This is a genomic window from Actinospineispora eucalypti, from assembly GCF_039543365.1.
GTDB lineage: Bacteria > Actinomycetota > Actinomycetes > Mycobacteriales > Pseudonocardiaceae > Pseudonocardia > Pseudonocardia eucalypti.
Genome location: NZ_BAABJP010000030.1, coordinates 383,372 through 439,569, shown reverse-complemented (window position 1 = coordinate 439,569; position 56,198 = coordinate 383,372). Strand labels below are relative to the sequence as shown.

Annotated in this window: 51 protein-coding genes (2 of these 51 running past the window's edge); 19 read left to right on the top strand and 32 right to left on the bottom strand. The window is 72.3% G+C overall.

The window, feature by feature from the left end:
* A protein-coding gene (locus ABEB12_RS27160; protein WP_185062590.1) for a carboxyl transferase domain-containing protein crosses the window boundary here: on the bottom strand, positions 1-688 show its 5' end (the start). 854 nt of this gene lie to the left of the window's left edge; only the first 688 of its 1,542 coding nucleotides appear in the window; it begins with the start codon at positions 686-688; its stop codon lies off the left edge, out of view.
* Complete coding sequence (locus ABEB12_RS27155; protein WP_185062589.1) at positions 685-1,809, bottom strand: acyl-CoA dehydrogenase family protein; 1,125 nt, start codon at positions 1,807-1,809, stop codon at positions 685-687. The genes ABEB12_RS27160 and ABEB12_RS27155 overlap by 4 nt, the downstream gene beginning before the upstream one ends.
* Before the next feature lie 109 nt (positions 1,810-1,918).
* Here ABEB12_RS27155 and ABEB12_RS27150 point away from each other — a divergent pair, with 109 nt between their 5' ends.
* The gene (locus tag ABEB12_RS27150; protein ID WP_185062588.1) at positions 1,919-2,515 is read left to right on the top strand and encodes a TetR family transcriptional regulator; all 597 of its coding nucleotides are present in this window, start codon (positions 1,919-1,921) and stop codon (positions 2,513-2,515) included.
* 380 nt (positions 2,516-2,895) lie between these two features.
* Here ABEB12_RS27150 and ABEB12_RS27145 read toward each other — a convergent pair whose 3' ends face one another.
* Complete coding sequence (locus ABEB12_RS27145) at positions 2,896-3,333, bottom strand: hypothetical protein (protein ID WP_185062587.1); 438 nt, start codon at positions 3,331-3,333, stop codon at positions 2,896-2,898.
* 81 nt (positions 3,334-3,414) lie between these two features.
* On the opposite strand from ABEB12_RS27145, the gene ABEB12_RS27140 reads away from it, so the two are divergent.
* Entirely contained in the window at positions 3,415-4,197 is a 783-nt protein-coding gene (locus ABEB12_RS27140; RefSeq protein ID WP_185062586.1) for a crotonase/enoyl-CoA hydratase family protein, read from the top strand.
* Between the two features lie 36 nt (positions 4,198-4,233).
* Here the strand turns inward: ABEB12_RS27140 and ABEB12_RS27135 are convergent, their stop codons facing one another.
* Genes ABEB12_RS27135 through ABEB12_RS27105 form a run of 7 tightly spaced genes read right to left on the bottom strand, consistent with a single transcriptional unit; the run spans position 4,234 to position 11,155 of the window.
* Positions 4,234-5,397: an LLM class flavin-dependent oxidoreductase gene (locus ABEB12_RS27135; protein ID WP_185062585.1), complete on the bottom strand. Its 1,164-nt coding sequence runs from the start codon at positions 5,395-5,397 to the stop codon at positions 4,234-4,236.
* A 39-nt stretch (positions 5,398-5,436) separates the two neighbouring features.
* Positions 5,437-6,117: an alpha/beta fold hydrolase gene (locus ABEB12_RS27130; RefSeq protein WP_185062584.1), complete on the bottom strand. Its 681-nt coding sequence runs from the start codon at positions 6,115-6,117 to the stop codon at positions 5,437-5,439.
* Positions 6,114-7,448 (bottom strand): MFS transporter, encoded by a 1,335-nt coding sequence (locus ABEB12_RS27125; protein ID WP_185063102.1) that lies wholly within the window; start codon positions 7,446-7,448, stop codon positions 6,114-6,116. The genes ABEB12_RS27130 and ABEB12_RS27125 overlap by 4 nt, the downstream gene beginning before the upstream one ends.
* Positions 7,448-8,464, bottom strand: coding sequence for a 2Fe-2S iron-sulfur cluster-binding protein (locus ABEB12_RS27120; protein ID WP_185062583.1), 1,017 nt, complete (start codon positions 8,462-8,464; stop codon positions 7,448-7,450). Before ABEB12_RS27120 ends, ABEB12_RS27125 begins: the two co-directional genes overlap by 1 nt.
* Positions 8,461-9,453 (bottom strand): 4-hydroxythreonine-4-phosphate dehydrogenase PdxA, encoded by a 993-nt coding sequence (locus tag ABEB12_RS27115; protein WP_185062582.1) that lies wholly within the window; start codon positions 9,451-9,453, stop codon positions 8,461-8,463. The genes ABEB12_RS27120 and ABEB12_RS27115 overlap by 4 nt, the downstream gene beginning before the upstream one ends.
* A complete protein-coding gene (locus tag ABEB12_RS27110) occupies positions 9,450-9,917 on the bottom strand; it encodes an aromatic-ring-hydroxylating dioxygenase subunit beta (RefSeq protein WP_185062581.1) in 468 nt (155 codons plus the stop codon). The genes ABEB12_RS27115 and ABEB12_RS27110 overlap by 4 nt, the downstream gene beginning before the upstream one ends.
* Positions 9,914-11,155: a Rieske 2Fe-2S domain-containing protein gene (locus ABEB12_RS27105; RefSeq protein ID WP_185062580.1), complete on the bottom strand. Its 1,242-nt coding sequence runs from the start codon at positions 11,153-11,155 to the stop codon at positions 9,914-9,916. The genes ABEB12_RS27110 and ABEB12_RS27105 overlap by 4 nt, the downstream gene beginning before the upstream one ends.
* A gap of 138 nt (positions 11,156-11,293) precedes the next feature.
* Here ABEB12_RS27105 and ABEB12_RS27100 point away from each other — a divergent pair, with 138 nt between their 5' ends.
* A complete protein-coding gene (locus ABEB12_RS27100; RefSeq protein ID WP_185062579.1) occupies positions 11,294-12,025 on the top strand; it encodes an IclR family transcriptional regulator domain-containing protein in 732 nt (243 codons plus the stop codon).
* An 830-nt stretch (positions 12,026-12,855) separates the two neighbouring features.
* Here ABEB12_RS27100 and ABEB12_RS27095 read toward each other — a convergent pair.
* Positions 12,856-13,239, bottom strand: coding sequence for a VOC family protein (locus tag ABEB12_RS27095; protein WP_185062578.1), 384 nt, complete (start codon positions 13,237-13,239; stop codon positions 12,856-12,858).
* Between the two features lie 361 nt (positions 13,240-13,600).
* On the opposite strand from ABEB12_RS27095, the gene ABEB12_RS27090 reads away from it, so the two are divergent.
* From ABEB12_RS27090 to ABEB12_RS27075, 4 genes are all read left to right on the top strand, one after another.
* On the top strand, positions 13,601-15,034 hold the full coding sequence (locus tag ABEB12_RS27090) for a family 2B encapsulin nanocompartment shell protein (protein ID WP_425572277.1): 1,434 nt from the start codon (positions 13,601-13,603) through the stop codon (positions 15,032-15,034).
* Position 15,035: 1 nt separating this feature from the next.
* Positions 15,036-16,433, top strand: coding sequence for a family 2B encapsulin nanocompartment shell protein (locus tag ABEB12_RS27085; protein WP_185062577.1), 1,398 nt, complete (start codon positions 15,036-15,038; stop codon positions 16,431-16,433).
* Positions 16,430-17,578 (top strand): family 2 encapsulin nanocompartment cargo protein terpene cyclase, encoded by a 1,149-nt coding sequence (locus ABEB12_RS27080; RefSeq protein WP_185062576.1) that lies wholly within the window; start codon positions 16,430-16,432, stop codon positions 17,576-17,578. Before ABEB12_RS27085 ends, ABEB12_RS27080 begins: the two co-directional genes overlap by 4 nt.
* 91 nt (positions 17,579-17,669) lie before the next feature.
* Entirely contained in the window at positions 17,670-18,503 is an 834-nt protein-coding gene (locus tag ABEB12_RS27075) for a geranyl diphosphate 2-C-methyltransferase (protein ID WP_185063100.1), read from the top strand.
* Between the two features lie 19 nt (positions 18,504-18,522).
* On the opposite strand, the gene ABEB12_RS27070 is transcribed toward ABEB12_RS27075, so the two are convergent.
* From ABEB12_RS27070 to ABEB12_RS27060, 3 genes are read right to left on the bottom strand one after another with little or no spacing between them, the layout of a single operon-like run.
* On the bottom strand, positions 18,523-19,119 hold the full coding sequence (locus ABEB12_RS27070; RefSeq protein WP_185062575.1) for a TetR family transcriptional regulator: 597 nt from the start codon (positions 19,117-19,119) through the stop codon (positions 18,523-18,525).
* Between the two features lie 4 nt (positions 19,120-19,123).
* Complete coding sequence (locus ABEB12_RS27065; protein ID WP_185062574.1) at positions 19,124-20,518, bottom strand: ABC transporter permease; 1,395 nt, start codon at positions 20,516-20,518, stop codon at positions 19,124-19,126.
* The gene (locus ABEB12_RS27060) at positions 20,515-21,231 is read right to left on the bottom strand and encodes an ATP-binding cassette domain-containing protein (RefSeq protein ID WP_185062573.1); all 717 of its coding nucleotides are present in this window, start codon (positions 21,229-21,231) and stop codon (positions 20,515-20,517) included. Before ABEB12_RS27060 ends, ABEB12_RS27065 begins: the two co-directional genes overlap by 4 nt.
* A 190-nt stretch (positions 21,232-21,421) precedes the next feature.
* Here ABEB12_RS27060 and ABEB12_RS27055 point away from each other — a divergent pair, with 190 nt between their 5' ends.
* Positions 21,422-22,486 (top strand): isocitrate/isopropylmalate family dehydrogenase, encoded by a 1,065-nt coding sequence (locus ABEB12_RS27055; RefSeq protein WP_185062572.1) that lies wholly within the window; start codon positions 21,422-21,424, stop codon positions 22,484-22,486.
* Positions 22,487-22,660: 174 nt separating this feature from the next.
* On the opposite strand, the gene tcuA is transcribed toward ABEB12_RS27055, so the two are convergent.
* Positions 22,661-24,130: an FAD-dependent tricarballylate dehydrogenase TcuA gene (gene tcuA / locus ABEB12_RS27050; protein ID WP_185062571.1), complete on the bottom strand. Its 1,470-nt coding sequence runs from the start codon at positions 24,128-24,130 to the stop codon at positions 22,661-22,663.
* 93 nt (positions 24,131-24,223) lie between these two features.
* Here tcuA and ABEB12_RS27045 point away from each other — a divergent pair, with 93 nt between their 5' ends.
* Positions 24,224-24,946 carry a GntR family transcriptional regulator gene (locus ABEB12_RS27045; RefSeq protein WP_345703175.1) on the top strand — a complete coding sequence of 241 codons (723 nt, stop codon included), beginning with the start codon at positions 24,224-24,226 and terminating at the stop codon, positions 24,944-24,946.
* A gap of 6 nt (positions 24,947-24,952) precedes the next feature.
* Here the strand turns inward: ABEB12_RS27045 and ABEB12_RS27040 are convergent, their stop codons facing one another.
* From ABEB12_RS27040 to ABEB12_RS26990, 11 genes are all read right to left on the bottom strand, one after another.
* Entirely contained in the window at positions 24,953-25,855 is a 903-nt protein-coding gene (locus tag ABEB12_RS27040; RefSeq protein WP_185062570.1) for a 2-dehydropantoate 2-reductase, read from the bottom strand.
* A complete protein-coding gene (locus tag ABEB12_RS27035; protein ID WP_185062569.1) occupies positions 25,833-26,894 on the bottom strand; it encodes an ABC transporter substrate-binding protein in 1,062 nt (353 codons plus the stop codon). Before ABEB12_RS27035 ends, ABEB12_RS27040 begins: the two co-directional genes overlap by 23 nt.
* A gap of 137 nt (positions 26,895-27,031) precedes the next feature.
* Complete coding sequence (locus ABEB12_RS27030) at positions 27,032-27,742, bottom strand: ABC transporter permease subunit (RefSeq protein ID WP_185062568.1); 711 nt, start codon at positions 27,740-27,742, stop codon at positions 27,032-27,034.
* The gene (locus ABEB12_RS27025; protein ID WP_345703174.1) at positions 27,729-28,508 is read right to left on the bottom strand and encodes an ABC transporter ATP-binding protein; all 780 of its coding nucleotides are present in this window, start codon (positions 28,506-28,508) and stop codon (positions 27,729-27,731) included. The genes ABEB12_RS27030 and ABEB12_RS27025 overlap by 14 nt, the downstream gene beginning before the upstream one ends.
* Positions 28,508-29,419 carry a MaoC/PaaZ C-terminal domain-containing protein gene (locus tag ABEB12_RS27020; RefSeq protein ID WP_185062567.1) on the bottom strand — a complete coding sequence of 304 codons (912 nt, stop codon included), beginning with the start codon at positions 29,417-29,419 and terminating at the stop codon, positions 28,508-28,510. Before ABEB12_RS27020 ends, ABEB12_RS27025 begins: the two co-directional genes overlap by 1 nt.
* Entirely contained in the window at positions 29,412-30,317 is a 906-nt protein-coding gene (locus ABEB12_RS27015; protein WP_185062566.1) for a TIGR03619 family F420-dependent LLM class oxidoreductase, read from the bottom strand. Before ABEB12_RS27015 ends, ABEB12_RS27020 begins: the two co-directional genes overlap by 8 nt.
* Entirely contained in the window at positions 30,314-31,117 is an 804-nt protein-coding gene (locus ABEB12_RS27010; protein WP_185062565.1) for a citryl-CoA lyase, read from the bottom strand. Before ABEB12_RS27010 ends, ABEB12_RS27015 begins: the two co-directional genes overlap by 4 nt.
* The gene (locus ABEB12_RS27005; RefSeq protein WP_185062564.1) at positions 31,114-33,300 is read right to left on the bottom strand and encodes an acetate--CoA ligase family protein; all 2,187 of its coding nucleotides are present in this window, start codon (positions 33,298-33,300) and stop codon (positions 31,114-31,116) included. Before ABEB12_RS27005 ends, ABEB12_RS27010 begins: the two co-directional genes overlap by 4 nt.
* Positions 33,300-34,217: an SDR family NAD(P)-dependent oxidoreductase gene (locus ABEB12_RS27000; RefSeq protein ID WP_185062563.1), complete on the bottom strand. Its 918-nt coding sequence runs from the start codon at positions 34,215-34,217 to the stop codon at positions 33,300-33,302. The genes ABEB12_RS27005 and ABEB12_RS27000 overlap by 1 nt, the downstream gene beginning before the upstream one ends.
* A gap of 93 nt (positions 34,218-34,310) precedes the next feature.
* Positions 34,311-34,811: a MarR family transcriptional regulator gene (locus tag ABEB12_RS26995; RefSeq protein ID WP_185062562.1), complete on the bottom strand. Its 501-nt coding sequence runs from the start codon at positions 34,809-34,811 to the stop codon at positions 34,311-34,313.
* A gap of 186 nt (positions 34,812-34,997) precedes the next feature.
* Positions 34,998-35,495 (bottom strand): MarR family transcriptional regulator, encoded by a 498-nt coding sequence (locus tag ABEB12_RS26990; RefSeq protein WP_185062561.1) that lies wholly within the window; start codon positions 35,493-35,495, stop codon positions 34,998-35,000.
* A 205-nt stretch (positions 35,496-35,700) separates the two neighbouring features.
* On the opposite strand from ABEB12_RS26990, the gene ABEB12_RS26985 reads away from it, so the two are divergent.
* From ABEB12_RS26985 to ABEB12_RS26950, 8 genes are read left to right on the top strand one after another with little or no spacing between them, the layout of a single operon-like run.
* On the top strand, positions 35,701-37,146 hold the full coding sequence (locus tag ABEB12_RS26985) for an aldehyde dehydrogenase family protein (protein ID WP_185062560.1): 1,446 nt from the start codon (positions 35,701-35,703) through the stop codon (positions 37,144-37,146).
* A gap of 9 nt (positions 37,147-37,155) precedes the next feature.
* Complete coding sequence (locus tag ABEB12_RS26980; protein WP_345703173.1) at positions 37,156-38,409, top strand: aminotransferase family protein; 1,254 nt, start codon at positions 37,156-37,158, stop codon at positions 38,407-38,409.
* 21 nt (positions 38,410-38,430) lie between these two features.
* Positions 38,431-39,477 (top strand): extracellular solute-binding protein, encoded by a 1,047-nt coding sequence (locus tag ABEB12_RS26975; RefSeq protein ID WP_185062559.1) that lies wholly within the window; start codon positions 38,431-38,433, stop codon positions 39,475-39,477.
* Positions 39,474-40,349, top strand: coding sequence for an ABC transporter permease subunit (locus tag ABEB12_RS26970; protein ID WP_185062558.1), 876 nt, complete (start codon positions 39,474-39,476; stop codon positions 40,347-40,349). Before ABEB12_RS26975 ends, ABEB12_RS26970 begins: the two co-directional genes overlap by 4 nt.
* The gene (locus ABEB12_RS26965) at positions 40,346-41,149 is read left to right on the top strand and encodes an ABC transporter permease subunit (RefSeq protein WP_185062557.1); all 804 of its coding nucleotides are present in this window, start codon (positions 40,346-40,348) and stop codon (positions 41,147-41,149) included. Before ABEB12_RS26970 ends, ABEB12_RS26965 begins: the two co-directional genes overlap by 4 nt.
* Positions 41,146-42,267, top strand: a complete 1,122-nt coding sequence (locus tag ABEB12_RS26960; protein WP_185062556.1) for a polyamine ABC transporter ATP-binding protein — start codon at positions 41,146-41,148, stop codon at positions 42,265-42,267. Before ABEB12_RS26965 ends, ABEB12_RS26960 begins: the two co-directional genes overlap by 4 nt.
* Positions 42,267-45,293 carry an aminotransferase class III-fold pyridoxal phosphate-dependent enzyme gene (locus ABEB12_RS26955; RefSeq protein WP_185062555.1) on the top strand — a complete coding sequence of 1,009 codons (3,027 nt, stop codon included), beginning with the start codon at positions 42,267-42,269 and terminating at the stop codon, positions 45,291-45,293. Before ABEB12_RS26960 ends, ABEB12_RS26955 begins: the two co-directional genes overlap by 1 nt.
* Positions 45,290-46,930, top strand: a complete 1,641-nt coding sequence (locus tag ABEB12_RS26950) for an amidohydrolase (protein WP_345703172.1) — start codon at positions 45,290-45,292, stop codon at positions 46,928-46,930. Before ABEB12_RS26955 ends, ABEB12_RS26950 begins: the two co-directional genes overlap by 4 nt.
* A 31-nt stretch (positions 46,931-46,961) precedes the next feature.
* On the opposite strand, the gene ABEB12_RS26945 is transcribed toward ABEB12_RS26950, so the two are convergent.
* The gene (locus ABEB12_RS26945; protein WP_185062554.1) at positions 46,962-47,942 is read right to left on the bottom strand and encodes an MOSC domain-containing protein; all 981 of its coding nucleotides are present in this window, start codon (positions 47,940-47,942) and stop codon (positions 46,962-46,964) included.
* A gap of 80 nt (positions 47,943-48,022) precedes the next feature.
* Between ABEB12_RS26945 and ABEB12_RS26940 the strand changes: the two genes are divergently transcribed.
* Positions 48,023-49,690, top strand: coding sequence for an AMP-binding protein (locus ABEB12_RS26940; RefSeq protein WP_345703171.1), 1,668 nt, complete (start codon positions 48,023-48,025; stop codon positions 49,688-49,690).
* A gap of 87 nt (positions 49,691-49,777) precedes the next feature.
* Here ABEB12_RS26940 and ABEB12_RS26935 read toward each other — a convergent pair whose 3' ends face one another.
* Positions 49,778-50,299, bottom strand: a complete 522-nt coding sequence (locus tag ABEB12_RS26935; protein WP_185062552.1) for a MarR family transcriptional regulator — start codon at positions 50,297-50,299, stop codon at positions 49,778-49,780.
* Between the two features lie 76 nt (positions 50,300-50,375).
* On the opposite strand from ABEB12_RS26935, the gene ABEB12_RS26930 reads away from it, so the two are divergent.
* Positions 50,376-51,302, top strand: a complete 927-nt coding sequence (locus ABEB12_RS26930; RefSeq protein ID WP_345703170.1) for an NAD(P)/FAD-dependent oxidoreductase — start codon at positions 50,376-50,378, stop codon at positions 51,300-51,302.
* Between the two features lie 105 nt (positions 51,303-51,407).
* Here ABEB12_RS26930 and pqqA read toward each other — a convergent pair whose 3' ends face one another.
* From pqqA to katG, 4 genes are all read right to left on the bottom strand, one after another.
* Positions 51,408-51,503 (bottom strand): pyrroloquinoline quinone precursor peptide PqqA, encoded by a 96-nt coding sequence (gene pqqA, locus ABEB12_RS26925; protein ID WP_185062550.1) that lies wholly within the window; start codon positions 51,501-51,503, stop codon positions 51,408-51,410.
* Positions 51,504-51,546: 43 nt separating this feature from the next.
* The gene (locus tag ABEB12_RS26920) at positions 51,547-53,232 is read right to left on the bottom strand and encodes a PQQ-dependent dehydrogenase, methanol/ethanol family (protein ID WP_185062549.1); all 1,686 of its coding nucleotides are present in this window, start codon (positions 53,230-53,232) and stop codon (positions 51,547-51,549) included.
* Positions 53,233-53,246: 14 nt separating this feature from the next.
* Positions 53,247-53,705, bottom strand: a complete 459-nt coding sequence (locus ABEB12_RS26915) for an MSMEG_3727 family PQQ-associated protein (protein WP_185062548.1) — start codon at positions 53,703-53,705, stop codon at positions 53,247-53,249.
* Positions 53,706-53,967: 262 nt separating this feature from the next.
* Positions 53,968-56,198, bottom strand: the 3' portion of a protein-coding gene (gene katG / locus ABEB12_RS26910; RefSeq protein WP_345703169.1) for a catalase/peroxidase HPI. The gene runs 1 nt beyond the window's last position; 2,231 of the gene's 2,232 nt are visible here — the last part of the coding sequence; the start codon is cut by the window's right edge — 2 of its three bases fall inside, at positions 56,197-56,198; the stop codon is at positions 53,968-53,970.

Genomic DNA, 56,198 nt, shown 5'->3' with positions numbered 1-56,198 from the left:
CGTCGAACACCTCGTCGCCGCAGCCGGAGACCTCGGCGTGCATCATCGCGCCGCCCATCGCCTCCAGCGTGGTGCGCTCCCCGGTGACCTTCTCCGCGACGCGCGGGCTGGCCAGGTACATGGACGCGTTCCCGGCCACCATGCCGACCCAGTCGCAGAACGCCGGCATGTACGCCCCGCCGGCCGCCGACGGCCCGTGCAGGCAGCACAGCTGCGGCACCCGCCCGGACAGCCGGACCTGCAGGTTGAAGATCGCCGAGGCGCCGCGACGGCCGGGGAAGAAGCCCATTTGGTCGGTCAGCCGGCCCCCGGCCGAGTCGACCAGGTAGACCACCGGCAACAGGTCCCGGTCCGCCCGCTCCAGGATGCGGATCTGCTTTTCGCAGGTCAGCTCGCCCCAGGAACCGGCCTTCACGGTGAAGTCGTGCGCGATCACCGCCACCGGGCGCCCGTCCACCCGGCCCACCCCGGTGACCACCCCGTCGGCCGGCAGACCTCCGTCGGCGTCGGCCGCGCCGGCCAGCAGCCCGTCCTCGACGAAGGTGCCGGGGTCGAACAGGACCGCCAGGCGGTCCCGCACCGGGAGCTTGTCCGGCCAGCGCGCCGGGTCGCCGCCCCGGCGCGCGCGGCTCGCGGCATCGGCTACGTCGGCTCGGGTGGGTGCGCCGTTCTCGGTCTGGGCGCTCACGCCATGCCCCGGGTCAGGATCTCCAGCTGGATCTCGTCGGTGCCGCCGCCGATGCGCAGGATCCGGGCGTCCCGGTAGTGCCGGGCCACCGCGGACTCCTCGACGAACCCGGCGCCGCCGAACAGCTGCACCGCGTCGTCCACGATCTGGTTGGCGGCGATCGCCGCCAGGTACTTCGCCCGGGCCACCGCGCGCCCCGCCTCCGGGTGCCCGGAGTCCAGCCGGGCGGCGGCCTGGTAGGTCACCAGCCGGGCCGCCTCCAGCCGCACCTCCATGTCGGCCAGCCGGTGCCGGACGGTCTGCAGTGCGGTCAGCGGTTCGCCGAACGCCTCCCGCCGGCGGGCGTAGTCGCCGGCCAGGTCGAGGCATTCGGCGGCGTGCCCGATCCCCATGGCGGCCAGCGCGACGCGTTCCAGCTGGAACCCCTCCATGATCTGGTAGAAGCCCCGGTTCTCCGCGCCGAGCAGCGCGTCCAGCGGGAGCGCCACGTCGTCCAGCAGCACCTCGCGGGTGTCCGAGGCGTGCCAGCCCATCTTCGACAGCGGGTTGCCCAGGCTCAGGCCGGGTGTGCCGCGCTCGACCAGGAACAGGCTCAGCCCCTGTCGCCCGGGTGCCCCGGTGCGGGCGGCCACGACGATCAGGTCGGCCAGCCCGGCGTTGGTGATGAACATCTTCCGGCCGTTCAGCACCCAGCCCCGGTCGGTGCGCCGCGCGGTGGTGGCCACCCTGGCCACGTCCGAGCCGGTGCCCGGCTCGGTGACCGCGATCGCCGCCACCGCCTCTCCCGCGGTGAGCGGCGTCGTCCAGCGGTCCCGCTGCGCGGCGGTGCCGTGCCGGACCAGGTGGGGCGCGGCCATGTACGCGCTGACCAGCGCGGTGACCGCGATGCCCCCGCTGGCCCGGGCCAGCTCCTCGGCGAGCAGCGCCACCGCGAGCGCGCCACCGTCCTCTCCAGGGTTCACCAGGCCGAGGAACCCGGCGGCGCCGAACTGCTTCCACAGCTCGCCGGGAAACTCGCCGGCGGACTCGGCCTGGTCGACCAGCGGGCGCACCTGCCGGTCCACGAAGGCTCGGCAGCTGGCCTGAAAGTCCTGGTGAACCTGGTCGAGCTCCCAGCTCATGCTGCCTCCGAGCGCGCTCCCGAATTTCCCGACCGACCGGGCGGTCGAATCAGTAGAGTCGGATGGCGCCGGTTGTGTCAAGTACGGTCCGTACGGACAGGAGGTGGGCATGACCGAGACGGCGGTGAGCCGCGCCGACCAGCAGCGCGCGCGGGTCACCTCGACGTCCGCGCACATCTTCAGCCGGCGCGGCTTCCGGGCCACCTCGATGAACGAGATCGCGGCGGCGGTCGGGCTGTCCAAGCCGACCCTCTACCACTACTTCCGCAGCAAGGAAGAGCTGCTGGTGCGGATCTACTCGGACGTGCTGGACGAGAGCCTGGTGCTGGCCCGCCGCACGGTCGCCGACGCGGCCTCCCCGCTGGACGCCGTCCGCGACCTGATCGCCGCCCGAGTGGTCTACACCTGCGAACACCAGGCACTCCTGAAGGTCTGCTTCGAGGAGGAGCACGAGCTGCCCGCCGAGCTGGCCGAGGAGGTCCTGCGCCGCCGCCGCGCCTTCGAGCGCTTCTTCGTGGCCGCCCTGGAGCGGCACCTCGAGGAACACCCGAGGGTGCGGCTGGGGATGGCGCCGAAGGTGTACGTGAACATGTGCCTCGGCGCGGTGAACTGGTGTTACAAGTGGTACCGCCCGGATGGTCCGCAGACCCCGGAGGAACTGGGCCGGCAGATGGCCGGCACACTCACCGCCTCCCTGAGCCCCTGACCCCGGCTGGCCGAAGCCCGGTTCGTGCGGCGCGCCAACCTGGTTTACGACGACCCGCCGGTGCGCAGGAGCGTGGCCTCCGGGTGCGGTGCCGGTTCAGAGATCGCTTGGACGGCCGCGGGGGCTGTTGTGGCCTTGGGTGGCGGCCGTTGCGTTCGTTGCCTCGGCCGGCGAGCCGGGCACCGGCCCGAACCATGGTCAACAGGACATGAGGGCCGCTTCAGGTGCCCCGGGGCGACCCCCATGTCCTGTTGACCATGGTTTGGCAGGCAACCGGAGTGACGTGTGCGCCCTTCGCTCGACCTGAACGGGCTTGGTTACCCGGCCTTCGAGGCGGTACTGGTGCACGTCGAGAAGGCCGAGCCGGTCGTCTCGCCCGCCTACACCTTCGGCGGCGCCGACGAACCGGCCCTGGTCGCCGAGTGGTCCACCAGGAGCAGCAGGAACGCCAGGACCAGGGTGCCGCCGAGGGCGACCACGTTCCCGACCTGGTCGATGGCCGGCAGGCCTTGCAAATGGAACAGGTGGAACACCAGGTGGGGGAGGCTGAACACGAACCACGCCGCCCCGGCCAGCCGGAACGTCTCCCGGCGCGGCCTCAGCACCGCCCAGGCGCTGATCGTCAACAGCGCCAGGTACAGGCCGCCCACATCACGGATGAGGTGCTCGTTGTAGGCGCCGATGCCGGACACCCAGTGCCGTCCGGGAAGCGGAAAGGACTCGTAGAACGACATCGGCGCGAACTGCGCCCACAGCCCGACGAACGCCGCCGAAAGGCCGAGTACCGCCGTGACCGCCCGCTGACCGCTGATGCTCATGGCCAATAGACCGGACGGCCCGCCGGAATGTGACATTCGCTCTGAGTTGCGTTGAGAAACTCAACTCGATACGGTTCCTCCATGACCCAGCAGCCGGGCAAGGTCACCATGGCCACCGACGGGCACATCGCCGTGATCACCGTCGACAACCAGGCGAAGCGCAACGCCTACAGCCCCGACATGATGGACCAGCTGGCCACCCACCTGACCACGTTCGACGAGGACGACGGCCTGTGGGTGGCGGTGCTCTGCTCGGCCGGTGAACACACCACCGGCGGCCTGGACATGCCCAAGTTCTTCGGGCCGGACGCGACCTGGAAGGGCGTCCCCGAGGACAAGGTTGACCCGTTCGGGCTGGGGCGGCGCACCGACAAGCCGGTGGTCGCCGTGGTGCAGGGGATCACCTTCACGGTCGGGATCGAGATCGCGCTGGCCGCCGACATAGTGGTTGCCGCCGACACCGCCCGGTTCGCCCAGATCGAGTCCCGGCGGGGCATCGCCCCGCTCGGCGGCGCCCACTTCCGCTACCTGGCCAGGACCGGCTGGGGCAACGCGATGTACCACCTGATGCTGTGCGACGAGTTCGATGCCGAGCGCGCACTGGAGCTCGGCTTCGTGCAGGAGGTCGTGCCGTACGGCCGCCACATCGACCGCGCGCTCGAGCTGGCCCGGGCGATCTGCAAGAACGCCCCGCTGGGGCTGCGGGCTACCAAGCGGGCGGCCCGTTCCTACCTGGAGGCCGCCGAACGCGCGGCCATCGCGGAGATCCCGGCGATCCGGGCGCAGGTGTTCGCCTCCGAGGACTTCAAGGAAGGCATCCAGTCCTTCGTCGAGCGGCGGGAGGCCAACTTCCAGGGCCGCTGACGCGGACCGACGCGGTCGGCTCCCTGGTCCGGGCGCTCAGCCGCCGGCCTCGGCGCGCTCCTTCTGGTGGCGGTCGGTCGCCTCCTGGATGGCGTTGGCCTGCCGCTGGTCCAGCTCCTGCCAGCGGGACCGGCCGAACTGCTCGGCCCGCTCCAGCCGTTCGGTGGAGCCCTGGAACCGGGGCTTGACGTACCGGGCGAACAGCTCGTAGCTCTTGGCCGTGGCCTCCGGGTTGGCCCACTCGTGGTGCATCAGCAGGTAGGCGCCGAAGCCGCCGGACTGCTTGTCCAGCCGTTCGATCTGCGCGATCGCGTCCGCCGGGGTGCCGATCACGCCGAGCCCGGTCTCGTTCACCCAGGCCACCCGCTCGTCGAAGGTGCTGCCGGCGGCCCGGAAGTGCGGCGCGGCCACCACCTCCTGCGTGTACTCGCAGAACGCGTCCAGGCCGAAGCGGGCATCCTCGATGGCCTGCTCACGGGTGTCCGCGAGGTGCATCGGGCCGACCAGCCGCCACTTCGACCGGTCCGCCCGGTGGCCGAACTCCGGGGCGCGCTGCTCCATCACGTCCCAGTGCAGGGCCAGCGCGTCGAAACCCTCGCGGGCGGTGGCGCCCACCGACAGCAGCCCGAGCCCGTTCTTGGCGGCCGTCCTCGGCCCGGTCGGTGAGGCGATCGCCGCGACCGAGACGTCGAAGTCGCTGTACGGGACCAACTGGGTTCGGGCGTCCACCAGGGTGTACCGGTTGGTCTGCGCGGAGACCGTCTCGCCGCGCAACAGCGCCATCAGCACGTCGGTGTCGTGCTCCAGCGCGCCGCGCTGCTCCTCCAGGGTAATGCCGATCATCGTGGCGTCGGTGGGCAGTGCGCCCGGCCCGAGGCCGAGCATGAACCGGCCCCGGGTGAGGTGGTCGAGGAAGATCGCGCGATCGGCCACCCACAGCGGGTTGTGGTACGGCAGCGAGACCACCCCGGTACCCAGCTTGATGTGCCGGGTGTGGTTGGCCGCGTGCGCGATGAAGATCATCGGGTCGGGGATGATCTCGTGTCCGCAGGAGTGGTGCTCGCCGATCCAGGCTTCGTCGTAGCCGTACCTGTCCAGCAGCCGCAGCACATCCAGGTCACGTTCGTAGGCGGAGATCGGGTCCTGGCCGACGGGCGAGTGGAACGGGGCCATGAAGATGCCGAAACGAAGACGGGACACGGGGTTCTCCTCCACATTGAGGTCCGGGTATGGCCAGCATCACACGCCGAGCAGCAGCTCCGCGACCTCCGTCGGGCGGGAGAGCATCACCATGTGCCCGGCGTCCAGCCGGTGCACCCGGTCCGCGCCGGCGGCCATCCGCTCCTGGTTCGCCGGCAGGATGGACTCGTCCCGGGAGCACAGCAGGTAGGTCACCGGGTGGTGCCGGGCGGGCGCACCACTGGGGCTGGTGAAGCTGGCGATCGACTGCTGGCGCAGACCGGCGAAGAACTCCGCGAACCGGTCGGCCGGCAGGTCGGCGGCCATCACCAGCTGGGCCACCTCCGGGTCGCCGGTGACCCGCAGCGCGGCGCCGGCCGGGGCCGGGACGACCCATTCGACGGTGTGCTCGGAGCGCAGATCCATGATCGACTCACCGGCGCCGGGCAGGAACGCGGCCAGATAGACGCTGTGCCGGACCCGGGGGTGGTCGGCCAGCTCGGTGATCACCATCCCGCCGTAGGAGTGGCCGACCAGCACCACGTCCTCGCCCTCGGGCAGGCCGTCCACCACCGCCCGCACGTGCTTGGCGTCGGCGGCCAGGTCGGCCAGCTCGGGGCCGCCGCTGGGCAGCCCGGCGATCGGTTCCGCCCGGTGGCCGGCCGCGGTGAGCGGCGGGGTCACCTGCCGCCAGACCGAACCGTCGCACCAGGCGCCGTGTACCAGGACGAACGTGCTCACGTGGGGGCCTCCTCAGCGTACCGGCGGTGCAGGAACAGGACGGCCAGCCCGGCGGCGAGCACCGGCACGGCCATGGCCAGGAAGATGCCACGCGCGGACCACTGCGCGGCCAGCGCCCCGCCCACCACGATCGGCCCGAGAATTCCGCCCACCCGCCCGATGCCCAGCGCCCAGCCCACCCCGGTGGACCGGATGGAGGCCGGGTAGAACACCGCCGCCAGCGCGATCAGGCTCTTCTGCCCGCCGCTGATCGCGCAGCCGGCCAGGAAGTTGGCGGTCATGAGCAGCCACAGCGGCGCGCCGAACGCGAGCCCGGTCGCCGCCACGAACACCGCGCCGGCCAGGTAGAACACCCCGAGCGTGCGGTACGCGCCGAGCCGGTCCATGGCCGGCCCGGTGACGAAGGCGGCGGCGATCCCGCCGACCGTGGTCAGCGTGGTGGCCGCGACGACGGTGCTCATCGCGTGCCCCAGGTCGGTGAGCATGGTGGGCAGCCAGCTCTGCAGGGCGTAGAACTCGCCGAGGTTGATCGCGAACACGAACCAGAGCAGCGCGGTGCCCAGCACCCGGTGGCGGGTGAAAAGGCTGCTCAGCGCGGCGCGCCGGCCGGTGTCCTCGGCGGGCGCGGCGAACGCCGGCTCGCCGGGCAGCGAGGGGTCGATCCGGCGGAACACCCCGGCGATCCGTTCCCGGTCGGCGCCCCGGCGGATCAGGTGCACGGGCGACTCCGGCAGGAACAGCACCAGTAGCGGCACCAGCGCCAGCGGCAGCAGCGCGCCGACCCAGAACACCGACCGCCAGCCGTGCGCCGGGATCAGCCACCCGGCGACCAGCCCGGCGACCACGAACCCCAGGGAGAACCCGCAGTAGATGACCAGCACGAACGTGGCGCGCAGCCGTTTGGGGCTGAACTCGCCGGTGAGCGCGACACAGCTGGGTGCCGCGGCCCTCAGGCCCAGCCCGGTGAGGAAGCGCAGCACCATCAGCTCCTCGACCCCGCCGGCCCAGACCGCGCCTAGGGTGCACACGGCGAATGCCGCCGTGGCCACGATGATCATCCGGCGGTGGCCGAACCGGTCGGAGAGCGGGGACAGCGCCAGGTACCCGATCATCAGCCCGACCAGCGCCGAGGAGAAGACCGGGCCGAGGACCGCGCTGGTCAGGCCCCATTCCTTGGCGATGTGCGGCGCGGCGTAGCTGATCGCCTGGGTGTCGAAGCCGTCCAGGAACATGACCAGCCCGCACAGGCCGATCACGCCGTACTGGAACCGGCCGACCGGCCGGTCGTCGACGAACTCGGGCAGGCGCACGGTGTGGGTTTCCAGGGACATCATCGGCCCTTTCCGGAGGAAGCTACGAAGGTGTCGTGGACGAACCGCTCCTCGGGCAGCCCGGCGGCGAGGAACGCCTTCCGGGCGGCCGAGGTCATCGCGGATCCGCCGCACGCGCAGACCAGGTGTCCGCGCAGGTCGGGGTGGTCGCGCAGCACGGCGTCCTGCACGTAGCCGGTGTGCCCGGCCCAGCCGGGGTCCGGGCGGGAGAGCACCGGGACGAACCGGAACCACTCGTACTTGGCGGCCCAGCGGCCGGCCAGGTCGGCCTGGTAGAGGTCCGCCGGGCGCCGGCCGCCCCAGTACAGCCACACCGGGCGCCCGCCGCCCCGCTCGGCCAGGTGCTCGACGATCGACTTCGCCGGGGCGAAGCCGGTGCCGGTGACCACCAGCAGCACCGGGCACGCGGAGTCGTCCACCCCGAACTCGCCGAACGGCAGTTCCACGGTGAGCACGTCACCCCTGGCCAGCCCGTCCAGGAACGGCCCGGAGAACCGGCCGTCCGGCACCCGCCGCACGTGCAGGAGCGCCCCGTCGCTGCGCCCGGGCGGGTTGGCCATGGAGTAGTTGCGGGTGTCGCCGTCCGGCAGCGCGACGGTGAGGTACTGGCCGGCGCGGAACGGCACCCGCACCCCGGCCGGGAAGCGCAGCTGCAGGACCGCGACGTCCGGGGCCGGTGCGGTGACCTTGTGCAGCCGGGCCCGGACGGTCCGCCGCTCGGGCGGTGCGCTCCGGGAGACCCGCCGCACCGCGACCTCCAGGTCGGTGCACGGCCGGGTCTGGCAGAGCAGCACCTCCTCGGCGCGGCCGCGCACCGGCCCCCGCCCGTGCACCGGCCCGCGCCCGCGCACATCGGCCGAGCCTGCGACCAGGCCGCCCTCGCAGCTCGCGCAGACCCCCTTGCGGCAGGAGTAGGGGAGCGCATAGCCGGCGCGCTCGGCGGCGGCCAGCACGGTCTCGCCCGGTTCGCACGGGAACCGGATTTCGGTGCCGCTGACCAGGACCTGGTGACTCACGCCGGCACCCTCCCCGCCGGCGCCGCCGCCGGTGTCCCGATCAGGCGGATCGCCCGCACCACCGCCTCGGGGTCGGCCACGCCCCGCCCGGCGATGTCGAAGGCGGCGCCGTGCCCGACGCTGGAGAAGGCCAGCCCGGCGCCCACGGTCAGTGCGCTCGCGGTCCGCCCGGCCAGCACCTTGACCGGGATGTGGCCCTGGTCGTGGTACATCGCCACCCAGGCGTCCAGCTCGCCGCGCACCACCGGCGAGGCCAGCGCCACGTCCGCCCCGAGCGGCCCGACGACCCGCAGGCCCTCGCCGCGCAGCCGCTCGGCGGCCGGCTCGGTGACCCGCGCGTCGTCCCCGCCGAACAGGCCGCCCTCGCCGGCGTGCGGGTTGATGCCGAACAGGCCCAGCCTCGGAGCGACGACCCCCCGGGTGCGCAGGAACTCGGCCGCGGCCAGCCCGGCGGCAACCACCAGGTCGGCGGACAGCCGGCTCAGCGCGTCGGCGAGGCGCTCGTGCAGCGTGGCGTGCACGACCCGCAGCCCGCCGCCGACCAGCATCAGGAACACCCGGTCCCGGGGCACGCCGGCGAGGTCGGCGAGCAGCCCCGGATAGCCGTCGAACCGGATGCCCGCCGCGTTCACCGCCGTCTCCGAGTGCGGGCCGGCGACGATGCCCCGGCCGAGCCCGGCCCGGACCGCGGCCACCGCCGCGCGCAGGTTGGCGACGGTCGCCTCGCCCGCTTCGGCGCTGACCACTCCGGGCCGCGCCGTAGGCCCTGGCACGGGCAGCACGTCGACCAGCCCGGGCTCCGGTTCCCGGGCGGAGTCCAGCTCGCGGACCCGCGCGCCGAACACCTTCGCCCACGGCTCGACCACGGCGACGCTCCCGACCAGCACCGGGGCCAGCTCCGGCTCGGCGGTGAGCTGCCGCGCGGCCTTGACCGCGATCTCCGGGCCGATCCCGTTCGGGTCCCCGATGCTCAGAATCACCCTGCTCACAGCGGGAGCGCCAGCAGCGTGTCGATGCGCGAGCTGTCGCAGACGACCACGCGTTCGGCGAGCTTGGGTTCCTCGGGCTCCAGGTCGTAGCGGTCCAGGTAGCGGCCGGAGGCGAACAGGTCGCTCGCGCCGTCCCGCATGATCCGCACCACCAGGAACGGCGTCTCCGCACGGATTTCGCCGTCGGCCTCGTCCAGCAGGAAGGGCTGCCCGAGGATGTGCCGGTAGCTGTGCCGTTCGTAGATGTTGGCCTCGCGCAGGGCGGTGACCCGGTCGACCAGCATGTCCCGGTTGTCGGCCCAGATCATCCCGGCCTCCAGGCCCTCGCGGTGGCTGTCGGCGTTGGTGACCAGGTAGAAGCACTTCTCGGTGAAGAAGTCCGGCCAGCGCTCCAGGTCGTCGGCGTCGATGCACCGGGCGTAGGCGGCCTGCGCGCGGGCGATCCGCTCGTACGCGCTGGTCACGACAGCTCCATCGCGTTCAGGTAGGCCTTCCAGAAGCCGCGGATGGACGCCTCGGTCACCCGGCTCTCGCTGGACGCCGACGACTCGCCGCCCATCTCGACCACCGCCTCCTGGTCCCCGGCGCCGGCCACCCCGCGCCGCACGAACCCGCCGACGCAGCCGTCCTCCATGGAGATGTAGCCGGCCGAGCCGACCAGGTTGGACTGCTTGAGCCGGACCCTCCGCTGTTCCGGGGTGTCCTCGGCGAAGCCGAGCAGTGTCCAGTTCAGCTCGGTGCGGTCCACGCCCCGGGGGAGGATCTGCCGGACCGCCACCGAGTTCTGGATCTGCTGCAGCACGAACGCCGGGAAGGTGGAGAGGATCTGCAGCGTGGTGTCGTCCCCGACCTCGCTGAACCCGTCCAGCAGCGACGGGTCGGCCAGCCGGTAGCCGCTGTCCGAGCGGATGTCCGTGTACGACGCGTCCTTTTCCGCCTCCCGGTCGATCGCCGAGTAGCTGACGTGGTGCCCGCCGTCCTCGCTGACGATGATCCCGCCGCGCATGTTGAGCTTGTTCAGCTCGAACGTGGTGAAGAACAGGTGCAGGATGCTCGCGTGGTAGGAGTCCTTGACGTTCTCCACGTACAGCTTCCAGTTGTTGGGCAACATCTGGGTGTACCGGCCGATGATCACCGGTGTGCGCCCGCCGAGCACCCGCTCGATCCGGTCGGAGATCTCCTCGCCGAGGTAGTCCTCGACGTCGTCCACGTCCTCGGAGAGGCTGGCGAAGACCAGCCCGTGCACCACCGCCAGGCGCAGGCGGCGCGGGCCGTGGTCGGACCGGCAGAAGCCGGCCGGCATGCCGCCCTGGCCCTTGATGCCGTCCTGGAAGGCGACCCCGGTGAGCTCGCCGCGCAGGTTGTACGACCAGGCGTGGTAGACGCAGGTGAAGTCCTTGGCGGTGCCCCGGTCGTCCAGCGCGAGCAGGGCGCCCCGGTGGGCGCACCGGTTCTCGAACCCGTACAGCTCGCCATCGTGGTCCCGGGCGACGATCACCGGTAGGTCCCCGAGGAAGCTGGCCCGGAACCGGCCCGGCGCGTCGACCTCGCTCTCCAGGCAGACGAAGTTCCAGTGCGGCCCCCGGAACAGCCGCTCCTGCTCGCGGGCGTAGACGTCCTCGCGCTGGAACACCCAGTACGGGACCCGGGTGGGGGTGCTCGGCCACTTGGGCAGCTCGGTTGGGGACATCACAGTGGCCATCGGCGGATCTCCTCGTGCGCGCCCTTGACAGGCGTCGCAATTGTTCGTATAACGAACGCAATGCCCGTTTCTCGAACAGTAGAACCAGGGTCGCCGGACGGTGTCAACCGTCCGGGTTCTCAGCGCGCCCCGGAGGGGATGGCCGGCCTGGCCAAGGGGCTGGCGGTCATCGAGGCGTTCGGGCAGGTCTCCCGGCTCACCGTGGCCGAGGCCGCGCAGCGCACGGACATCACCAGGGCGGCCGCCCGGCGCTGCCTGCTCACCCTCACCGACCTGGGCTACCTCACCCACGACGGGAAGAACTTCCGGCCCACGCCGCGCATGCTGCGCCTGGGCGGGGCCTACCTGGACACCGCGTCCCTACCCACCCTGGCCCGCCCGCACCTGACGGCCGCCCGCGACGCGCTCACCGAGTCGGTCTCGCTCGCGGTGTGGGAGGACGGCGGCTCGGTGTTCGTGGCCCGGGCCGAGGCGAAGCGGATCGTGTCCACCGGGGTGCGGATCGGCGCCCGGCTGCCCGGGCACTGCTCGGCCACCGGGCGAGTGCTGCTGGCCGGGATGTCCGACGAAGAGGTGGCCGCGTACCTGGCGGCCGGCGGGCGCGAGCGGCGCACCACGCACACCGTGGTCGCGCCGGACGAGCTCACCGCGATCGTGCGCGCCGCCCGTGCGGACGGCTACGCCACCAGCGACGAGGAACTGGAGCTGGGCCTGCGGGCGGTCGCGGTGCCGGTGCGCGACGCCCGGGGCGTCACCGTCGCGGCGATGAGCGTGAGCGCCTCCAGCGCCCGGGTAACCGCCGCCGAGATGCACCGCGCCTTCGTCCCGGTACTGGCCGCCGAGGCATCCCTGCTCAGCCGCAAGCTCTAGCTGATTCAGTCACTTGAGCAGGCTGGTTCGGTCACTTCTGGTGTTGAGTCACCCTTGCTATGACGTGTTTCGGAGTGCTGACCCGCCGGGTTTGAACGGAGTTGAAGGCCGCCTGGACGATACGGCGGGGGAGTTCCGTCGCGGCCGCGGTGGCGCCTCGTGTGTGCGACACGGGCGCCGGTATCCGGAGGCTGCTTGATCATCAGGCAGTCGGGGTCGTTGTCGGCCACCACAATCACGCTGACTGCCTGTTGATCACCGATCACCTGGTCACCATGACATCCGGGCCGCCGCGCACGGGGAGGCCGTCACCTCATCCTCGGGCGGCCGGTGCCTGCCTCATCGCCACGAGGAACGGCGGGCCGGGGTCAGGCGGTGGGTGATCGTCGTTTCTGGCGGTAGAGCCGCGCTCGGGCGACCTTGATCGCTGCTTGTGGCGGTACGACCGCGAAAATCGCGGCGACACCGCCCGAGACGACGATCACCCACCGCCTGGCCCCGGCCCAGCCACCACGGCAGCGTCAAGGACAGCGCGAGGCGGCCAGAGGCCCGTGGGTCCTGGTCGTGGAACGAACGAGAACCCGCCGGGCGGCACCGCGGCTGCGGCAGAGTTCCACGCCGCGCCGTCCAAGTCGGTCTCTTAAACCGGCACCGGTCCCTCCTCGGCCCGGACCGACACACTTTGAACAGGCTCTAGATCGACCGGATCACCCTGCCAAGCCGACCGACTCACCGTGCTAAACCGACTGAATCACCGTGCCAAACCGACTGAATCAGGTTAGGGGCTGAACTGGGTGCCGCTGCCGGCGCTGCTGAGCCGACCGTGGCGCTCAGCCGCGCTTGATCTCCTGGAGGGACCAGCCGTTGCCGTCGGGGTCGGCGAAGAACGCGAACCGGGATCCGGGGGCGCCCTCTGGGCCGAGCTGCTGCACCGGGGTGATCTCCACGCCCCGCTCGGCCAGTATCGCGCGGGCGGCGTCGATGTCCTGCACGACCAGCTGTGCGCCCTTGGTGGCGCCGGGCTCGCCGAGCGGCATGCCCTCGCCGATCACGATCGAGCAGGCCGATCCCGGCGGGGTCAGCTGTACCACCCGCATGCCCTCGGTCGGTCGGATGTCGTGGTCCAGGTTGAAGCCGATGCGGTCGACGTAGAACGCCTTCGCGGCGTCCACGTCGGACACCGGGATGCCGATCACCTCGAGCTTCATCTCCATGGGTGTGACCGTACCGGCTATCCGTGTCCTCTTCCCATCCCGGGTATAGGTACTCGGATCGGTCAAACTCATTATATCAATTCATGAGTTTACTTAATCTCTTTCAGGGTGCCATTCTCAGCTTTCACGGGTGACTCAACCGCGTCACTCGGCTGAGGGTTACTGCCCGGGAACCTCTCCCGCTCGGCTGTCTACTCTGCTTAACTGTGCGCCGCAGAAAGACGTTTCGCGCTGCTTCTGAAGAAGCTCGATCAAGCCGCCCAGCGGGTTTTCGTGATTCCCGCCCGACGTCAATTGTTGTTCAGCTATTCGCCGTTCTTGACCCGTGGGTCCACGCAAAGAGGAAAGGTGTGAGCAGGCCTTGACCGAAGTACTGGAGCCGGGCACGCAGATTGATACGGACCAGCCGGCGCAGAGCCTGAGTACGGCGGCCGCGCGCAACCTGGCGACCACCACCAAGTCGGTCCCGCAGATGCAGGGGATCACCTCCAGGTGGCTGTTGCGAAAGCTGCCCTGGGTGGAGGCGGCGGGCGGTGCCTACCGGGTCAACCGGCGGCTCAGCTACGTGGTCGGCGACGGCCGGCTGACCTTCACCAACGTCGGCGACAACGTCAGCGTCGTGCCCGGGGAGCTGCGCGAGCTGGCCCTGCTGCGGGACTTCCAGGACCCGGACAGCGAGGCCATCCTGGCGGCGCTGGCCGAGCGGTTCACCCAGCGCGAGTACGCCCAGGGCGAGGTGATCGTGGAGTTCGGCCACCAGGCCGACGCGCTGCACCTGATCGCGCACGGCAAGGTGGACAAGGCCGGCGTCGGCAAGTACGGCGAGCCGACCAGGCTGGGGGTGCTGGCCGGCGGGGACTACTTCGGTGACCAGGAGCTCGCCGCGTCCGACGGGATCTGGGAGTTCACCGCCCGGGCGGTCACCAGGTGCACCGTGCTGTCGCTGTCCAAGCGGGCCTTCGCGGAGCAGCTGGACCGGTCCGAAGCGCTGCGCGCGCACGTCGAGGCCGGTCCGGGCACCGACGGGCGGGTGCTCAACGACCACGGCGAGGCGGCCATCGACGTGGCCTCCGGGCACGCCGGCGAGCCGGCCATCCCGAGCACCTTCGTCGACTACGAGCTGGCCCCGCGCGAGTACGAGCTGTCCGTGGCGCAGACGGTGCTGCGCATGCACACACGGGTCGCCGATCTCTACAACAAGCCGATGGACCAGCTGGACCAGCAGCTGCGGCTGACCATCGAGGCGCTCCGCGAGCGGCAGGAGCACGAGATCGTCAACAACCGCGAGTTCGGCCTGCTGCACAGCGCCGACATGGGCATGCGGGTGCCCACCCGCAACGGCCCGCCGACCCCTGACGAGTTCGACGAGCTGCTCGCCATGGTGTGGAAGGAGCCCGGCTTCTTCCTGGCCCACCCGCGCACGATCGCGGCATTCGGCCGGGAATGCACCAAACGTGGCATCTATCCCACCGGGGTCGATGTCGGCGGCCACAAGATACCCGCCTGGCGGGATATTCCAATCTTCCCGTGCAACAAGATCCCAGTGTCCGAGAGCCATGCCAGTTCGGTGATGCTAATGCGCGTCGGTGAACAAAACCAAGGCGTTGTCGGGCTACATCAGACCGGAATTCCGGATGAGTACCAGCCCGGCCTGTCCGTCCGATTCATGGGCATCAACGACAACGCGATCACCTCGTATCTGGTCAGCGCTTACTACTCCGCCGCGGTATTGGTGCCGGACGCGCTGGCGGTGCTCGAGGACGTCGAGGTAGGCCGCACCGACTCGGAGGGATGACTTGACCGAGCTGCTCGAGCCGACCGAAGCGGCGCCGCCGCGGAGCCTCAGTACCGGCGCCGCCCGCAAACTCAGCACCACCACGAAGACGGTCCCGCACACGCCGGCGATCACACCGCGCTGGCTGTGCCGGAGCCTGCCGTGGCTGGACCTGGACGCCGGGACCTACCGGGTCAACCGCAGGCTGACCTACACCGTGGGCGACGGCCGGGTGACCTTCGTCAGCACCGGCGAGGACATCCGGGTGATACCGGCCGAGCTGCGCGAGCTGGCGCCGCTGCGCGGACTGCCCACCGATGCGCCGCTGGAGGCGCTGGCCGACGCGTTCGAACGCCGTGAGTACGCGGCGGGGGAGACCATCGCCTCCGCCGGCACGCCGGCGGAGCAACTGTTCCTGCTCGCGCACGGCAAGGTGGACCAGCTCGGCAGCACCCAGCACGGCGCGGAGTCGCTGCTCGGCACGCTCACCGGCGGTGACCACTTCGGTGCGACTGAACTGGTCGGCGGCGGCCACTGGCGGCTCGGCTACCGGGCGGTGACCCCCTGCATCACCCTGGCGCTGACCCGGCGGGCCTGGGAGCGCTGGCGGGAGGCCGACCCGGAGCTGCGCGAACACCTGGGTACGGCGACGGCGAACGGGCTGCCCGTGCGCAACAAGTACGGCGAGGCGGTGATCGACCTGGCCTCGGGACACGTGGGCGAGGTGCCGGTACCTGGCACCTTCGTGGACTACGAGCCGGAGCCGAGGGAGTATCAGCTGTCCCTCGCGCAGGCCGTGTTGCGTGTGCATACCCGGGTGGCCGACCTGTACAGCGAGCCGATGGACCAGGTCGAGCAGCAGCTGCGGCTGACCTTCGAGGCGCTGAACGAGCGCCAGGAGCACGAGCTGGTGAACAACCGCGACTTCGGCCTGCTGCACAACGTGGACCTGAGCCAGCGGGTGCAGGCGCGCACCGGGCCGCCCACCCCGGAGGATCTGGACCGGCTGCTGGCCCGGCGCCGCAAGACCCGGCTCTACCTGGCGCACCCCCGGGCCATTGCCGCGTTCCGCGCCGAGTGCACCCGCCGGGGGTTGTACCCGGAGGGCGTCGAGGTGGATGGCACGCCGCAGATGGCCTGGCGCGGGGTGCCCATGCTGCCCTGCGACAAGATCCCGATCGAGGCCGACGGCAGCACCACGATCCTGGCCATGCGCACCGGCGAGGACAACAACGGCGTGGTGGGCCTGCGCCAGACCGGCCTGCCGGACGAGCACCGTCCGGGGCTGAGCGTGCGGTTCCTCGGCATCGACGACCGCGCCATCAGCTCGTACCTGGTCAGCACCTACTTCTCCGCCGCGGTGCTGGTGCCCTCGGCGCTCGGCGCCCTGGAGAACGTCCAACTCGGAGGAGCGGCATGAGCCTCACCGCTGTGACTTCCCCCGGGGCGGCGGTGCTGGCGGACATGGCCGGGGCGCCGTCGGCGGAGCTGGCCACCGTGCTGCGGCCGGAGCCGGCGGCCGCCTCGCTGGTGCGCCGGTTCGCCGGCGGCCTCGGTACCTCGGCGCTGCGGCGGTTCGTGCCCGAGGAGCCCGCGCCGGCCGGGGAGGACGACATGCCGGAGCTGTTCTGCCCCGGCCCGCTGCGCGACGACCCGGCGTTGGGGGAGGAGGTCAACGAGCGGCTGGTGGAATGGGCCGACCAGGTCGGCATCTACCCCGGGGCGCTGGACCGGCTGCGCACCTGTAACTTCGGCCGGCTGATCATGTTGACCCACCCGGCCGCGCAGGACCCGGACCGGCTGCTGGCGGCGGCCAAGTGCGTGGTCGCGGAGTGGGCGGCGGACGACTACTACGTGGACGAGGTGTCCCTCGGCGCCGATCCCAAGGTGGTCGGCTCGCGGCTGGCCAAGCTGCACGCCATCGTGGACCCGGCCCCGTTGCCGGCCCGCTACCAGCCGGAGCTGGACGGGTTCCGGGAGGCCGAGCCGATCGCCACCGCGTTCCGTACCGCGATGGAACACCTGGCCCGGTACACCTCGCCGGCCCAGCTGGGCCGCTTCCAGCACCAGATGTCGATCCTCTACGTGGCGTGGAACCAGGAGGCGGACTGGCACGCCAACGGTCGCACCCCGCCGGTCTGGGAGTACCTGGTGCAGCGGCACCTGAACAGCTACCTGCCGCCGATGATCCTGGTGGACGTGCTGGCCGGCTACGAGCTGTCGCCGACCGAGTTCTTCCACCCCAGGGTGCGGCGGGCGTTCACCATGGCCGGCGACGCCGCCGTCCTGCTGAACGACCTGCACTCGGCCTCGCACGAGTCGGACACCGACTTCAACCTGCCCCGGGTGATCGCGATCGAGGAGAAGTGCACGCCCCGCGAGGCGGTCAAGCGCACCGTGGAGATCCACAACGAGCTGATGCGCACGTTCGTGGCCGAGGCCTCCGCGCTGAGCCTGACCGGGTCGCCGACGCTGGTGCGCTTCCTCGCGGACACCTGGGCCTGGCTGGGCGGCAGCCGCGAATGGCACGCCACCACCGGCCGGTACCACGCAACCAGTCAGTAGTCAGTCCGCTCCAACCAACCCGAAAGGAACCGTTTCTGTGACGACCGCGCCCACCAACTCGAAGGCCGCCACCGCGCCGACTGGCCGTCCCGTGCTGCGCACCGACTACCAGAAGGCAGTCGCCACGTACTGGAACACCAACCAGGACGACCCGGTCAACCTGCGGCTGGGCGAGATCGACGACCTTTACCACCACCACTACGGCATCGGTGACTATGACGCCTCGGTGCTGGAAGGGCCGGCGGAGACCCGGGACGAGCGGATCATCGCGGAGATGCACCGGCTGGAGACCGCGCAGGCCGACGTGCTGCTCGACTACCTGGCCCCGGTCGCGCCGAGCTGCCGGCTGTTGGACGCCGGGTCCGGCCGGGGCGGCACCAGCATCATGGCGCACCGGCGGTTCGGCTGTCGGGTCGACGGGGTGAGCATCTCCGAGTACCAGGTCAACTTCGCCAACGAGCAGTCCGCCCGGCAGGGCCACGCCGACTCGGTCCGCTTCCACTTCGCCAACATGCTGGACACCGGCCTGGACTCCGGCTCGATGCGCGGCATCTGGACCAACGAGACCACCATGTACGTGGACCTGTTCGAGCTGTACGGCGAGTTCTCCCGGCTGCTCGAGTACGGCGGGCGCTACGTGTGCATCACCGGTTGCTACAACGACGTCACCGGCGGCCGGTCCAAGGCGGTCAGCCAGATCGACGAGCACTACACCTGCAACATCCACCCGCGCAGCCAGTACTTCAAGGCGCTCACCGCCAACAACCTGGTCCCCATCAACGTGGTCGACCTGACCGAGCTGACCATCCCCTACTGGGAGCTACGCGCGAAGTCCTCCGTAGCCACCGGCATCGAGCAGCCATTCCTGAAGGCCTACCGCGAAGGCAGCTTCCACTACCTCCTCATCGCCGCCGACCGCATCTAGCGGGGCGAGCGGGGCCGGTTTAGCGGCGGAGGATGGTGGCGATGGCGGCGGCGTAGGTTTTGGTGTTTTCGGGGCCTAGGAGGAGGCGCTGGACCAGGAAGCCGGGGAGGAGGGCGAACAGGGGGCGGGCGGCGGCGTCGGCGTCGATGTCGGCGGGGAGGGTGCCGGCGGCCTGGTGGCGGCGCACCAGGTCGGCCAGGCTGGTGCGGATCCGCCCGTAGAGGTCGGCGAGCAGGTGCTCGATCTCGGGGGTGCGCAGCGCCTCGGTCCAGATGTGCACGGCCAGCGCGGAGAGGTCCCGGCCGTCGTCGCTGACCCGGGCCAGGGTCGCGGTGAGCACCCCTTCGATCGCCTCGCTCAGCGCCGGCGGCGGGTCCTGCGCGGCCGCTTCGTCGACCGCGTCGGCGATGCCCTGGATGGTGTCCCGGACCGTCTCCAGCACCAGCTCGTCCTTGCCCCGGAACCACCGGTACACCACGCTCGGCGAAAGCCCCGCCGCCTCGATGACGTCGTCCATCGTGGTCGCGTGGAAGCCGTCGCGGGCGAAGCACTGCCGTGCCGCGTCCAGGATCTCCCGGCGGCGGCGCTGGATGTACTGCTCGGTGACTCGGGGCACGGCCTCAATCCTTGTGGATTTTGACGGTGGCGTTCATGCCGACCACGGGTACGACACCCTGCCAGTCGGCGACCACGATCCGCACCGGGATTCGCTGCGTGCCGCGTTCGAAGTTCACCGAGGTGTTCTTGGGCGGCCTCGAGGTGAGCACCGCGTGGCTGCCGGCGTCGATCTCCCGGACGAAGCCGGCCAGGGTGCGGCCGCTGGCCGACTCGAGGGTGAGGTCGACCCGCTGGCCGAGCCGGACGTCGTGCATGTCGCCCTCGTCGATCCGGGCGGTCACGTAGCTCTCGGCCAGGTCGTAGGCCACCGCCAGCTCGGCGCCGGCCGGGACGACGGTGCCCTCGACGACGTCGGTGCGGACCACGGTGCCGTCGCGGGGCGCCCGAACCACCATCCGCGGCTTGCCGAACCGACCGGTGATCTCGATCCGGCCGATCACCTGGTTCTGCCGCACCGGGGCGCCGTCGCTGATCCGCCAGTCGATGACCGTGCCGGCGGCCGGCGCGAGGATCGCCGCCTTGTCGCCGTCCACCTGCGCGTTCTCCGTGGACACGAACCGGACGGCATCGACCAGGTAGACAGCGGCGATCGCGGCGGCGGTGGCCAGCAGGGCCAGCGGGACGGCCCGCCGGCGACGCCGCGCCGACGGACCGAGGTCCCCGACCCTGCGCCGCATCGTGAGCGCGGCGAGGAACAGGGTGAGCACCGCTATGCCGGCCACCACGCCCAGGTAGCCGAGCAGGTCGTCGCTGAGCAGCGAGGTGCTGCCGGCCTCGTCCAGTGCTTCGATGCTCCAGCTCAGGGGCAGCAGGTCGCTGACCCACTCCAGCCACCGGGCCATGCCGTCGCGCGGCACGAACAGCCCGCCGAGCAGGATCTGCGGCAGCACTATCAGCGGCAGCAGGGGAACCACGTGCAGCTCGGCCAGGCTGCTGCACAGCATCCCGACCGCGACGCCCACCACCGCGCCGACGACGCCGATGCAGCCGATGACCAGCGGCTGCGCCGGGGTGTAGAGGTCGAGCAGCCAGTAGGCGGTGGTGCAGGTGATCGCGGCCTGGACGACCGCCAGCGCGCCGAATCCGACCGCGTAGCCGAGCACCAGCTCCAGGCGAGACATCGGCGAGGCGAGCAGCCGGCGCAGCGTGCCGCTCTTGCGCTCCTTCAGCATCGCCACGCTGGTGAAGACGAACATCAGCGTGAACGGCAGCACACCGAGCAGCCGGCGGGCCACGCCGTTGAAGGTGGGCTGGTTGTCGAACATCTGGTTCAGCACGAACAGCAGCAGGCTGGGCAGGATCAGCATCATCACCATGGCGCGGCGGTCGCGGCGCAGCTGGGCGATCACGCGCGCGGCGGTCGAGCCGGCGACCCTCGGTGACAGCGGGGCGGTCATCGGGCCACCTCGGCCAGGGCGCGGTCCGGCCGGATCGGGCCGCTCCCGCCGGACAGCCGCACGAACGCGTGCTCCATGCTCGTCACGCCGCCGAGCAGGTCGCCCGGTGTGCCCTCGCCGACCAGTTCGCCCCGGTTGAGCAGCAGCACGTGATCGCACCGGAGCGCGTCGTCCAGCGCCCGGCCGGCGGCGAGCACCGTCGTCCCGCGCGCGGCGAGGGCGCCGAACCGCGCCCACAGGTCGTTCCGGGCGACGGGGTCGAGGCCGTCGGTGAGCCCGTCCAGCGCCAGCACCTCGGGCTCGCCGACCAGCGCGCAGGCCAGCGACAGCCGGGCCCGCGGCTCGGCCGGAAGCGCGCCGGCCACCTCACCGGCGAGTGCGGACATCTCGACCTCGGCCAGCGCCCGGTCGGCGGCGGCCCGCGAGGCCCGCCACACGGTGGCGAAGTACCGCACGTTCCGGACCACGCTCAGCTCCGGGTAGATCGACTCGACGCCGGGCGCGTACCCGGCCCGCCGGGGCGTGCCGCCCGTCCGGATCTCGCCCGCCGCGATCTCCTGCGCCCCCGCGATGCAGCGCAGCAGGGTGGACTTCCCGCTGCCCGGCGGGCCGAACACGCCGGTCAGCCGACCCGCCGGGGCGGTGCAGGTGAGGCCGGGCAACACCGCCCGGCCGCCGGAGTTCACGACGAGACCGCTGATCTCCAGTCCCATGTCCCGCTCCCTGTAAAACAAAGTGATCGTTACTGTTTGTACGTCCAGGGTTGCAGGGAGCGGCTCGGCTGTCAATAACGAGCGTTACTGTTTGTGTCACATGCGGCTGCGCCGCCCGTGAGTGAGAAGTGTGGTTATAGCCATACTCGCCACTCACGGGTGGCGTAGCCACATATCGCATACTTATTGCATGCAATCCGACATGCGCCTGGGCGTGCTACGTGGTGACGGGATCGGGCCCGAGCTGGTGGACAGCGCCCTGGGCGTGCTCGAGGCGGTGGCCGCCGCCGAGGGGTTCGCCGTGCGGGTCGAGGAGGTGCCCGGCGGCGCGGAGCACTACCGGCGCACGGGGGAGCCGCTCGAGCCGGGCGCGCTGGACCGGGTGCGCGGCCTGGACGGCCTGCTGAAGGGGCCGGTCGGCCTGCCGGACGTCCGCCGGCCGGACGGCACGGAGGGCGGCCTGCTCGGCGGCGTGCTCCGCACCGGCCTGGACGCCTACGCGAACGTGCGGCCGGTGCGGCTGCTGCCCGGGGTCACCGGGGCCACCCGGCACGGGCCGGGGGAGATCGACTACGTGATCGTCCGGGAGAACACCGAGGGCCTGTACCTGTCCCGAGGCCTCGGCGTGGTGACCCCGGCGGCGGCCTGCGACCAGCTGATGGTGACCCGCGAGGGCGTGCGGCGGGTGGCTCGGTTCGCGTTCGAGCTGGCCCGGACGCGGTCCGGCGCGCCGTCGGACGGGCGGCACCGGGTCACCTGCGTGGACAAGAGCAACGTGCTGCGCAGCTACGCGCTGTTCCGGGAGGTGTTCGACGAGGTGGCGGCGGACTACCCGGACGTGGCGGCGGAGCACCGCTATGCGGACGCGGCGGCGCACGCCCTGGTGGCCGAGCCCGAGCGGTTCGACGTGCTGGTCATGGAGAACTTCCTGGGCGACATCCTGAGTGACCTGGGCGCGGCCACGGTGGGCGGCCTGGGCATGTGCGCCTCCGGCAACATCGGCGCGACCGCCGCCTACTTCGAGCCCATTCACGGCAGCGCGCCCACCATCGCCGGCCGCGACCTGGCCAACCCGGTCTCCCAGGTGCTCAGCGCGGGAATGTTGTTGGAGCACGCGGGCCGGGGCGCGGCGGCCCGGCGGTTGCGGGGCGCGGTGGAGCGGGCGTTCGCCGACGGCGCGGTCCGGCTGCGCGCCGACGGCGGGGTGGAGGGCGGCACCCGCGCGGCGACCGAGGCGATCGTCGCGCGGGTGTAACCCGGCTTCGCCGGACTCCGCTGCTGAAGTGCCTGAATCAGAGTGCTGAAGTCACTGAATCAAGGTGTTGAAGCCACTGAATCAGGGTGCTGAAGGCACTGAATCAGGGTGCTGAAGGCACTGAATCGGCGTGCTGAAGGCACTGAATCAGGGGGGATGGCGGGGTTTGGGCGGTCAGGGGGCGGTTGCGGCTGAGTGGCCGGCGATGCGGCCGAAGACGGCGCCGTTGGTGAGGCCGGTGCCGCCGGGGTAGTTGAAGTAGAACAGGCCGCCGACCAGTTCGCCGGCCGCGAACAGGCCGGGGATCGGGCGCAGGTCGGTGTCCAGGACGCGGGCGTCGGTGTCGATGCGCAGGCCGCCGAAGGTGAAGGTGATCCCGCAGGTCACCGCGTAGGCCTCGAACGGACCCTGCTCGATCCGGTTGGCCCAGTTGGTCTTGTCCACGGCCAGCGCGGTGGTGGCCCGGCCGTCCTTGACGTTCGGGTTGAACGGGGTGTCGGTGTCCACCGCCGCGTTGTAGGCGGCGACCTCGCGCAGGAACCCGTCCGGGTCCACCCCGTCCAGCTTGCCGGCCAGCGCCTCCAGGGTCGGCGCGGTGACCTTGGTGACCTCGCGGATCCGGTACTCGTCCCGCAGCAGCGGGGTGACCTGCTGGTCGAACACCTGCCAGGCGAACTGGCCGGGCTGCTCCAGGATGCGCCGGCCGTACTTGGCGTAGGTGTAGTTGCGGAAGTCGGCGCCCTCGTCCACGAACCGCCGCCCGTCCGCGTTGACCATGATGCCCCACGGGTAGCTGTGCTTCTGGAAGCCGTCGCCCACCTTCAGGTCGCCGAACTCGGGGGCGTTGCGGTCCCAGCCCACGGCGTGACAGCCGGACCAGTGCCCGGCCGGGCTGGCCCCGGCGTCCAGCGCCATCCGGATGCCGTCGCCGGTGTTGTACCGGGTGCCGCGCACCTTGGCCAGGTCCCAGCCCGGCCCCAGGTAGCGGGTGCGCATCTCGGTGTTGGCCTGGAAGCCGCCGCTGGCCAGCACCACCGCGTCGGCGGCCTCCTCCCGGGTGTGGCCGTTCTGGCGCACTCGAACGCCGTGAACGCCCCGGTCGTCGTGCACCAGCTCGAGCGCCCTGGCTCCGTACTCGGTGCGGATGCCCTGCCGGTCCGCCGCCGCGCTGAGCGCCTCCACCAGGCCGGGGCCCCCGCCGGAAACCTCCACGGTGAGCCCGCCCCAGAAGGTGAACCGGCCGTTCACCTTGAACGCCTGCCGCCCGTAGATGGGCAGGAAGCGGACCCCGTGCCCGCGCATCCACCGCAGGGCGGGGAGGCTGCGCTCGACCAGCAGCGCGGCCAGGTCCGGGTCGGCGCGGTACTCGGTCACCCTGGCGATGTCGTCCAGGAACGCCCCGGTCGGGTATTTGCCGAAGTCGGTGATCTCCAGGTCCCGCTCGGTGAGCTCCGGCATGAGCGTGCGCAGGTCGTCCACCCCGTCGTAGGCGACCCGCATGGCGCCCGCCGTGAACGCGGTGTTCCCGCCGCGCAGCTCGCGTTCCGCGCGCTCCAGCACCACCACCTCGGCGCCTTCCTCGCGGGCGGCCAGTGCGGCGCACAGAGCCGCGTTCCCGGCGCCGACCACAACCACCTTCGGCATTTCCGAACCTCCTCGTATCCAACTTGCATGCAATTGTCTCATCGACGACCCGTGCGCGCTCCGGGCAAGGAAGCCCGCGTAACGTGACCGGGCGTGACGTCGGGGAGCACGACCAATCCGCTGGCCGCGCTGCGCGGTTACCTGGGCACCGGGGCGGTGCACGGGCGCACCACCGAGGCGGTCACCGACGCGATGCGCGAGGCCATCCTGGACGGGGTGCTCGCGCCCTCCACATGGTTGCGGGAGGACGAGCTCGCCGGGGCCTTCGAGGTGAGCCGCACACCGGTGCGCGAGGCGCTGCGCCGGCTGGCCGACGAGGGGCTGGCGGTGAAGACCGCGCACCACGGCACCGTGGTCGCCCCGCTGTCCCTGGAGGACGTCCTCGCACTGTACGTGGTGCGTGAACAGCTGGAGGGCCTGGCCGCGCGGCTGGCCGCCACGCGTTGCCCGGACGGGCTGGTCGAGCAGCTGGACCAGATCGGCGCGCGGATGCGGGCCAGCACGGACAGCACGGACGGCACGCACGGCGGGCGGGCCGACCAGCTGAGCAAGCAGAACCTGGAGTTCCACCGGGTACTGCGGGCGGCCGCCGCGAACACCTACCTGGACCGGTTCCTGGGCCAGGTGGAGCACGCGGTGCGGCGCCTGCCGGTGTCCACGCTGTCCGACCCGGAGCGCGCCCGGCAGGCCATCGAGGAGCACGACGCGATCGTGCGGGCGATCGAGGCGCGGGACCCGGACGCCGCGTCGGAGGCCGCCGCACAGCACATGCGGCGGGCCCGGGAGATCCGGCTGTCCATGCTGCTGCGGGGCTGAGCACGCTCAGCGTGCCCCTCGGTCCACCGCGCGCAGCAGCGCGAGCAGCGCCCGGTGCAGCGGCACGTCGATGCCGTGCCGGTCGGCGGCCCGCACCACGGCCCCGGTGAGGTGCTCGTGCTCCAGGTCCCGGCCGGCCAGCCGGTCGTAGAGCATCGAGCTCCCGCCGGCGGCGGGGAAGGTGCTGAACCGCTCGACCATGCCGGCGACCTCGCCGGGGGACAGCCGGGCGCCCTCCGCGATGCCCACCCGCATCGCCTCGGTGATCAGCTCGGTGGCCAGCACGCCGATCTCCGGCTCCCGCAGCACGTCGGCCCGCCGCAGGGTGAGCGCGGTGATCGGGTTGACCACGATGTTGCTGAGCAGCTTGCGCCAGGACTCGGTGTGGAAGTCCGGCACCGGCCGCACGGTCAGCAGCTCGCCGGAGAGCAGCCCGGCCAGCCGCGCTCCGGCCGGCCCTTCCGGGACGGCCAGGGTGCCCGGCCGGTGCACCGCCACCCGCCCCGGGGCCAGCCGCTCGGCCGACACGTAGGCCAGCGCGGGAAGCACCGTCTCCGGCGGCACGAACTCGCCGGCCATGTCGCGCTGCTCGATGCCGTTCTGGGCCACCACGGTGACCGTGTCCGGCCCGCCCAGGGCGCGCAGCCAGTGCGCCGCCTTCGCGGTGTGCTGGGCCTTGGTGGCCAGCAGCAACCAGTCCACCGGCGCGACCTGTTCCGGGTCGGTGGCCACCTCCACCGGCACCGGGTTCTCCCGGCCGGAAAGGCGCAGCACCAGGCCGGGCACCGGCTCGCGCACGCACACCGTCACCCGGTGGCCGGCGCCGGCCACCTCACTGGCCAACAGGCCGCCGATGGCCCCCAGCCCGACCACCGCCACCCGCTGCTCAGAGGTGCGCGTTGCGGGCATCCGCCGCCACCTGCTCGGGGTCGAAGTCGTTGTACCGGTCGACGAACTCGTTGGTGTAGACCGAGTCCAGCGGCACGTCCCGCTTGGCCAGGCCCTGTTGCCGGGTGAACCCCTGCCAGTGCCGCACCGCCGGGACCGGGTACTCGCCCCAGCGCTGGCCCGGCTCGGCGTTGGCCAGGTCGGTGGACCGGGCGCGCGCGGTGTACTGGGCCAGCTGGCTGCGCATCTCGTTGTCCTCGAACGGGGTGACCTTGCTCAGCGGGAAGCCCCGCCACATGAGCCGCACGGCCGCCTCCGGGTTGGCCCGCGCCCACACCTGCGCCTTGCTCAGCGCCCGGCCGAAGCCGGCCACCTGTTCCCGGTGCCCGGCCAGCCACCCCGGATCCACCACGAAGGTGGTGGCGAACAGGTCCTCGATGCCCTTGGTCTCCAGGTAGCGCAGCTTGGTGCCGGCCAGCTCCATCGGCGCGTACATCGAGTCGTAGAGCATCAGCGCGCCGACCCGGCCGGTCTCCAGCGCGTTGCGCGCGGCGGCGCCGGTACCCACGGCGATGAACCGCACGTCCTTCTTCGGGTCCAGCCCGGCCTGGGTGAGCGAGGCGCGGGCCAGCTGCACCGGCCCGGCCGCCAGGGACTGCGCGCCGATCGTTCCGCCCCGCAGGTCGGCGATGGTGCGCACCGGGCTGCCGTCCAGCACGGCCAGCGCGGCCACCGGCTTGCGGCACCAGTTGTAGATCATCTGGACCCGCTGGTCGTGGTCCAGCGCGGGGAACACCGCCTCCGGCACGGATGCGCCGATCTGGGTGCGCCCGACCGCCATCGCCTTCAACACGCCGTCGCTGGTCTGCTGGTACTCCAGGTTCACCCGCAGGCCCTCCTGGGCGAAGTAGCCGAGCTCCTGGGCCACCGCGAGGGACACCCAGTTCGCGCTCATGTTCGGCGCCGCGATACCCAGGGTGATCTTGCCGTCGTCCTTCACCGCGCACCCGGCTCCCAGCACCGCGACGAACGCGAGTACGGCGGCCAGCCAGCGGGTCACGAGCCCGGCCCGTTCGGCGTGGCGTGCCAGAACAGCAGCCGGTGGCGGGCCAGCCGCACCAGCTGGTTGAGCAGCACGCCGAGCGCGGCCAGCACGATCAGCACGGCGAACACCCCGGCGGTGTAGTAGTTCGCCTGCTACTGCAGCAGCAGCACGCCCAGCCCGGCCTTGGAGCTGACGAACTCGCCGGTGATCGCGCCGAGCAGGGAGAACACGGCGGCCACCTCCAGGCCGGCGAAGATCGACGGCAGCGCGGAGGGCAGCAGCAGCTTCACCCACACCTGGCGGCGACTGGCGCACATGGCGCGGAACAGGTCCAGCCGGTCCCGGTCCACGCCGGTGATCCCGGCCATCGTGTTCACCAGCAGCGGGAAGAACGTCAACATCGCCACGACCAGCACCTTCGGCGTGAGGTCGAAGCCGAACCAGATCACGAACAGCGGCGCGACGGCGATCTTCGGCAGGGACTGGAAAGCCACCATGTACGGGTAGAGCGCCTGCCGCAGCGGTGCCCACTCGGCCAGCGCGAACCCGGCCAGCACGCCGCACCCGGCGCCGATCACCAGCCCGATCATCGCCTCCTGCAGGGTGACCAACAGGCTGGAGAACATCAATCCGAGGATGTCCGGGGCGAAGAAGTTCAGCATCACCGAGGAGAACCGGGGGAAGATGAACGGCGGCACGCCCAGCGCCCCGGGGAGGAACTCCCAGGCGACCAGCAGCACCGCCAGCAGGCCCAGCGGGATCACCGCCCGGCTCCACCACACCGGCCGGGTCCCCGGCGTCGCGCCGGTGGTGGACGGCCGACGCGCGGCGCCGGCCAGGGCTAGGGACTCAGTGTCGGTCATCTGCACCGTCCTTGGTGAAGTACCGGCGGATATAGGCACACGCCTCGGCGAAGCGGGGGCTGCCCAGCGCGTCCAGGTCCCGGTTGGCCGGCAGCGGCACCCGGTAGTCGTCCAGCACCCGCCCGGGCCGGGGGGAGAGCACCACGATCCGCTGGGCCAGCAGCACCGCCTCGGTGATGCTGTGCGTGATCAGCACCGTGGTCAGCTCGTTGGCGTGCCACATCCGGTGCAGGTCCAGGTTCATCTGGTCACGGGTCATCGCGTCCAGCGCACCGAACGGCTCGTCCAGCAGCAGCACGGCGGGATCGGCGAGCAGCGCCCGGCACAGCGCCACCCGCTGCTGCATGCCGCCGGACAGCTCGTGCGGGTAGCGGTCCTCGAAGCCGCCCAGGCCGGCGCGTTCCAGCAGCTCGACGGCCCGGTCGGTGTCCGCGCCGCTGACCCGCCGGCGGATCTCGATGGGCAGCAGGCAGTTGTCCAGCACCTTGCGCCAGGGCAGCAGGGTGGGGGACTGGAACATCATCACCAGGTCGGGCCGGGGCGCGGTGATCGGCTTCCCGTCCAGCCGGACCGACCCCTTGCTGGGGGTGGTGAGCCCGGCCAGCACCCGCAGCAGGGTGGTCTTCCCGCAGCCGCTGGGGCCGAGCACCGCGATGAACTCGTTGCCGCCGATCTCCAGGTTCAGCTCGCTCAGCGCCGTCGTGGGTGGCCGGCCCGGGGGCGCGAACACCATCTCCACGCCGTCCACCGTCAGCCCGGCGGACATCACAACTCCCGGGTTCCGCCGCTGACCACGGCGTGTCCGGTGGTGGTCAGGGCGCCGGAGGCGGACCGGCCGGACAACCGCAGCCGGACGCCGCCGCTGCCGCTGTCGCCGCCCGGTTCCGGCTCCGGTGACCCGTGTATCCGGAACGGCTCGCCGACCAGGTCGATGCCCCGGTAGGAGCCGGCGAGCTCCCGCACCCGGGCGCCCGGCCCGGCCCAGTCCAGCGCCGCCCGGGCGAACCAGGCCAGCTTGAGCAGCCCGTGCACGATCACCCCGGGCAGGCCGGACGCGCGGGCGAACGGCTCGTCGTAGTGCGCCTCGTAGTAGTCGTCGGTGGCCGCCGCGTAGCGGACCAGGTCCCGGCTGCGGGGGGTGACCTCGAGCAGCATCGGCATCTCCTCGGGTTTCGGCGTGCTGGTCGACGGGGCCGGGGGCCGGGGGGTTTCGTGCGGGTAGCGCCGGATGGTGACGTGCCGCGCGGTGGCCACCACCCGCTGGTCCGCGCACCGGCGGAACTCGGAGCCGAGCGTGTAGAGCAGCAGCCGGCCCGAGCGGGCGTCCTTGCTGTCCACCTCGGTGATCGTGGTGCGCCGCTCCAGCCGGTCGGTCAGCCGCGCCGGCTCCAGCCAGCGGATCCAGTTGCCGCCGTTGAGCCGGCCGGGCGCGTCCGGGATGCCCAGCTCCTCGGTGTCCACCCGGACGGCGAGCGGGTAGGTGGGCGGCAGCTCGGACCGGAATGCCGGGTCGGTGAGCCCGCAGCTGTCCAGCAGTCGTTCGGCCCGCCAGGCCGCCGAGTCGAACGGCCGCCAGCCGGTGGACCGGCCGATGAGCTCGTGGGTCGCGGTGCGACCGTCTCTCCCGCGTGCGCCGAACTGGGCGCACGCTCGGCCGGCGCGTGCCGCGCTAGCCATCGAGCAGACCCTCCTTCCGGACCGCGCGGGCGAAGGCGTGGATGTGCCGAGGGCGGTCGGCGCTGGGCAGCCGGGAGAGGTCCAGCCGGATGTCACCCACCCCGGCGGCGGCGAGCTTGCGCAGCACGTCCAGCCGGGGCGGGCCGAGCACCGAGATGGCCAGCTCGTCGGAGTCCTCGGCGACCGAGTCCAGCAGCCAGACCTTCGCCGAGACGGGCGCGTCGCCGACCTGGTCGCGCAGCGCGGCGGCGGTGTCCAGGAAGTCCGGCAGCGGCAGGTCGGGACCCAGCCAGCCGGCGCCGAACCGGCGCATCCGGCGGGCCAGGCGCGGCCCGCCGCCGCCGATCCACAGCGGCGGCCGGGGCAGCTGGGTTGGCCGGGGCAGGCACTGCACGGTGTCGAACTTGATGTGTTCGCCCTGGTAGGCGGTGGGCTCACCGGACCAGAGGGCGCACATCGCCTCGATCGTCTCGTCGGTGACCGCGCCCCGGTGCGCGAAGTCGGCGCCCAGCGCCTCGAACTCCTCGCGCAGCCAGCCGGCCCCGAAGGCGATCTCCAACCGGCCCCCGGAGAGGTGGTCCAGGGTGGCGGCCATCTTGGCGTGCAGCAGCGGGTGCCGGTACGGGGCCACCGCGGCGGTGACCGCGATGCGCACCCGCTGGGTGCACCCGGCCACGTAGGCCAGGGTGGTGTAGCTGTCCAGGAAGGGGCGGTCGGCCGGCACCGGGTGCGATGCGGCGTATGGGTACTGCGATTGGTAGCCGGGCGGGATGACGATGTGGTCGCCCACCCAGAGCCCGTGCAGCCCCAGCTCCTCGGTGAGCATCGCGTAGACCCGGACGTTCTCCCTGCTGGCCACCCAGCCGCCCTGGGGCAGCTGCATCCAGAACCGGGTCATCGGCCTTCCTCGATCCAGCTGACCGTGCGCAGCATCTTCCTGATCTCCGGGGTGAGTGGGTTCTCGATCTCCTCGCCGATGTGCGCCACCAGCCCGGCGGTGCGGCTCATGAGGGCGAACCCCCGGTGCAGCGGCCACGGCACGCCGACCTCGAGCAGCATCGCCGCGATCGCGCCGGTGGCGTTCAGCGGCAGCGTCTTCCCGGTCAGCTCGGCCAGCGCGCCGGGCAACAGCCGCAGGGCGGGCAGGTAGCGCTCGTGGTAACCCTCCTGGGTGGCCACCTCGATCAGCCGGGCCGCGCGGGGGTCGCCGTCGCGGTGCAGGTTGTGGCCCACCCCGGGGACCCGTTCGCCGGCCTCGACCAGCGCGGCCACCCGGTCGCGCACGGCGGCGGCCAGCTCGGTCCCGCCGTCCGCGTCGGCCCGGATCTCGGTGAGCAGCCGCCCACACCCCTCCATCGAGCCGAGCAGCCGGCTGCCGGCGCCGAGCAGCCCGGTGGCCACGGCGGCCTGGATCGCCTCGGGCGCCACCCAGTAGTTCAGCCGGGCGGCCAGCGCGTTGGCGGTCAGCCCGTGGTCCATGAGGCTGACCAGGATCGCGTCCACCAGGCGCACCGCGCCCGGCGACGGCCGCCGGCCGGTGATCGCCAGCAGGGTCAGCTCGGCGTAGCTCACCTTGCCGATCAGGTCGGTGACCAGGTCGTGGTCCCGCACGGTGACCCGGTGGGTGTCGGCGTGCCCGATGCCGGTGCCGATCTCCACCTCGGCCCGGACCCGCCTGATCTGTCCGTTCTGTGTCACGGGGTGTCCTCCTCGGTAAGCACGGCCAGCGCATCCAGCACGGTCACCGCGCCGTCGCTCACCGCGAGCGGGTTGCACTCGACGGCCCGCAGCCGGCCGCCCGACCGCTCGATCACGGCCGCCAGCGCGTTGGCCACCCTGCTCACCTCGTCGGCCAGCTCGGGCAGCGGAAGCTCGGCGGTCAGCGCGCCGGACAGGCGCAGCCGGGTCAGCTCTTTCGCCAGGTAATCAGGGGTGTAGGGCGGGATCACGGTGCGCGCGTCGGCGATCTCGTTGGCCAGCACGCCGCCGGAACCGATCACCGCCCGGGTGCCGAACACCGGGTCGGCCAGCACCCCGGTGATCAGCTCGGCCTTGATCGGAACCTGCTCGGCCACCAGCACCTCGCGCGCCCGGTGCACCTCGGCGAACCGGCGGAACGCGGCGCGCAGCGCCTCCTCGCCGTCCAGGCCGGTGGCCACCGCGCCGGCCTTGGCCCGGTGCGGCAGGAAAGGGTCGAGCACCTTGGCCACCACCGGGTAGCCGAGCTTCTCGGCCGCCGCCACGGCCTCGTCCTCGCTGGTCACCAGCTCCCGCGCCGGCAGACGTAGCCCGTGCCCCTCCAGCAGGCGCATGCTTTGCCACTCGTCGAGGCCGAGACGCCCATCCGGCAACGGATGCCCGGCGAAAGCTCCGTTACCGACTGGCTCGGGTACGGCGTCGGCGGGTTCGGGTACGGCGCTGGCCGGGTCACCCCGCTGTTGCGTATTTGTGCGCAGAGCCATAGCGGACGTCGACAGGCCTGGAGCGTCGGCCAAGCCGGTGAGCGCGTTGCGGGCGGTACCCAGCCCGCGCAGCACCCGGGCCGGGTCGGCGCACACGGTCAGCCCGGCCGCCGCCGCTGCCTGCCGGACCCGTTCCGGCACGCCGGCCCAGCTCAGCACCAGCGGGGTGGCCAGGTCGGAGGCGAGCCCGCGCAGCGCGTCGATGAACCGGTCGGACAGGTCCGGCATGGCGCCCAGGAAGACCAGCAGCAGGCCTATCCCCGGGTCGTCGTCGAGGATGCGCAGCGCCTTGGGCAGCAGCCCCCGGTCGTTCACCACCTGCGCCGTGAGGTCGATCGGGTTGGTCACGTGGGCGAAGTCCGGCAGGGCCTCGACCAGCCGGTCCCGGGTGGCGTCGCCGAGCTCGGCCAGCGGGACGCCGAACCGCTCGGCCGCGTCGGCCAGGTAGACGGCGGTGCCGCCGGAGTTGGTGGTGATGGCGACCCCCGCGCGGGGGGTGCCCAGGGACAGCGCCCTGGCCACGTCCACCACCTCGTCGATGCTGTGCAGGCGGGTCACCCCGTAGCGGCCGAACAGCGCGTCCCAGGCCTGGTCGTCGCCGGACAGCTGCGCGGTGTGCGTGGCCACCGCCCTCTGTCCGCGCCGGGACGCCCCGGTCTTCAGCACGAAGGCCGGTTTGCCGGCCACCCGCAGCCGCTCGAACGCGGCGGCCAGCGCGGCGCCGTCCGAACTGCCCTCCAGGTAGCCGATCACCGAGTCGACCAGCGGGTCGTCGGCCAGGTGCTCCAGGTAGTCGGGGAACCGCAGGCCCGCCTCGTTCCCGCTGCCCACCACGTGGGCGAACCGCGCACCGGCCGCGTACGACTCGGCGAACAGGTTGAACGCGAACCCGCCGCTCTGGCTGACCAGCGCGATGCGCCCGGGCTCGATGTCGCCGAGGCCGGCCAGCGCGGTGGTGAACGTCGGGAAGCCGCGGTGGGCGAAGGAGGCCAGGCCGACCGTGTTGGGCCCGACCAGCGCGATGTTGTGCGCGGCGGCGGCCGCGCCCAGCGCCTCCTGCAGCGCCCGGCCGGCGTCGCCGGTCTCGGCGAAACCACCGCCGAACACCACGGCCGCCTTGGCGCCGTGCGCTCCGGCCCGGGCCACCGCGTCCACCGCGAGCCGGGCCGGAAGGGCGATCACGTAGAGATCGACGTCCGGGGGCAGGGACTCGATGTCCGGCACGCAGGGCAGCCCCTGGACGGTCCGGTACTTGGGGTTCACCGGGTAGATCTCGCCCGGGTAGCCGTGCCGGCGCAGCAGCGCGACCGGTCGGCCACCGATCCGCTCCGGATCGTCCGAGGCGCCCACCACGGCGACCGACCGGGGCCGGAACAGCCGGCCGATGGCGGTGCCGCGGCCCTCGTCCCCGCCGGCCATCAGGAGGCGTCCCGGTCGTCGCTCGCCGGCAGCGCCAGGCCGAGCGCGGCGAACCGCCGGGGCGGTTGCACCCCCAACCGGTCGCGCACCGCCTCCCGCACCCGTTCCGCGGTGGGGGAGCCTTCGATGCGGACGCTCTCCGCCTCCTGGGTCGGTGCCCAGCGGGCCAGCCGGTTGTCGGCCGCGGTGAACACCTGTCCGGTCACCCGGCGCAGCCGGGGGTCGGCCAGCGCCACCGCCAGGGCGCCGATCAGGCCCGGGCCGCCGCGCTCGCCGGCCGGGCGGGTATTGGTCATCCGGTCGCTGATCCGGTCGGTCATCCGGGTCGCCGCCGCCGGGGAGATGCAGTTGACGTTCACCTGGTAGCGGCCCATCGCCAGTGCGGTGCTGGTGGTCAGGCCCACGATGCCGGCCTTGGCCGCGGCGTAGTTGGCCTGCGCGGGGGAGCCCTCGAGGCCGGAGGCCGAGGTCATCGTGACGATGCTGCCGTCCCGCTGGGCGCGCATCCGGGCGGTGGCGAACCGCAGGCAGTTGAACGTGCCCTTCAGGTGCACGTCGACGACCGAGTCCCATTCCTCCTCGGTCATGTTGAAGATCATGCGTTCGCGCAGGATGCCGTGGCAGGTGACCAGCGCGGCCAGGTGCCCGAACTCGGCGCCGGCCAGCTCCACGAGCTCCTCGCCCACCCGGAAATCGGCCACCGAACCGTGGTGCGCCACCGCGCGGCCACCGCTCTCGCGGATCTCGCCGACCACCGAGTCGGCGGCGTCCCGGCCGGGGTTCTCCCCGGACACCGAGACCCCCCGGTCGCTGAGCACCACGCCGTAGCCGGCGGCGGCGAAGCGGCGGGCCACCTCCGCGCCGATTCCCCCGGCGCCCCCCGTGACGATGGCGCCACCCCGGGCAGTTTCAGTCACTCGGTTCCCTCCGGTACTCGGGAAGGCCGGAAATCGCCTCTCCGGTACCGTCACACGCCAGGTGTTGAGTTGTCAACACCTGCCGATGGCGGGCTAGCGTTCCGCCTGCTCCAGCGCCCGGGCCAGGGTGGCGAGCTTCTCCAGCGCGCCGTCCAGCACCTCTCGCTCGTGCTCGGTGAGGCAGACCAGGAACGCGTCGTTGCGCTCGTTGGCCACGGCGATGAGCCGGTCGTACAGGGCCTGGCCCTTGCGGGTCAGGGTGAGCTCGGTGGTGCGGCCGGCGCCGAACTCGCGGGTGATCAGGCCGCGTTCGGTCAGCTTGGCGGCGACCCGGCTGATCTGCGCCTTGTCCAGTGCGGCCAGGCGGGCCAGGCGGTTCAGCGTGAGCGGGGCGCTGGACCCGAGCAGGCCGAGGGTCCGCCACTCGCCGAGGCTCACGTCGAACTCGCGCCGGTAGCGCAGCGCCGCGCCCCGGGACATCGTGTTAGCGACCCGGCCGAGCCGGTAGGACAGCAGTTCCTGGATGGTGGCCCTGGGTGTCGCCCGGCGCCGCTCCGACCGGGGCTCCGTCCCGGGTGTCGCCTGTCTGGTCATGCCGCCGCTCCATCCCGCCGGCCCGGTGGCGCGACGTTCTCGCTGGTAGAGCACGCCCTTTGGGGCGTGTGTGACACAACGATACCCAAGTGTTGACGACGCAACACCCTGGACGACAGATGTTGGATTGGATACAATACGTATGCGATCTTGGAGTGTGTTGCTTTGTCAACACCGGTCCCGGCCTCAGCGCTCGGCCCGTTCCAGCGCCATCGCCAGGGTTCCCAGCTTGTCCAGCGCGCTCTCCAGTGCGTCGCGCTCGCGCGGGGTGAGGCACACCAGGAACGCGTCGTTGCGTTCGTTCGCGGCCGCGATGAGGCGCTCGTACAGCGCCCGGCCCCGGGTGGTCAGGCTGAGCTCGGCCGTCCGGCCGGGACCCAGCTCGCGGAGCAGCACGCCTCGGGCGACGAGCCCGGCCACCACCCGGCTGATCTGCGCTTTGTCCAGCGCGGCCAGCCGGGCGAGGTGGTTCTGGGTGAGCGGCGAGCTGGCGCCGAGGAGGGCGATCGTGCGCCACTCGCCGAGGCTGACGCCGAACTCGCGGCGGTAGCGCAGCGCGGCGCCCCGGGACATCGCGTTGGCCACCCGGCTCACCCGGTAGGAGAGCAGGTCCTGGAACGTCACCGGCGAGCCGCGGTGCCCGGCCACCCGGCTCCGGTTGGGCGACAGCGGTTGTCTGGCCATCTCAGCTCGCTTTCCTTCGGCGTTGTGACGCGGGACATACCCGATCCCCGGTGGTGCATCTCCCGCTCGAACCCGTTGCTGGTCAGCGTCCGGGGTATCGGCGAAGGGCGGGTCGGGCAACCTCGGCCTAGCTGTTGACAAATCAACACTCTAGAGGTGAGTCTGGCCACCCGAGCGAAAACGCGACACGAGACGAGGGCATTCGATGTCCGCAGACCCGTCGGCAACCTTGCTGGTCAACGGCGAGTGGCGCGCCGGATCCGGCACCTTCGAGGTGGTCGATCCGGCCACCACGGAGGTGATCGGACACGCGGCGGCCGCCACGCCGGCCGACGCCCGGGCCGCCCTGGACGCCGCGTGGGCGGCGCTCCCCGGCTGGCGGGAGACCGACGCGGAGACCCGGGGCGGGCGGCTGCGCGCCGCCGCGGCCGCGATCCGGGAGCGGGCGGACGAGCTGGCCGGCCGGCTCACCGCCGAGAACGGCAAGCCGCTGGCCGAGGCCCGGGGCGAGATCATCGGCTGCGCCCGCATGCTCGAGTGGAGCGCCGAGGAGGGCCGCCGGGCCTACGGCCGGGTGACCCCGCCGTCGGCGAACGGCCCGGGCCTGACCCTGCTGGCCCCGGTCGGGCCGGTGCTGGCGATCACCCCGTGGAACTTCCCGGCCAGCATGCTGGTGCGCAAGGTCGGGCTGGCGCTGGCGGCCGGCGCACCGGTCATCGTCAAGCCGGCCGAGCAGACCCCGCTGATCGCCACCGAGCTGGTCCGGCTGGTCAACGGCGTCGGGCTGCCACCCGGGGTGCTACAACAGCTGACCACCCCCAAACCGGCCGCACTGGTGGCCGAGCTGCTCGTCGACCCCCGGCTGCGGAAGATCAGTTTCACCGGCTCCACCGAGGTGGGGCTGGGCCTGCTGCGGGCCACCGGCGACCGGCTGCGCCGGGTGTCCCTGGAGATGGGCGGGCACTCCCCGGCGATCGTGTTCGCCGACGCCGACCTGGAGGCGGCGGCCAGGGGCGTGGTGGCCGCCAAGTTCGCCAACGCCGGCCAGAGCTGCACGGCGGTGAACCGGCTGTACGTGCACCGCGAGGTGCACGACGAGCTGGTCGGGCGGGTCCGGGAGCTGGTCGGCGGGCTGCGCCTCGGCCACGGCGCGCGGGCCGGCACCACGGTCGGGCCGCTGATCGACCTGGCCGGCCTGGAGAAGGTGGAACGGCAGGTCAAGGACGCCGTGGCCAAGGGCGCACGGGTGCTCGCCGGCGGGCAGCGGTGGACGCCGGACCGGGCCGAGCTGCGCGGCGCCTTCTACCGGCCGACGCTGCTGGCCGACGCGGACGAGGGGATGGCGGTGAGCCGGGAGGAGACGTTCGGCCCGGTGCTGCCGGTCTTCGCCTTCGACGACGAGGACGCGGTGGTGGACGCGGCCAACCGCACCGCCTACGGCCTGGCCGCCTACGTCTACGGGGAGAACCTGCGCCGGCTGTGGCGGACGGTGGAGCGGCTGGAGTTCGGCGTGATCGGGGTGAACGAGCCCGCGCCGGTGCGGCCGGAGCTGCCGTTCGGCGGGATGAAGAACAGCGGGCAGGAACGCGAGGGCGGCAGCGAGGGCATCGAGGGCTACCTCGAGCACAAGGCCGTGGCGATCCGGATCTAGGGAGGAACCGTGGAGTTGGCCGAGCTGGACCGGCGCTACCTGCTGCACCCGCACTCGCGGGTCGGCTCGCCGATGCCGCCGCTGATCATCGACCGGGGCAGCGGCGCGCGCCTGTGGGACGTGGACGGCCGGGAGTACGTCGACGGCACCTGCGGCCTCTGGCAGTGCGCGGTGGGCCACGGCCGGGCCGAGCTGGCCGGGGTGGCGGCCGAGCAGATCGGCCGGCTGGAGTTCTTCTCCTCGTTCGGCGACTACACCAACGAGCCGGCCATCCGGCTGGCCGAACGGCTGGTCCGGCTCGCCCCCGAGGGGATCCGCCGGGTGTTCTTCACCAACGGCGGCTCGGAGGGCACCGAGACCGCGGTCAAGCTGGCCCGGCTGGCCCGCCACCACGCCGGCCAGCCGGGGCGGAACATCATCCTGGCTCGCACCGCCGGCTACCACGGCATGGGCGCCGGTTCGCTGGCGGTCACCGGGATCGACCGGCTGCGGGCCGGGTTCGGGCCGCTGGCGCCGGGCGTGGAGTTCGTCGGAAAGCCCCACGGTTCGGATGCCGCCGACCGGCTGGTGGCCGAGCTGGAGGAACGGATCGAGCGGATCGGCGCCGAACGGATCGCCGCGTTCATCGGCGAGCCGGTGCTCGGGGTGGGCGGGATGGTGCCGCCGCCGGAGGGTTACTGGCCGAGGGTGCGCGAGGTGCTGGACCGGCACGGCATCTGGCTGATCGCCGACGAGATCGTCACCGCGTTCGGCCGCACCGGGCACTGGTTCGCCTCCGAGCACTACGGCATGCGGCCGGACATGATCATCACGGCCAAGGGGCTGTCCAGCGGGTACGTCCCGATGGGTGCGGTGCTGATCGGCGAGCGGGTGCTGCGGGCCGCCGAGGGCGTGGAGTTCGCCCACGGCTTCACCTACAACGGGCACCCGGTCGGCGCGGCCGTGGCTCTGGCCAACCTGGACATCCTGGAGCGGGAGGAGCTGCCGGCCCGCGCCCGCTCGGTGGGGGACCGGTTGCTGCGCGCGCTCGAGCCGCTGGAGGAGCTGCCGCACGTGCTCGAGGTGCGCGGCGTGGGGCTGATGCTCGGCGTGGAGCTGGACCGGGACGCCGCGAGCGTGCAGGACGGCGCGCGGACCGACGGGGTGATCGTGCGGGCCGCCGGCGCCTGCATCGTGCTCTCCCCGCCGCTGGTGATCAGCGAGCCGGACGTGGACACCCTCGCCGAGGTACTGAGCAAGCACGTCATCGCGGCCGGTCACTGACCCCGACCCAGGAGGAGACCCATGCGCGCGAGAGTGCTGATCATGAGTGCGGTGGCGGTGGCGCTGACCGCCGCGTGCGGCGGCGGTGGGGGTGGCGGCGGTGCCGGCCCGGTCACGTTCGTGTCCACCGGCGGCGACTTCCAGGAGGCCCAGATCAACGCCTGGCAGAAGCCGTTCACCGCGAGCACCGGCACGGCGTTCGTGAACACCGGCCCGCCCGACCAGGCCAAGCTGAAGACCATGATCGAGTCGGAGAACGTCGAGTGGGACGTGCTCGACCAGGGTCCGGAGTTCGCCCAGCGGTACGGCCCGAAGTACCTGGAGAAGCTGGACTTCAACGTGGTCGACCGGAGCTACTACCCGCCGGGCACGGTGAGCGACTACGCGGTCCCGGCCTACTTCTACGGCACGTTCATGCTCTACGACACCAAGGCGTTCCCGACCGACCCGCCGACCGGCATCGAGGCGTTCTTCGACACCAAGCGGTACCCGGGCAAGCGCATCGTCCCGCCGATCCGCAACATGAGCGTGACCAACATGCTCGAGTTCGCGCTGCTCGCCGACGGCGTGCCGAAGGACCGCCTGTACCCGGTGGACGTGGACCGGGCGCTGCGCAAGCTGGACACCATCCGGTCGGAGCTGGTCTTCGCGGACAACTACGGGCAGATCCAGCAGGCGATGAGCGGCCGGCAGGCCACCATGGTGCTGTCCCTGACCGCGCGCGCCGCGCTGGCGATCAAGGGCGGCGCGCCGTACCAGGTGATCTGGCAGCACACCTTCGCCAACTCGGACGTGCTGGTGGTGCCCAAGGGCGCGCCGAACAAGGACGCGGCGATGAAGTTCATCCAGTTCGTCGCGCAGCCGGCCCAGCAGCAGGCGTTCAGCGCGGCGTCCTCCATGGCGCCGGGGAACCCGAACGTGACCGCGCACTACCCGGACCCGGTGCAACGGTCGCTGGACGTGTTCGCCCCCGAGCACAAGGACACGCTGATCTACACCAACGCCACCTGGTGGGCGGAGAACCTGGACCCGGTGGTCGCCAAGGTCACCGCGTGGTCGATCGGATGACCGCCGTCATCGAGGCCACCCCGGTGGCGCGGTCCTCGCCGGTACGGCGGTTCGGCCACCCCGGGTACCTGCTGGTCCCGGCGGCCGCCCTGCTGCTGGTGATCTTCTTCGTGCCGCTGGCCCGGATCGCCTGGCGCAGCTTCACCGACCCGGTGGTCGGGCTGGACAACTACCACGTGCTGCTGGTGGACGGCGTCTCGCTGACCGTGCTGGGCCGGACGCTGGTGACGGCGGCCGTGGTCAGCGCGGTGTGCCTGGTGCTGGTGTACCCGTACGCCTACGCCATGACCCGGGTGTCCGCCCGGGTCCGCGGGTTGCTGGTGCTGCTGGTGCTGCTGCCGTTCTGGACCAGCATGATGGCCCGCAACTTCGCCTGGTACGTGCTGGAGCAGCGGGACGGGCTGATCGACCGGCTGTTCTCGGTGTTCGGCGTCCGGGATGTGGTGCTGCTCGGGTCGGCGACCGGCGTCGCGGTGGCCATGGTGCAGGTGATGCTGCCGTTCATGGCGTTGCCGCTGTACACCTCGCTGGCCGGCATCGACAGGCGGCTGCTGGACGCGGCGATGAGCTGTGGCGCCCCGTGGTTTCGGGCGTTTCGCACGGTGTACCTGCCGCTGTCGGTGCCGGGCGTGGTGTCCGGCTTCTCCCTGGTGTTCATCATGTCGCTGGGTTTCTACGTCACGCCGGCCATCCTGGGCTCGCCGCAGCAGGCGCTGGCCTCGCAGCTGATCCAGATCCGGGTGGCCACGCTGCTGGACTTCGGCGCGGCCGGCGCGCTGGGCATGGTGCTGCTGGCGCTCACCCTGGCCGCGCTGGTCGTGGTGTGGCGGATCGGCCGGGGCGGCACCCTGGACCGGGCGGGGCTGGCATGAACCGGTCGGAGGGGGCGCTCGGCCGGCCGTTGCGGGCCTGGGTGACCATGGTCGGCCTGCTGCTGCTGGCGCCGACCGCGATCGTGATCCCGATGAGCTTCAGCGCGTCCAGCACCTTCCAGTTCCCGCCGTCCGGCTGGTCGCTGCAGTGGTACCGGAAGTTCTTCGGCTCGGCCGCGTGGCTGGACTCGGTGGGCAACTCGCTGCGGGTGGCGGTGCTGGTCGGGGTGTTGGCCACGGTGGTCGGCACGGCGGCCGCGCTGGGCCTGGACCGCTCGGGGTTCCGGGGCCGGGGCGCGCTGCGCGGGGCGCTGCTGGCGCCGGCGATCGTGCCGTCCATCCTGGTCGCCGTCGCGATGTACGCGGCCTTCCTGAAGTGGCAGCTGGTCGGCTCGCTGGGCGGGTTCGTGCTGGCCCACACCGTGCTCGCGGTGCCGTTCGTGATGGTCGCGGTGGCCACCGGGCTGGCCGGCTTCGACCGCACCGTGGAGACCGCGTCGGCCAGCCTGGGCGCCGGCCCGGTCACCACGTTCCGACGGATCACCCTGCCGCTGCTGCTGCCCGGCGTGCTGTCCGGCTTCGTGTTCGCCTTCGTCACCTCGTTCGACGAGGTGGTGGTGGCGCTGTTCCTGCAGTCACCGAAGTTCCACACGCTGCCGGTGCAGATGTACCAGAGCGTCAGCCTGCAGACCGACCCGACGATCTCGGCGGCGGCCAGCCTGGTCGTCACCATCACCACCGGCGTGCTCCTGCTCACCCAGTTGCGCGGCAACCGCCTAACCACCGGGAATGCCAAATGACCGCACCTCTTGACGCGCCGGCGCGGGCCACTGCCGCCCCGGCCGAACCGGGACAGATCGAGATCCGCGGCGTGAGCAAGGCCTACCCGAGGGCGGCCCGGCCCGCCGTGCGGGACGTCTCGCTCTCCGTGGCCAGTGGGGAGTTCATGACCTTCCTCGGGCCGAGCGGGTCCGGGAAGACCACGATGCTGTCCATCCTGGCCGGCTTCATCACCCCGACCGCGGGCTCCATCGCGATCGACGGCGTGGACGTCGGGAACGTGAAACCGCACCGGCGGAACCTGGGCGTGGTCTTCCAGCAGTACGCGCTGTTCCCGCACATGACGGTCCGGGAGAACGTGGCCTACCCGCTGCAGCAGCGCAAGGTGCCGAAGGGCGAGATCGACCGGCGGGTGGCCGAGGTGCTCGACCTGGTGCGGCTGCCGGCGCTGGCCGGGCGCAAACCGGCCCAGCTCTCCGGCGGCGAGCAGCAGCGGGTGGCGCTGGCCCGCGCGGTGGTCTACACACCCCGCGCGCTGCTGCTGGACGAGCCGCTCGGCGCGCTGGACAAGAAGCTGCGCGACGGGCTGCAGCGGGAGATCGCCCGGATGCACCGGGAGCTGGGCATGACGTTCATCTTCGTCACCCACGACCAGGAGGAGGCGCTGGGGTTGTCCGACCGGGTAGCGGTGTTCAACGAGGGCCGGGTGGAGCAGGTGGGCCCGCCGACCGACCTGTACGAGCACCCGGCCAGCCGGTTCGTCGCGGAGTTCCTCGGCGAGTCGAACATCTTCACCGGTGACGTCGACCCTTCGGCGGGGGTGCTGGGCGGGGCCGGCCTGGCCATCCCGCTGACCGCCGAGCAGTCCCGGCACCCCGGACGGGCCTGTGTGGTGATTCGCCCGGAACGGATGGTCCTGCACGCCGCGCACGACCCGGTGCCGGAGTCGTCGAGCCGGATCGCGGCGACCGTCACCGACGTGCTGTACGTCGGCAACCGCCACCGGATCGGGCTGCGGTTCCCCGACGGCACCCTGGGCAGCGCGATGCGGGTGGTCGGTGCTCCGCTGCCGGCGGTGCCGGGGGAGAACGTCCAGGTCAGCTGGCACCCGGACCACCAGACGGTGGTGACCGCCTGATGCGGGCGGCACAGTTCGAACGGATCACCGAGGGGCCGCCGGCGGTGGACCCCGGCCGGGCCGGCGACATCGCGCGGGCGGCGTTCGGCGTCCGGCCGGTGGAGGTGACCCGGCTGCCGGGCGAGACCGACGCCAACTTCCGCATCGCCACCGACGACGGCCCGGCGTACGTGCTCAAGGTGTCGGGGGACCGGGACCGGGGCCGGGTGACCATCCAGAACGCGCTGCTCGCGCACATCCGGCGCCAGGACCCGGGGCTGCCGGTGCCCCGGCCGGTGCGCACCGCCGGGGGCCTGGACCTGGTGGAGCAGGACCTGGACGGGCGCCCGGTGCTGGCCCGGCTGCTCAGCTGGCTGCCCGGCGAGCCGCTGGCGGCGATCCGCGACCGGTCGGACGAGCTGTACGCGGACATCGGCGCCACCGCCGGCCGGCTGGCCGCGGCCATGGCCGGCGCACCCCCGGGCGATCGGCCGGAGCCGCACTACTGGGACCTGCGGGACGCCGAGGCGGCGCTGGACCAGTGCGTCCCCTTCGTCACCGACTCCGGGCTGGGGGCCGGGCTGGGCCGGGCCCGTGAGCTGTTGGCCGAGCGCCCGGTGCGGTGGGCCGGGCTGCCGACGGCGTTCGTGCACCACGACCTGAACGCGCTGAACATCCTGGTCGGCGGGCCGCCCAGGCGCACGTGCGGCATCGTCGACTTCGGCGACGCCCTGCACACCGCGCGGGTGGCCGACCTGGCCGTGCTGCTGGCCGCGCTGACCCGGATCGAACCGCGCCCGCTGCGGGTGGCCGGGGTGCTGGCCGCCGCCTACCACCGGGCCGCGCCGCTCACCGAGGACGAGGTCGACGCGCTCTACCCGTTGCTGGTCGCCCGGGTGGCCACGGTGGCCGCGACCACCGCCCGGCTGGCCGAGCAGGGCGGTCACGGGGACCCGCGACACCGGGTCCCGGACACCGCGCGCCAGCTGGCCCGGCTGGTCGACCTGCCGCCCGACTTCGCCACCGCCACCCTGCGCGCGGCCTGCGGCTTCGACCCGTACCCGGCGGGCGCCCGGGCCCGGGCCTGGATCGCGGCAAACCCGCGCGCGTTCCACCCGGTGGTGGCCGGCCGGGTGACGCCGGTGGACCTGTCGGCGGCGAGTGAGCTGTTCGACGAGGTCGACCCCCGGCGCCCGGACGACCTGTGGGTCGCCGTCCAGGCTGGCGTAGTGGCCGGCTCGGGCCCGGCGGTGACGCGGTACGCCGAGCCGTGGTTCCCGCGTTCGGCCCGCCGCGCCACCGGCGCCGGCGAGGCCGCGACCGTCTCGCTGGGCGTCGCGCTGTTCGGCGGCGGCCGCGTGCACGCGCCGCTGGCAGGCGTCGTGGAAGCCACCGAGGGAGGGGTGGTGCTGCGGCACGAGGTGGAGCCGGGAGTGCGCTTCTGGACCCGGTTCTCCGGCGTGCGGTCCGACCTGCCGGTGGGCTCCCCGGTGGAGCCCGGGCAACCGGTCGGGCACCTGGCCGGCCCCGACCTCCGGTCGGGTCCTGGCCTCGTGAGTGGCGATGATCGCTATAGCGCTACTCGCCACTCACGGGGCGCGCCGCCAGGCGCGCCATCGGCCCAGCTCACCGTAGTAAGGCCGGCCCATTGCGCGGTCCCCACGCACGTGCGCCCCTCGGAGCTCGAGGTGTGGCAGGCGCTGGTGCCGGATTCGTCCGCGCTGCTCGGCGTTTCGTCCGGCATCCGGGCCTGGCGGCCGGCGCTGCCCGAGGCGATGGCCGGCCGGCAGGCCCACCTGCCCCGGACCCACCCGACCTACTTCGCCGACCCGATCGACATGGTGCGGGCGCGGGACTGCTTCTTCTACGACGAGCAGGGACACGCCTACCTGGACGCGCTGAACAACGTGACCCTGGTCGGGCACGGGCACCCCCGCCTGGTGCGGGCCGCCGCGCGCCAGCTGGCCCGGCTGAACACCAACAGCCGGTTCGTGTACGGCGTGCTGACCGAGTACGCCGCCCGGCTCACCGCGACCCTGCCCGAGGGGCTGGACGTCGTGTACTTCCTCAACTCGGGCAGCGAGGCGAACGACCTGGCGCTGCGGATGGCCCGCTACGTCACCGGGCGCGAGGACATCGCGGTGATCGAGCACGCGTACCACGGGTACACCTCGCTGGTGTCCGACGTGAGCCCGGCCCGGTACAAGCGCTACGGCAAGCCCGGGTTCACCCACCCCACCCCGGCGCCCGACCGCTACCGGGGCGAGTTCGGCTACGACGACCCGGACAGCGGCGCCCGGTACGCCACGCGGGCCGCCGAGGTGTTCGCGGCCATGGGAGAGACCGGCCGGCCGCCCGCCGCGTTCATCTACGAGTCGCTGCTGGCCGGCGGCGGCCAGGTGGTGCTCCCGCCCGGTTACCTGGCCGAGGCCCAGCGGGCGGCCCGGGCGCACGGCGCGCTCACCATCGCCGACGAAGTGCAGGTCGGGTTCGGCCGCCTGGGCGACGCCTTCTGGGGCTTCCAGACGCACGGCGCGGACATCCGCCCGGACTTCGTCACCATGGGCAAGGCGATGGGCAACGGCTTCCCGGTGGCGGCGATGGTCACCACCAGGGAGATCTCCGAGCGGTTCGACGCGACCGGCCGGTTCTTCTCCACCTACGGCGGCAACCCGGTGGCCTGCGCGGTCGGGCTGGAGCTGCTGGACGTGCTGGAGGAGGAGGGCCTGCAGGCCAATGCCCGGAGGGTGGGCCAGTACCTGCGCGACCGGCTGTGGCGGCTGGCCGAGCACCACCCGTTGATCGGCGACGTGCGGGGCCAGGGTTTCTACAGCGGGGTCGAGCTGGTGGCCGACCGGGAGACGAAGCTACCCGCGCCGGCCGAGACGCTGCTGGTCTGCGAGCGGCTCAAGGACGAGGGCGTGCTGGTCTACCCGACCGGCCCGGACTGGAACGTGCTCAAGCTCAAACCACCGCTGACGTTCACCGAGGAACACGCGGACGCCCTGGTCGACGCGCTGGACCTGGTGCTGAGGAGGAACTGGTGACCGCCGACCTGGTGATCACCTCCGCCCGGGTGCTGACCATGACCGAGGCCGTCCCGGCGGCGTCGGCGGTGGCCGTCCGGGGTGAGCGGATCGTGGCCGTCGGCACCGACGAGGACGTGGCCGGGCACATCGGCCGGAGCACGCGGGTGGTGGACGCCGGCGGCCGGAGCGTGATCCCCGGCATCAACGACGCGCACATCCACCTCGCGGCCCACGCGTTGCTGCAGCCGCCGTTCACCCTGGACATCCGGGGCGTGACCGGCCTGGCCGGGCTCGGCGCCCGGCTGCGCCAGGCGGACCCCGCGGGCGGCTGGCTGGTCGCCGCCACCTGGCGGGAGGGCAACATCGCCGAGCTGGCCGACGGCTCGCTGCCACCGCACCGGAGCCAGCTGGACGAGTTCACCGGGTCGCGCCCGGCCGTGCTGCACCACGCCTCGCTGCACGGCGTCTGGGCCAACACCGCCGCGCTGGAGCGGGCCGGGATCGGCCGGAACACGCCGGACCCGGCCGGCGGGGTCATCGTGCGGGACGCCCACGGCGACCCGACGGGTCTGCTGTACGACGCGGCGATGAGCCGGGTGCTGGACCACCTGCCGCAACCGCCGGAGGCGACCCGGCTGGACGCGATCGAGCAGGCCATGGCCGGTTTGAACCGGCTGGGCGTGACCAGCGTGACCGACCCGGCGGTGGCCCCCGAGCTGCTGCGCGACTACACGCGGCTGCGCCGCCAGGGCCGGATGACCGTGCGCACCAACCTGCTGCTGCACTGGGGCTGGCCGGAGCCGTGCTCGCTGTCCGGGATGCAGGCGGCGCTGTGGTACTCCGGCGCATCGACCGGGCTCGGGGACCAGTGGCTGCGCGTCGGCGGGGCGAAGCTGTTCGCCGACGGCGCGCCCAGCCACGGCACGGCGTGGTTGTACGAGCCGTACCCGGACGGCAGCCATGGCGGCCTCACCGTGGTCGGGGCCGACGACCAGGCCCGCCTGGCCGAGCTGGCCGCCACCGTGGAGCTGGCCCACCGGATGGGGCTGGACCTGCAGATCCACGTCACCGGCGACCGCACCGCCGACGCCGCGATCGACGCGTTGCTCGCCGCGCAGCGGGCGTGGCCCCGGCCGGACGCCCGGCACGCGCTCATCCACGGCGCACTGCTCACCGAGGAGGCCATGGCCCGGCTGGCCGGGTCGGGCATCTCCGTGGTCACCAACTCGCTGCTCAAGGCGACCGCCGCCGGCGGCATGATCCCGATGATCGGCCCCGACCGCTGGGCCCGCACCTTCCCGGCCGGCTCCATGCTGGCCGCCGGGGTGCGGGTGGCGGACGGCTCGGACGCGCCGTGCACGGTGCCCGACTGGCGGCGAGGGCTGGCCACCTTCGTCGGCGCGGTACCGGCCGCGCGGGTGGCCGAGCGGGAACGGGTCACCCCGCTGCAGGCGCTCCGGATGTGGACCTCGGCCCCCGCGTACCTGGAGAGCGCCGAGCTGGACAAGGGCGCGGTGGCCCCCGGTTACCTGGCGGACCTGGTGGTGCTGGGCGGGGACCTGCTGGACACCCCGGACGACGAGCTGGCCGACATGCCGGTGGAGCTCACCCTGGCCGGCGGGCGGACCGTGTTCGACGCCGGCGGCCTCGGGTGAGCGACCTACGTCAGCGGGTGAGCGACCTACGTCAGCCCCGGGCGGCTCGCATGCCCGCCCCGATCATCTCCACCGCCGCGGCCAGTGCGCTCTCCGTGGCCGCCGTCTCGGCGATCTCCACCTGATCGCCGGCGCGGATCGTGCCGGGCACCACGACCTCGGCGTATGCGCCGAGGCAGGGGAACGTGCCCAGCTCGCCGAGCTGCCGGCGGCCGAGCCGGTTGAGCGTGCGCAGGATGTCCGCGTCGCGGGGCAGGTCCGCGCCCTGGGGCAGCGACGGCATCGGGCAGCGCAGCGTGGGGGCGACCACGTGCACCCGCGCCCGGTCGCCGATCACCAGGTCGACGCCCATCCACTCGTCCTCGGTGAACCGGTCCGCCGGGCGGCCGGCCGGGGCCGGGCCATCGTCGAAGACGATGTTCGGCCGGAACCGGCGGTCGTCCCAGATCCCGTCCGGGTGCTCACCGCCGAGCGAGGAGATGGTGCTGGTGCACAGCACGTGCAGCGCGGCGAGATCCAGCAGCGTGCCGGGCGCGCCGATGCCCGGCGGAATGCCGTACAGCGCCTCGCCGTCCTCGGTCTCCTCCTGGCGCATCGGGGCCAGGAACTCCGAGGACCCGCTCAGCTCGGGCCAGATGCTGTCGTAGGTGGCCCCGGCGGGCACACCGGAGACCAGCTCCACCTCGCGGCCGAGAAACTTGCTCACCGCCTTGCCGACCGCGTCGCGGTTGTCCGCGTCGCCCTCCACCGTCGAGCCGTCCGGCAGCGTGACCACGATCGGCGGGGGAGCGGCGTCCGGCCGGGGCGGGCTGAGGAACCGGGCCGAGCAGCCCAGCAGCGGGCCGAACCGCTTCGGCCGTTTCGCCGACGCCAGCCGCCCGGTCTCCACGTCCAGCATGCCGTAGGCGCGGTCGCCGATCAGGCCACCCGGCCCGAGCAGCACCTCGTCCACCACCTCGCCGCGCATGGACTTCACCGGGTGATGCCACAGCCGTCCCACCGTTATCGCCATGCCAGCACCTTAGGGACCACGGGACCCGGTCGTACAGTCCTGAACGAGCGATCGGTTGAATGCCGACGTACGGTTGGCCGGTGACCGCCGGGTTGACCACCGCCGATCTGCTCGCCGCCCGCGCCGACGACCCGCACCCCGGCCTGTTGTTCGCCGACCAGCGCTACAGCTGGGCGGAGATCGTGGCCGCCGGCCGGCGCCGGGCCGCCCTGGCGTCGGAGCTTCGCCGGCCCGGGCCCTTCCACATCGGCGTGCTGCTGGACAACACGCCGGAGTACCTGTTCTGGCTGGTCGCCTCGGCGCTGGCCGGGGCGGTGACGGTGGGCATCAACCCCACCCGCCGGGGCGCCCAGCTGGCCGGCGACATCCGGCACGTGGACTGCCAGCTGATCATCACCGACGGCGCGCACCGGCGGCTGCTGGACGGGCTGGACACCGGGGTGCCCGCCGAGCGGGTGCTCGAGGTGGACCGCGACCGGTACCGCACCCTGCTGGCCGCACAGGACGGCCTGGCTCGGTCGGACGCGCGGATCGAGCCGGCGACGCCGATGCTGCTGATGTTCACCTCCGGCTCGACCGGTGCGCCGAAGGCGGTGGTCTGCGGCCAGGGCCGGTTCGCCGCGGCCGCCGGGTACATGACCGGCCGGCTGGGGCTGGGACGCGACGACGTGGCGTACAACGCGATGCCCATGTTCCACGGGAACGCGCTGATGGCGTGCTGGGCGCCGATGCTCGCCTCCGGCGGCACCTGGGCGCTGCGCGACCGGTTCTCCGCCTCCGGGTTCCTGCCCGACGTGCGCCGCTTCGGTGCCACCTTCGCCAACTACGTCGGCCGCGCGCTCGCCTACATCCTGGCCACCCCGGAGCGGCCGGACGACGCGGACAACTCGCTGCGCCTGGTGTACGGCACCGAGGCGGCGGACAAGGACCTGGCCGAGTTCCCGCGCCGGTTCGGCTGCGAGTGCCTGGAGGGCTACGGCTCCAGCGAGGGACCGATCGCCATCGGCAAGCTGCCCGGCACCCCGCCGGGGGCGCTAGGGCTGCCGACCAGCGAGTCCGACGTGGCGGTGCTCGACCCCGAGACCGGCTCGGAGTGTCCTCGGGTGCGATTCGGCCCGCACGGGGAGATCGTCAACCCGGAGGCCATCGGTGAGCTGGTGCGCCGCGACTCCGGGTTCGTCTTCGAGGGCTACTACCGCAACCCGGCGGCGACCGCCGAACGGCTGCGCAACGGCTGGTACTGGAGTGGTGACCTGACCTACCGGGATGAGGCCGGGTACTTCTACTTCGCCGGGCGGGGCAACGACTGGCTGCGGGTGGACAGCGAGAACTTCGCCGCCGCGCCGGTGGAGCACATCCTGGCCCGGCAGCCCGGGGTGCTGGTGGTGGCGGTGTTCCCGGTGCCCGACGCGCACACCGGCGACCAGGTGATGGCGGCGGTCGAGCTGGAACCCGGAGCCCGGTTCGACCCGGAAGCGTTCGAGGCGTTCCTCGCCGCGCAGTCCGACCTGGGCACCAAGTGGTCGCCCCGGTTCGTCCGAGTGGTCGCGCGCATGCCGTTGACCCCGACCAACAAGCTGGACAAGAAGCCGCTGCGGGCGCAGGCCTGGGAGTGCACCGACCCGGTGTGGTGGCGGCCTGCTCCGGGGGAGGCGTTGCGACTGGTCACCGAGCAGGACCGGTCGGCGCTGCGGGAAGCGCTCGCCGCGAACGGCCGCGCCCACCTGCTCTCCGGAGCTCCGAGCTAGCGCGGTCATGCGCGGTGCCGGTTCCACAGATTGCTGGGAAGGCCTGTTTGAACCGGCGCCGCACCTCGACGCCACAGTTGTGCGGCGTCACGGTTTCTTGGGCGGCGTCGGGGTGGTGGCCTGGCCCAGGCGGGAATCCATGGTCTCGGCGAGCAGGGTCAGGGCGTCGACCACGCGTTGGCGGTCCGTGCCGAGGCCGGCCAGGAGCTGGGTGTGCGCCTCCAGCTCGCGGGGGAAGACGGTGTCGATGACGTCCTTGCCCTCCGGGGTCAGGGTGATCGGGGCGGCCCGGCGGTCGGCCGGGTTCACGGTGCGGGTGATCAGCCCGCGTTTCTCCAGTTTCCCGAGCGTCTTGCTCACGCCCGCCCGGGACATGCCCAGCCGGTCCGCCAGGCGGGCGGCGGTGACCGGTGACTCGGCGTGCCGCAGCGGGACCAGCAGCTCGACCTCGGCCGTGGTCAGCGCCGCGCCGTCGTAGACCGGCTCGACCGCCCGGTCCAGCAGGACGGTGATGCGCTTGACCAGCGCCACGACCTGCATCGCCGACGTGTCCAGCCCGGGGTTGCGCTCGCTCCAGAGCTCTTGGGTACGTGCTTGAAGGGGCAGCATCTCCACACCAGTTTGTTAGCTAGCGAACTACCTGTTAGCTTTTTCAGCGTAGCTCAGGCCGATACCGGAGGTTTACGTGGTGGAGTACGACGTGGTCGTCATCGGCGGCGGGGTCGCCGGGTTGGCCGCGGCAACGATGTTGGGCCGGTCCCGGCGGCGGGTGGTCGTCGTCGACGCCGGCGAGCCGCGCAACGCCCCGGCGGAGCACCTGCACGGCTTCCTGTCCCGGGACGGGGCTGCCCCCACGGAGCTGCTGGCCGCCGCGCGGCGGGAGGTCCGAAGCTACGGCGGCGAGCTGACGAAGGGCCGGGCCGAGGGCGTCGACCGCCTCGAAGGCGACGGGTTCGCCGTGCGCCTCGACGGCGGCGGGAGGCTGACCACCCGGGCGGTGCTGGTGGCCACCGGTCTGCGCGATGAGCTGCCGGAGATCCCGGGCCTGGCCGAACGTTGGGGCCGCGAGGTGCTGCACTGTCCGTACTGCCACGGCTACGAGGTCCGGGACCGCCCGCTGGGCGTGGTCGGCGGCGAGAACCGGCCGTTCACGCTGCACCAGGCGCAGCTGATCCGGCAGTGGTCCGGCGACGTGGTGTTCTTCCCGAACCGGATCGAGCTGGCGGAGGGGGAGCGACGGCGCCTGGATGCGCGCGGCGTGCGGGTCGTCGAGGGCGAGGTGGCGCGGGTGGTGGCCGGCGCCGGCGGTGGACTCGGGGTGGAGCTGGCCGGCGGCCGGCTGGTGGAGCGCGCGGCGCTGTTCGTCGGCCCCCGGTTCGCCCCGCGCGACGGGCTGCTGGCCGGGCTGGGCTGCGCCCGAGGCGAGGACGGCTGGGTCGCCACCGACCGGACCGGTCGTACCAGCGTGGACGGCGTGTGGGCGGCGGGCAACGTGATGGACAGCCCGGCCCAGCTGATCAACGCGGCGGCCCAGGGGTCGGCCGCCGCCGTGGCGGTCAACCACCACCTGCTGGCGGCGGACGTCGAAGCCGCCCTGGTATCGGTCGGCTGACGGCGATGGGGCGCCGGACAACGTTGTCCGGCGCCCCATCGCCCGTCTGTGTTTCCCGCGTGCGCCTAACTGGGCGCACGCTCGGGCTAGCGCGTGCCGCGCTAGCTAGTCCTCCAGCTGAGCCACGTACATGGTCACCTCAGGTGCGACTGCGATCTCGTCGAACTCCGGGGTCTCCCATGCGGCGAGCTGAGACTCCATTGATCCACCTCCTCTCTGGCCCATTCCGGCGGCTCCCTTCAAGTCAGTCCGGGAGGGCGAAGACGATCAGAGCGCTTCCGTGCCCCGCACCGAGCATGCCGGGTAGGAAGCCTTCGATCCAGCCGCCCCAGCCGACCGGAACGGCGACGTACTGCTTGCCGTCGACGCTGTAGGTGATCGGGCTGCTGTGGTGGCCGCTGCCGCACTGGAACGACCAGAGCAGGTCACCGGTGCGCGCGTCCAGGGCGTTGAACTCGCCGGACGGCTCGCCGGCGAACACCAGGTCGCCACCGGTGGCCAGCGTCGACGCACACATCGGGATGTCGTTGCGCCAGCGCCATTTCTCCTCGCCGTTGGCGTCGAACGCGCTGACCGACCCCGCCATGTTGTCCGCGTCCACCTGGACGCCGGCGCCCCAGTACGGGATGCCCTCCTTGAACTCCCGGCGCCGCCGGGTGGCCGTGGCGCCGACGTCCTGTACCGGCACGTAGAACAGCCCGGTCTTCGGGCTGTACGACGCGTGCGTCCACTCCTTGGCCCCGGCCGGACCCGGGAAGAAGTGCACCGGGTCGCCTTCCTTGTCCGGGTACCGCGCGGGCGTGACCTTGCCGTCGCGGGTGATGTTGCCCCAGTCGATCCGGTCCACGAACGGCGTGATGCTCACCAGCGCGCCGCTCACCCGGTCCAGTACGAAGAAGTACCCGTTCTTGTCGAAGTGGCCGAGCAGCTTGCGCCCGTCCGAGTCGAACAGGATGTTCTCCATGGTGCTGTCGTAGTCCCACAGGTCGTGCGGGGTGCACTGGTAGTGCCAGCGGATCTGGCCGGCGTCGACGTCCACCGCGACGATGCTGTCGGTGTAGAGGTTGTCGCCCTCGCGGACGGCCCCGTCGAAGTCGGGTGCCGGGTTGCCGGTGCCCACGTACAGCAGGTTGGTCTCCGGGTCGAAGGTGCTGGTGACCCAGCAGTTCGCGCCACCGCGGGCCCACGCCTGGCCGTCGGCCGGCCAGGTTTCCGAGCCGGGCTCGCCGGGTTTCGGCACCATGTAGCAGCGCCACTGGTGCTCGCCGGAGTCCAGGTCGAACGCGTCCAGGTGGCCGCGCGAGCCGAACTCGCCGCCGGAGCTGCCCACGATGACCAGGTTCTTCACCACCAGCGGGGCGACCGTGCCGCTCTCGCCGGCTCGCACGTCACCGTAGGTCTTGTCCCAGAGCTTCTGGCCGTTGGTGGCGTCCAGCGCGATGATGTGCGCGTTCGCGGTGACCATGAAGACCTTGCCCTTGGCCACCCCGACGCCCCGGTTCACGTTCCCGCAGCACAGCGAGACGTCGTAGGGGATCGCGTGCTTGTACCGCCAGAGCTCCTCGCCGGTCACCGCATCCAGCGCCCACAGCCAGCCGTCCCAGCCGGAGCAGAACATCACCCCGTCCACCACGATCGGGGCGGCTTCGAACGCATAGGTCGACGCGCCGGCGATCATGCCGCTGGTGCCGGCCTGGAACATCCAGGCGGGCCGCAGCTTGCTCACGTTCTCCGAGTTGATCTGGTCCAGCGTGCTGTACCGCTGGCCGTCGTAGGCTCCGTAGTAGGTGAGCCAGTTGTGCGGCTCCGAGCGGGCGTCCAGGATGCGCTCGTAGGTGAGGTTGGCGACCACGGGGGGCGCGGTTCCGGCCTTGCCGCTGAGCGCTCCCTGGTCGATGGCTTCGCCGGCGTCGACGTATTCGACGGTCATCTGTCCGCTCCTCTCTACCGCGGCTGGTCGGGTCGGTCGAGGCGGGCCTCCGGCGGGACGTCGCCCATGACCACGATGGCCCCGGTGAGGCCCCGGCCCTCGTCGTTGCCGGTCGGCGAGCTGAACCAGTAGTAGCCCGGCCCGTCGAGGTTGAGCTTGGCCCGGCCCTTCGAGTGGTTCACCAACCAGATGAACTTGCGGTCGCCGTTGCTGGGCAGCAGCGCGCAGTGCGTGTTGAGGTCGTCGTTGATGAGCTCGAGCTCGAGATCACCCCCGTGCGGCAGGACCAGGATCGACGGTTCCCAGCTGATCGTGTCCGGGCGGATACGGACGGTCGCCTCCATCACGCCGTCGGCCCGCTCGGTGGCCCGGCCGATGCTCCCGGTGCCCAGTACTCGTCCTATCGATGCCTTGTTCTGTTCGTCCAACCCGAGCTCGTCCAGCAGGGCGGCTCTATCTTGCGTGCTCGTCACCCGGCTTCACCTCCTGATCCCGAACCTTCATTTGTTTCGTGTGATCGCGATGAACGGCAGGAGTTGAAGCGTGCGGGCACACTTCAACTCCTTTGTCTCAGTGTGATGGCGTGCGCGACCGCCATTATTCCGCGCAAGCGAGAATTCGTTTGCGATGAATTCTTCTTTTATTGCTTCATTTGCCTAACCAGGCGGTTGTGACTTTACGCCGGATGATTTCCGCCAGCAAGGGGTGACCACTAATCCGGACCGCTCGCGCCGTTCATTGGCCGAAGGCTACCGTTCGTTGGCCATCCACAGCCGCTCGGCGAAGGTCGAACCGGTCCAGGTTCATGACCTTGTGCCACGCGGCCACGAAGTCCCGCACGAACTTCTCCCGCGCGTCGTCGCCGGCGTAGACCTCGGCCAGCGCCCGCAGCTCGGAGTTGGCGCCGAAGACCAGGTCCACGCGGCTGGCGGTCCACCTCGGCTCGCCGGTGGCCCGGTCGCGGCCCTCGAAGGCCTCCGAGCCGTTGCGGCCGGTCGGCGCCCACTGGATGCCCATGTCCAGCAGGTTCACGAAGAAGTCGTTGGTCAGCACCCCGGGCCGGCTGGTCAGCACACCCATCGGGGACTGCCGGTAGTTGGCGTCCAGCACCCGCAGGCCGCCGACCAGGACGGTCATCTCCGGGGCACTGAGCGTCAGTAGGTGCGCGCGGTCGACCAGCAGGAACTCCGGCGGCAGGCCGGTCGGGCCCCGGTAGTTGCGGAACCCGTCCGCCTCCGGCTCGAGCACGGCGAACGACTCGGCGTCGGTCTGCTCGGGGGAGGCGTCGGTGCGCCCGGGGGAGAACGGGACGCGCACGTCGTGGCCGGCCAGCTGGGCCGCCCGCTCGACGGCGGCGCAGCCGCCGAGCACGATCAGGTCGGCCAGCGAGATCCGCCCGTCGAACTCCTCCCGGATCCGCTCCAGCGCGGCCAGGACCTCGGCCAGGCGCTCCGGCTCGTTGACCCGCCAGCTCCGCTGCGGCTCGAGGCGGATGCGCGCGCCGTTGGCACCGCCGCGCCGGTCGCTGTACCGGAACGTGGAGGCCGACGCCCACGCGGTGGCCACCAGCCGGGACACCGGGAGCCCCGAGGCCAGGATCCGCCGCTTCAGCTCGGCGACGTCCTCGTCCCCGACCAGCTCGTGGTCCACGGCCGGGACCGGGTCCTGCCAGATCAGGGTCTCCGTGGGGGCCAACGGCCCCAGGTAGCAGTGGGGCGGCCCCATGTCCCGGTGGGTCAGCTTGAACCAGGCCCGGGCGAACGCGTCCTCCAGCAGCTCCGGGTGCTCCAGGAAGCGCCGGGAGATCGGCTCGTAGCCCGGGTCCAGCCGCAGCGCCAGATCCGTGGTCAGGATGGTCGGTACGTGGGTCTTCGCCGGGTCGTGCGCGTCCGGCACGGTACCGGCGCCCGCCCCGCCGCTGGGGATCCACTGCCACAGGCCGGCGGGGCTCAGCACCGCGTCCCACTCGAACCCGAACAGGCCCTCCAGGAAGCTGTGGTCCCACCTGGTCGGGGTGGCCGTCCAGGTGCCCTCGAGGCCGCTGGTGATCGCGTCCGCGCCCTTGCCGGTGCCGTAGTCGCTGCGCCAGCCGAGGCCCTGCGCCTCCAGCGGGGCGGCCTCCGGCTCGGGGCCGAGGTGGCTCTCCAGCGCGGCGCCGTGCGTCTTGCCGAACGTGTGCCCGCCGACGATCAGCGCGACGGTCTCCTCGTCGTCCAGGCCCATGCGCCGGAAGGTCAGGCGCATGTCCCGGCCGGCGGTGACCGGGTCCGGCACCCGGCGCGGGCCCTCCGGGTTGACGTAGATCAGGCCCATCTCGGAGGCGGCCAGTGGGCTCTCCAGGTCCCGCACGCCGATGTGCCGCTCGTCGGCCAGCCAGGTGCGCTCGCGGCCCCAGTAGACGTCCTCCTCGGACTCCCAGGTGTCCACCCGGCCGCCGGCGAACCCGAAGGTCCGGAAGCCCATCGACTCCAGCGCGACGTTGCCCGCGAAGATCATCAGGTCGGCCCAGGAGAGCCTGCGGCCGTAGCGCTTCTTGACCGGCCAGAGCAGCCGGCGGGCCTTGTCCAGGCCCCGGTTGTCCGGCCAGCTGTTCAGCGGGGCGAAGCGCTGCATGCCGGCGGCGGCGCCACCCCGGCCGTCGTCCGCCCGGTACGTGCCGGCGGCGTGCCAGGCCATCCGGATGATCAGTGGGCCGTAGTGGCCGTGGTCGGCCGGCCACCAGTCCACCGAGGTGGTCAGGACCCGCTCGATATCGTGCCGCACGGCGGAAAGATCGAGCGTGCCGAACTCGGCGGCATAGTCGAAATCCGGACCCATCGGATCGGCCGCCGGAGAGTGTTTGGCGAGGATCTCCAGGTTCAGCCGGTACGGCCACCAGTGGCGGTTTGCCCCGCCCTGCGTCGGGTGCGGGAAGCGCTCGCTCGCCCGCTTCCTTCCGCTGACAACTTTGTCATATCTGGTAGACA

Excerpts from the sequence above, each read along its gene's own strand:
- ABEB12_RS27105 (WP_185062580.1), bottom strand. The coding sequence starts at position 11,155 with ATGGCCACTGTGATGTCCCCAACCGAGCTGCCCAAGTGGCCGAGCACC.
- ABEB12_RS26955 (WP_185062555.1), top strand. The coding sequence starts at position 42,267 with ATGCGGGCGGCACAGTTCGAACGGATCACCGAGGGGCCGCCGGCGGTG.
- ABEB12_RS27155 (WP_185062589.1), bottom strand. The coding sequence starts at position 1,809 with ATGAGCTGGGAGCTCGACCAGGTTCACCAGGACTTTCAGGCCAGCTGC.
- ABEB12_RS26975 (WP_185062559.1), top strand. The coding sequence starts at position 38,431 with ATGCGCGCGAGAGTGCTGATCATGAGTGCGGTGGCGGTGGCGCTGACC.
- ABEB12_RS27060 (WP_185062573.1), bottom strand. The coding sequence starts at position 21,231 with ATGGGACTGGAGATCAGCGGTCTCGTCGTGAACTCCGGCGGCCGGGCG.
- ABEB12_RS27025 (WP_345703174.1), bottom strand. The coding sequence starts at position 28,508 with ATGTCCGCCGGGCTGACGGTGGACGGCGTGGAGATGGTGTTCGCGCCC.
- ABEB12_RS27040 (WP_185062570.1), bottom strand. The coding sequence starts at position 25,855 with ATGCCCGCAACGCGCACCTCTGAGCAGCGGGTGGCGGTGGTCGGGCTG.
- ABEB12_RS26970 (WP_185062558.1), top strand. The coding sequence starts at position 39,474 with ATGACCGCCGTCATCGAGGCCACCCCGGTGGCGCGGTCCTCGCCGGTA.
- ABEB12_RS26935 (WP_185062552.1), bottom strand. The coding sequence starts at position 50,299 with ATGCTGCCCCTTCAAGCACGTACCCAAGAGCTCTGGAGCGAGCGCAAC.
- ABEB12_RS26965 (WP_185062557.1), top strand. The coding sequence starts at position 40,346 with ATGAACCGGTCGGAGGGGGCGCTCGGCCGGCCGTTGCGGGCCTGGGTG.
- ABEB12_RS26995 (WP_185062562.1), bottom strand. The coding sequence starts at position 34,811 with ATGACCAGACAGGCGACACCCGGGACGGAGCCCCGGTCGGAGCGGCGC.
- ABEB12_RS27150 (WP_185062588.1), top strand. The coding sequence starts at position 1,919 with ATGACCGAGACGGCGGTGAGCCGCGCCGACCAGCAGCGCGCGCGGGTC.
- ABEB12_RS26945 (WP_185062554.1), bottom strand. The coding sequence starts at position 47,942 with ATGGCGATAACGGTGGGACGGCTGTGGCATCACCCGGTGAAGTCCATG.
- ABEB12_RS26960 (WP_185062556.1), top strand. The coding sequence starts at position 41,146 with ATGACCGCACCTCTTGACGCGCCGGCGCGGGCCACTGCCGCCCCGGCC.
- ABEB12_RS27005 (WP_185062564.1), bottom strand. The coding sequence starts at position 33,300 with ATGGCCGGCGGGGACGAGGGCCGCGGCACCGCCATCGGCCGGCTGTTC.
- ABEB12_RS27145 (WP_185062587.1), bottom strand. The coding sequence starts at position 3,333 with ATGAGCATCAGCGGTCAGCGGGCGGTCACGGCGGTACTCGGCCTTTCG.
- ABEB12_RS27140 (WP_185062586.1), top strand. The coding sequence starts at position 3,415 with ATGACCCAGCAGCCGGGCAAGGTCACCATGGCCACCGACGGGCACATC.
- ABEB12_RS27065 (WP_185062574.1), bottom strand. The coding sequence starts at position 20,518 with ATGACCGCCCCGCTGTCACCGAGGGTCGCCGGCTCGACCGCCGCGCGC.
- ABEB12_RS27055 (WP_185062572.1), top strand. The coding sequence starts at position 21,422 with ATGCAATCCGACATGCGCCTGGGCGTGCTACGTGGTGACGGGATCGGG.
- ABEB12_RS26990 (WP_185062561.1), bottom strand. The coding sequence starts at position 35,495 with ATGGCCAGACAACCGCTGTCGCCCAACCGGAGCCGGGTGGCCGGGCAC.
- ABEB12_RS27030 (WP_185062568.1), bottom strand. The coding sequence starts at position 27,742 with ATGACCGACACTGAGTCCCTAGCCCTGGCCGGCGCCGCGCGTCGGCCG.
- tcuA (WP_185062571.1), bottom strand. The coding sequence starts at position 24,130 with ATGCCGAAGGTGGTTGTGGTCGGCGCCGGGAACGCGGCTCTGTGCGCC.
- ABEB12_RS26920 (WP_185062549.1), bottom strand. The coding sequence starts at position 53,232 with ATGACCGTCGAATACGTCGACGCCGGCGAAGCCATCGACCAGGGAGCG.
- ABEB12_RS27020 (WP_185062567.1), bottom strand. The coding sequence starts at position 29,419 with ATGGCTAGCGCGGCACGCGCCGGCCGAGCGTGCGCCCAGTTCGGCGCA.
- ABEB12_RS27080 (WP_185062576.1), top strand. The coding sequence starts at position 16,430 with ATGAGCCTCACCGCTGTGACTTCCCCCGGGGCGGCGGTGCTGGCGGAC.
- ABEB12_RS27015 (WP_185062566.1), bottom strand. The coding sequence starts at position 30,317 with ATGACCCGGTTCTGGATGCAGCTGCCCCAGGGCGGCTGGGTGGCCAGC.
- ABEB12_RS27100 (WP_185062579.1), top strand. The coding sequence starts at position 11,294 with ATGGCCGGCCTGGCCAAGGGGCTGGCGGTCATCGAGGCGTTCGGGCAG.
- ABEB12_RS26985 (WP_185062560.1), top strand. The coding sequence starts at position 35,701 with ATGTCCGCAGACCCGTCGGCAACCTTGCTGGTCAACGGCGAGTGGCGC.
- pqqA (WP_185062550.1), bottom strand. The coding sequence starts at position 51,503 with ATGGAGTCTCAGCTCGCCGCATGGGAGACCCCGGAGTTCGACGAGATC.
- ABEB12_RS27125 (WP_185063102.1), bottom strand. The coding sequence starts at position 7,448 with ATGTCCCTGGAAACCCACACCGTGCGCCTGCCCGAGTTCGTCGACGAC.
- ABEB12_RS27095 (WP_185062578.1), bottom strand. The coding sequence starts at position 13,239 with ATGGAGATGAAGCTCGAGGTGATCGGCATCCCGGTGTCCGACGTGGAC.